Annotated in this window: 48 protein-coding genes and 1 tRNA gene (2 of these 49 running past the window's edge); 29 read left to right on the plus strand and 20 right to left on the minus strand. The window is 72.5% G+C overall.

Annotation, left to right across the window (positions count from 1 at the left end; genetic code table 11):
• Positions 1 to 1,240, minus strand: the 5' portion of a protein-coding gene (locus tag ACFWBN_RS04075; RefSeq protein WP_385170166.1) for a SulP family inorganic anion transporter. 1,187 nt of this gene lie to the left of the window's left edge; the window shows 1,240 of its 2,427 coding nt (coding positions 1-1,240); the start codon lies at positions 1,238 to 1,240; the stop codon falls past the left edge of the window.
• A gap of 234 nt (positions 1,241 to 1,474) precedes the next feature.
• Here ACFWBN_RS04075 and ACFWBN_RS04080 point away from each other — a divergent pair, with 234 nt between their 5' ends.
• Positions 1,475 to 2,785, plus strand: a complete 1,311-nt coding sequence (locus ACFWBN_RS04080; protein WP_385170169.1) for a hypothetical protein — start codon at positions 1,475 to 1,477, stop codon at positions 2,783 to 2,785.
• On the opposite strand, the gene ACFWBN_RS04085 is transcribed toward ACFWBN_RS04080, so the two are convergent.
• Entirely contained in the window at positions 2,739 to 3,770 is a 1,032-nt protein-coding gene (locus tag ACFWBN_RS04085) for an ATP-binding protein (protein ID WP_385170172.1), read from the minus strand. The genes ACFWBN_RS04080 and ACFWBN_RS04085 overlap by 47 nt on opposite strands.
• Before the next feature lie 109 nt (positions 3,771 to 3,879).
• Between ACFWBN_RS04085 and ACFWBN_RS04090 the strand changes: the two genes are divergently transcribed.
• Positions 3,880 to 4,701: an oxidoreductase gene (locus ACFWBN_RS04090; RefSeq protein ID WP_385170174.1), complete on the plus strand. Its 822-nt coding sequence runs from the start codon at positions 3,880 to 3,882 to the stop codon at positions 4,699 to 4,701.
• 392 nt (positions 4,702 to 5,093) lie between these two features.
• Here the strand turns inward: ACFWBN_RS04090 and ACFWBN_RS04095 are convergent, their stop codons facing one another.
• Positions 5,094 to 5,987 carry an HAD family hydrolase gene (locus ACFWBN_RS04095; RefSeq protein ID WP_385170177.1) on the minus strand — a complete coding sequence of 298 codons (894 nt, stop codon included), beginning with the start codon at positions 5,985 to 5,987 and terminating at the stop codon, positions 5,094 to 5,096.
• 492 nt (positions 5,988 to 6,479) lie between these two features.
• On the opposite strand from ACFWBN_RS04095, the gene ssd reads away from it, so the two are divergent.
• The 7 genes from ssd (at position 6,480) to ACFWBN_RS04130 (ending at position 11,445) form a co-directional block, all read left to right on the plus strand.
• On the plus strand, positions 6,480 to 7,589 hold the full coding sequence (gene ssd / locus ACFWBN_RS04100; protein ID WP_385170531.1) for a septum site-determining protein Ssd: 1,110 nt from the start codon (positions 6,480 to 6,482) through the stop codon (positions 7,587 to 7,589).
• Positions 7,586 to 8,734, plus strand: coding sequence for a TadA family conjugal transfer-associated ATPase (locus ACFWBN_RS04105; RefSeq protein ID WP_385170180.1), 1,149 nt, complete (start codon positions 7,586 to 7,588; stop codon positions 8,732 to 8,734). The genes ssd and ACFWBN_RS04105 overlap by 4 nt, the downstream gene beginning before the upstream one ends.
• Positions 8,731 to 9,615 (plus strand): type II secretion system F family protein, encoded by an 885-nt coding sequence (locus ACFWBN_RS04110; protein ID WP_385170183.1) that lies wholly within the window; start codon positions 8,731 to 8,733, stop codon positions 9,613 to 9,615. The genes ACFWBN_RS04105 and ACFWBN_RS04110 overlap by 4 nt, the downstream gene beginning before the upstream one ends.
• Positions 9,615 to 10,400, plus strand: coding sequence for a type II secretion system F family protein (locus ACFWBN_RS04115; protein WP_385170186.1), 786 nt, complete (start codon positions 9,615 to 9,617; stop codon positions 10,398 to 10,400). The genes ACFWBN_RS04110 and ACFWBN_RS04115 overlap by 1 nt, the downstream gene beginning before the upstream one ends.
• A gap of 109 nt (positions 10,401 to 10,509) precedes the next feature.
• Entirely contained in the window at positions 10,510 to 10,647 is a 138-nt protein-coding gene (locus ACFWBN_RS04120; protein WP_309136814.1) for a DUF4244 domain-containing protein, read from the plus strand.
• A complete protein-coding gene (locus ACFWBN_RS04125; protein ID WP_385170188.1) occupies positions 10,634 to 11,029 on the plus strand; it encodes a TadE family type IV pilus minor pilin in 396 nt (131 codons plus the stop codon). Before ACFWBN_RS04120 ends, ACFWBN_RS04125 begins: the two co-directional genes overlap by 14 nt.
• Positions 11,026 to 11,445: an Rv3654c family TadE-like protein gene (locus ACFWBN_RS04130; protein WP_385170191.1), complete on the plus strand. Its 420-nt coding sequence runs from the start codon at positions 11,026 to 11,028 to the stop codon at positions 11,443 to 11,445. Before ACFWBN_RS04125 ends, ACFWBN_RS04130 begins: the two co-directional genes overlap by 4 nt.
• Before the next feature lie 18 nt (positions 11,446 to 11,463).
• On the opposite strand, the gene ACFWBN_RS04135 is transcribed toward ACFWBN_RS04130, so the two are convergent.
• Positions 11,464 to 13,944: a DEAD/DEAH box helicase gene (locus ACFWBN_RS04135; RefSeq protein ID WP_385170194.1), complete on the minus strand. Its 2,481-nt coding sequence runs from the start codon at positions 13,942 to 13,944 to the stop codon at positions 11,464 to 11,466.
• A gap of 81 nt (positions 13,945 to 14,025) precedes the next feature.
• Between ACFWBN_RS04135 and bldG the strand changes: the two genes are divergently transcribed.
• The 11 genes from bldG (at position 14,026) to ACFWBN_RS04190 (ending at position 30,177) form a co-directional block, all read left to right on the plus strand.
• Positions 14,026 to 14,367 carry an anti-sigma factor antagonist BldG gene (gene bldG / locus ACFWBN_RS04140; protein WP_008743037.1) on the plus strand — a complete coding sequence of 114 codons (342 nt, stop codon included), beginning with the start codon at positions 14,026 to 14,028 and terminating at the stop codon, positions 14,365 to 14,367.
• A 101-nt stretch (positions 14,368 to 14,468) separates the two neighbouring features.
• Complete coding sequence (locus ACFWBN_RS04145) at positions 14,469 to 14,909, plus strand: ATP-binding protein (RefSeq protein WP_385170197.1); 441 nt, start codon at positions 14,469 to 14,471, stop codon at positions 14,907 to 14,909.
• Positions 14,910 to 15,177: 268 nt separating this feature from the next.
• Positions 15,178 to 17,580, plus strand: coding sequence for a sodium-translocating pyrophosphatase (locus ACFWBN_RS04150; protein ID WP_385170200.1), 2,403 nt, complete (start codon positions 15,178 to 15,180; stop codon positions 17,578 to 17,580).
• A 163-nt stretch (positions 17,581 to 17,743) separates the two neighbouring features.
• Entirely contained in the window at positions 17,744 to 18,310 is a 567-nt protein-coding gene (locus ACFWBN_RS04155) for a small secreted protein (protein WP_385170203.1), read from the plus strand.
• A gap of 165 nt (positions 18,311 to 18,475) precedes the next feature.
• Positions 18,476 to 19,984, plus strand: coding sequence for a methyltransferase (locus tag ACFWBN_RS04160; RefSeq protein WP_385170205.1), 1,509 nt, complete (start codon positions 18,476 to 18,478; stop codon positions 19,982 to 19,984).
• 113 nt (positions 19,985 to 20,097) lie between these two features.
• On the plus strand, positions 20,098 to 20,295 hold the full coding sequence (locus ACFWBN_RS04165) for a hypothetical protein (protein WP_385170208.1): 198 nt from the start codon (positions 20,098 to 20,100) through the stop codon (positions 20,293 to 20,295).
• Positions 20,296 to 20,608: 313 nt separating this feature from the next.
• Entirely contained in the window at positions 20,609 to 23,419 is a 2,811-nt protein-coding gene (gene topA, locus ACFWBN_RS04170) for a type I DNA topoisomerase (RefSeq protein ID WP_385170211.1), read from the plus strand.
• A 275-nt stretch (positions 23,420 to 23,694) separates the two neighbouring features.
• The gene (tmk, locus tag ACFWBN_RS04175) at positions 23,695 to 26,949 is read left to right on the plus strand and encodes a dTMP kinase (protein WP_385170214.1); all 3,255 of its coding nucleotides are present in this window, start codon (positions 23,695 to 23,697) and stop codon (positions 26,947 to 26,949) included.
• A 76-nt stretch (positions 26,950 to 27,025) separates the two neighbouring features.
• Complete coding sequence (locus ACFWBN_RS04180; protein WP_385170217.1) at positions 27,026 to 28,237, plus strand: DNA polymerase III subunit delta'; 1,212 nt, start codon at positions 27,026 to 27,028, stop codon at positions 28,235 to 28,237.
• Between the two features lie 164 nt (positions 28,238 to 28,401).
• Complete coding sequence (locus ACFWBN_RS04185) at positions 28,402 to 29,976, plus strand: alpha/beta hydrolase (protein ID WP_385170221.1); 1,575 nt, start codon at positions 28,402 to 28,404, stop codon at positions 29,974 to 29,976.
• Between the two features lie 127 nt (positions 29,977 to 30,103).
• Positions 30,104 to 30,177, plus strand: a tRNA-Thr gene (locus ACFWBN_RS04190).
• A 141-nt stretch (positions 30,178 to 30,318) separates the two neighbouring features.
• Here the strand turns inward: ACFWBN_RS04190 and ACFWBN_RS04195 are convergent.
• Together ACFWBN_RS04195 and ACFWBN_RS04200 are read right to left on the minus strand one after the other, a co-directional pair.
• On the minus strand, positions 30,319 to 30,549 hold the full coding sequence (locus tag ACFWBN_RS04195; RefSeq protein ID WP_385170224.1) for a hypothetical protein: 231 nt from the start codon (positions 30,547 to 30,549) through the stop codon (positions 30,319 to 30,321).
• A gap of 402 nt (positions 30,550 to 30,951) precedes the next feature.
• Positions 30,952 to 31,404: an Lrp/AsnC family transcriptional regulator gene (locus tag ACFWBN_RS04200; protein ID WP_385170227.1), complete on the minus strand. Its 453-nt coding sequence runs from the start codon at positions 31,402 to 31,404 to the stop codon at positions 30,952 to 30,954.
• Between the two features lie 140 nt (positions 31,405 to 31,544).
• Here ACFWBN_RS04200 and ACFWBN_RS04205 point away from each other — a divergent pair, with 140 nt between their 5' ends.
• Positions 31,545 to 32,492 (plus strand): DMT family transporter, encoded by a 948-nt coding sequence (locus ACFWBN_RS04205; RefSeq protein ID WP_385170230.1) that lies wholly within the window; start codon positions 31,545 to 31,547, stop codon positions 32,490 to 32,492.
• A gap of 219 nt (positions 32,493 to 32,711) precedes the next feature.
• Here ACFWBN_RS04205 and ACFWBN_RS04210 read toward each other — a convergent pair whose 3' ends face one another.
• The 7 genes from ACFWBN_RS04210 to ACFWBN_RS04240 form a co-directional block, all read right to left on the minus strand.
• A complete protein-coding gene (locus ACFWBN_RS04210) occupies positions 32,712 to 33,614 on the minus strand; it encodes a DMT family transporter (RefSeq protein ID WP_385170233.1) in 903 nt (300 codons plus the stop codon).
• On the minus strand, positions 33,611 to 34,543 hold the full coding sequence (locus ACFWBN_RS04215; protein WP_385170237.1) for a RimK family alpha-L-glutamate ligase: 933 nt from the start codon (positions 34,541 to 34,543) through the stop codon (positions 33,611 to 33,613). Before ACFWBN_RS04215 ends, ACFWBN_RS04210 begins: the two co-directional genes overlap by 4 nt.
• A gap of 77 nt (positions 34,544 to 34,620) precedes the next feature.
• Positions 34,621 to 35,367 carry an SDR family oxidoreductase gene (locus tag ACFWBN_RS04220; RefSeq protein WP_385170240.1) on the minus strand — a complete coding sequence of 249 codons (747 nt, stop codon included), beginning with the start codon at positions 35,365 to 35,367 and terminating at the stop codon, positions 34,621 to 34,623.
• 43 nt (positions 35,368 to 35,410) lie between these two features.
• On the minus strand, positions 35,411 to 36,526 hold the full coding sequence (locus tag ACFWBN_RS04225; protein ID WP_385170242.1) for a homoserine O-acetyltransferase: 1,116 nt from the start codon (positions 36,524 to 36,526) through the stop codon (positions 35,411 to 35,413).
• 57 nt (positions 36,527 to 36,583) lie between these two features.
• Positions 36,584 to 37,561 carry a cysteine synthase A gene (cysK, locus tag ACFWBN_RS04230; protein WP_385170245.1) on the minus strand — a complete coding sequence of 326 codons (978 nt, stop codon included), beginning with the start codon at positions 37,559 to 37,561 and terminating at the stop codon, positions 36,584 to 36,586.
• Between the two features lie 183 nt (positions 37,562 to 37,744).
• On the minus strand, positions 37,745 to 38,563 hold the full coding sequence (locus ACFWBN_RS04235) for an arginase family protein (RefSeq protein WP_385170248.1): 819 nt from the start codon (positions 38,561 to 38,563) through the stop codon (positions 37,745 to 37,747).
• Entirely contained in the window at positions 38,560 to 39,351 is a 792-nt protein-coding gene (locus ACFWBN_RS04240) for a YqcI/YcgG family protein (protein ID WP_385170250.1), read from the minus strand. Before ACFWBN_RS04240 ends, ACFWBN_RS04235 begins: the two co-directional genes overlap by 4 nt.
• Positions 39,352 to 39,766: 415 nt before the next feature.
• Here ACFWBN_RS04240 and ACFWBN_RS04245 point away from each other — a divergent pair, with 415 nt between their 5' ends.
• Positions 39,767 to 40,603, plus strand: coding sequence for a UbiA family prenyltransferase (locus ACFWBN_RS04245; RefSeq protein WP_385170253.1), 837 nt, complete (start codon positions 39,767 to 39,769; stop codon positions 40,601 to 40,603).
• Positions 40,604 to 40,639: 36 nt separating this feature from the next.
• Here ACFWBN_RS04245 and ACFWBN_RS04250 read toward each other — a convergent pair whose 3' ends face one another.
• Entirely contained in the window at positions 40,640 to 41,338 is a 699-nt protein-coding gene (locus ACFWBN_RS04250; RefSeq protein WP_385170256.1) for a response regulator transcription factor, read from the minus strand.
• A 226-nt stretch (positions 41,339 to 41,564) separates the two neighbouring features.
• Entirely contained in the window at positions 41,565 to 42,251 is a 687-nt protein-coding gene (locus tag ACFWBN_RS04255; protein WP_385170259.1) for a TetR/AcrR family transcriptional regulator, read from the minus strand.
• A 110-nt stretch (positions 42,252 to 42,361) separates the two neighbouring features.
• On the opposite strand from ACFWBN_RS04255, the gene ACFWBN_RS04260 reads away from it, so the two are divergent.
• The 4 genes from ACFWBN_RS04260 (at position 42,362) to ACFWBN_RS04275 (ending at position 46,516) form a co-directional block, all read left to right on the plus strand.
• Positions 42,362 to 43,006 (plus strand): NADPH-dependent FMN reductase, encoded by a 645-nt coding sequence (locus tag ACFWBN_RS04260; protein ID WP_385170534.1) that lies wholly within the window; start codon positions 42,362 to 42,364, stop codon positions 43,004 to 43,006.
• A gap of 15 nt (positions 43,007 to 43,021) precedes the next feature.
• Positions 43,022 to 44,476: a DHA2 family efflux MFS transporter permease subunit gene (locus tag ACFWBN_RS04265; protein ID WP_385170262.1), complete on the plus strand. Its 1,455-nt coding sequence runs from the start codon at positions 43,022 to 43,024 to the stop codon at positions 44,474 to 44,476.
• Between the two features lie 168 nt (positions 44,477 to 44,644).
• Positions 44,645 to 45,877, plus strand: a complete 1,233-nt coding sequence (locus ACFWBN_RS04270) for a serine hydrolase domain-containing protein (protein WP_385170265.1) — start codon at positions 44,645 to 44,647, stop codon at positions 45,875 to 45,877.
• A 132-nt stretch (positions 45,878 to 46,009) separates the two neighbouring features.
• A complete protein-coding gene (locus ACFWBN_RS04275; RefSeq protein ID WP_385170268.1) occupies positions 46,010 to 46,516 on the plus strand; it encodes a GNAT family N-acetyltransferase in 507 nt (168 codons plus the stop codon).
• A 21-nt stretch (positions 46,517 to 46,537) separates the two neighbouring features.
• Here ACFWBN_RS04275 and ACFWBN_RS04280 read toward each other — a convergent pair whose 3' ends face one another.
• From ACFWBN_RS04280 to ACFWBN_RS04295, 4 genes are all read right to left on the minus strand, one after another.
• Positions 46,538 to 47,224, minus strand: a complete 687-nt coding sequence (locus ACFWBN_RS04280; RefSeq protein WP_385170271.1) for a hypothetical protein — start codon at positions 47,222 to 47,224, stop codon at positions 46,538 to 46,540.
• Positions 47,225 to 47,299: 75 nt separating this feature from the next.
• Entirely contained in the window at positions 47,300 to 49,387 is a 2,088-nt protein-coding gene (locus ACFWBN_RS04285) for a ThiF family adenylyltransferase (protein WP_385170274.1), read from the minus strand.
• 31 nt (positions 49,388 to 49,418) lie between these two features.
• Positions 49,419 to 49,973, minus strand: a complete 555-nt coding sequence (locus ACFWBN_RS04290) for a hypothetical protein (protein ID WP_385170276.1) — start codon at positions 49,971 to 49,973, stop codon at positions 49,419 to 49,421.
• Positions 49,974 to 50,072: 99 nt separating this feature from the next.
• Complete coding sequence (locus ACFWBN_RS04295; protein WP_385170280.1) at positions 50,073 to 51,491, minus strand: protein kinase; 1,419 nt, start codon at positions 51,489 to 51,491, stop codon at positions 50,073 to 50,075.
• A 189-nt stretch (positions 51,492 to 51,680) separates the two neighbouring features.
• Here ACFWBN_RS04295 and ACFWBN_RS04300 point away from each other — a divergent pair, with 189 nt between their 5' ends.
• Positions 51,681 to 52,211, plus strand: coding sequence for a SigE family RNA polymerase sigma factor (locus ACFWBN_RS04300; protein WP_385170283.1), 531 nt, complete (start codon positions 51,681 to 51,683; stop codon positions 52,209 to 52,211).
• A 104-nt stretch (positions 52,212 to 52,315) separates the two neighbouring features.
• Entirely contained in the window at positions 52,316 to 53,560 is a 1,245-nt protein-coding gene (locus ACFWBN_RS04305; protein WP_385170286.1) for a hypothetical protein, read from the plus strand.
• Positions 53,561 to 53,627: 67 nt separating this feature from the next.
• Here the strand turns inward: ACFWBN_RS04305 and ACFWBN_RS04310 are convergent, their stop codons facing one another.
• Positions 53,628 to 55,328 carry a bifunctional 3'-5' exonuclease/DNA polymerase gene (locus ACFWBN_RS04310; protein WP_385170537.1) on the minus strand — a complete coding sequence of 567 codons (1,701 nt, stop codon included), beginning with the start codon at positions 55,326 to 55,328 and terminating at the stop codon, positions 53,628 to 53,630.
• A 96-nt stretch (positions 55,329 to 55,424) separates the two neighbouring features.
• Between ACFWBN_RS04310 and ACFWBN_RS04315 the strand changes: the two genes are divergently transcribed.
• Positions 55,425 to 56,499: the 5' portion of a DUF2786 domain-containing protein gene (locus tag ACFWBN_RS04315; protein ID WP_385170288.1), read on the plus strand. It continues 104 nt past the right edge of the window; 1,075 of the gene's 1,179 nt are visible here — the first part of the coding sequence; its start codon is at positions 55,425 to 55,427; its stop codon lies off the right edge, out of view.

The following is a 56,499-nucleotide window of genomic DNA, read 5'->3' on the forward strand; positions in this document are numbered from 1 at the left end:
GGGTGATCCGGGTCCGGGCCAGCCGGTGCAGGGCCAGCGCGACGGCCACCGCGATGCCGATGGCCACGCCCTCCAGGACCCCGCCGAGCACCACGGCCACGATCGTCGTCCCGTAGACCACGACCTCCCGGTGCCGGGTGACACTGCGCAGGTGCGTGATGCTGACCATCTGCACGCCCACCGCCATCACCAGGGCGGCCAGTGCGGCGAGCGGGATCAGATCGAGGACCGGTACGAGCAGGGCGGCCGCGAGCAGCACCCAGAACCCGTGCAGCATGGCCGACTTCCTGGTGGTCGCACCGGCCTTGACGTTGGCCACGCTGCGGACGGCCACTCCCGTGATGGGCAGTCCGCCGAGGGCCCCGGAGACGATGTTCGCCGCGCCCTGCCCCCGCAGCTCCCGGTTGAGGTCGGCGCGGGGCGGGCGGTTGCCGGTGCGCCGCTCGGAGGCGATCAGCTTGTCCGTCGCGACCGCGGAGAGAAGCGACTCCACACTGCCGACCAGGGTGATGGTCAGTACGGCGGCGATGATGCCGAGGACCGGGCCCTCGGGCAGCTCGGGCAGGGCGTGGCTGCGCCAGGACGGCAGGTCCACCCGGGGCAGGGTGAGTCCCGCCAGCGCCGCGAAGGCGGTGGCCGTGGCGACGGCGGCGAGCGCCGCGGGCACCTTGCGCAGCGCGCGGCCGGCCCGCCCGGGCAGCCGCGGCCAGCCGAGCAGGACGAGCAGGGTCAGTGCGCTGATGCCGAGCGCGCCCGGATGCAGATCGGCCAACTGGGCGGGCAGCCCCTGGACGTTGGCCACGGCGGAGCTCTGCGGGGTGCCGCCGAGCACGATGTGCAGCTGGGCCAGCGCGATGGTCACGCCGATGCCCGCGAGCATGCCGTGCACGATGGCCGGGCTGACCATGAGCGCCGACCGGGCGGTGCGCAGTGCGGCGAGGCCGAGCTGGCAGAGCCCGGCGAGCACGGTGATGGCGCACGTGGTACGCCACCCGTAGTGCTGGATCAACTCCGCGGTGACGACCGTGAGTCCGGCCGCGGGCCCGCTGACCTGGAGCGGCGCGCCGCCGACCCGTCCGGCGACGATCCCGCCCGCCGCCGCGGCGACCAGGCCCGCCTGGAGCGGTGCGCCGGTGGCCAGGGCGATGCCGAGCGAGAGCGGCAGGGCGATCAGGAAGACGGCGATGGAGGCGGAGAGGTCTGCGGAGAGGTTCGTGGGTGTGGGGGAGGTGTCTGTCATAGGTCCCGTCTCCTCGGGGGAGGGGTGAAGCGGCGGGAGTCTCAACACTCGGTAAATGGATGGTAATGGAGAGTAAAGAGAAGTGGTGGGTAATACGGGCAAATGGCCTAGAAATTAGCGCTCAAGGGTGATTAAGCATTTTGTACGGCTTGTCACATCTCCCCCAAAGCAGACCGCATGGGACGTTGCGGCGCGGAAGCCCTGAAACGGAACTGCGAGGGAGAGGTGGGGCGGATGATCGCCGCCACGAAGAAGATCGCCGGCGGCCTGGTCGCCACGGCGCTGGTCCTGGGAGTCGCCGGGTGCACCTCCTCGGAGCCCGCCAAGTCCCCGGCCCCCGGGCCCCACAACGCCCGGAAGGGCGCCAACGCCCCCGAAGCCCCCGGCAGTGTCAACCGGCCCATCGGCGACGGCTCGACCGCGTACACCGGCGGGCAGCCCCACGTACGGAAGGCGGAGAAGCTCAAGCCCGGTGAGAAGCCGCCGCAGTTCGTGGTCTTCTCGTGGGACGGGGCCGGCGAGGACAGCCAGAAGCTCTTCTCGCACTTCCGCGAGGTCGGCAAGAAGTACAACGCCCGGATGACGTACTTCCTCAGCGGCGTCTACCTGCTCCCGGAGGAGAAGAGTTCCCTCTACACCGCCCCCCAGCACTCACCCGGCCGCTCCGACATCGGCTTCGGCGACCTCCAGGGCATCAAGGACACCGCCACCCAGGTCCGCGCGGCCTGGCTGGAGGGCAACGAGATCGGCACCCACTTCAACGGCCACTTCTGCGGTCCCGACGGCGGCGTCGGCACCTGGTCGGTCGAGGAGTGGAAGAGCGAGATCAACCAGGCCAAGTCCTTCGTCAAGAACTGGAAGACGAACGCGGGCCTGAAGGACATGGCGGCGCTCCCCTTCGACTACGACAAGGAGCTGATCGGCGCCCGCACGCCGTGCCTGGAGGGCCAGAAGAACTTCATGCTGGCGGCGAAGGACATGGGCTTCCGCTACGACTCCAGCGGCATCAGCAAGCAGATCTGGCCCAAGAAGACGGACGGGCTCTGGGACATCCCGCTCCAGCTGGTGCCCATGCCGGGCCGTGCCTTCGACACCCTGAGCATGGACTACAACTACATGGTCAACCAGTCCGGGACGACCTCGCAGGGCGACCCGTCGCAACACCAGTACTGGGGCGACCAGATGCGCGACGGCCTGCGACAGGCCTTCGACCGGACCTACCAGGGCAACCGCGCACCGCTGATCATCGGCAACCACTTCGAGTCCTGGAACGGCGGCACCTACATGCGCGCCGTCGAGGAGTCGATCAAGACCATGTGCACCAGGCCGGAGGTCCGCTGCGTGCCCTTCCGCGAGCTGGCGGACTGGCTCGACGCCCAGGACCCGAAGACCCTGGAGTGGATGCGCACCCTCGACGTCGGCGAGGCGCCGAAGGAGGGCTGGACGAAGTTCCTGACCGCGGGGCCGCCGCCCGCGCCGCCGACGGCCCCCGCCGAGGTCAAGCCGGCTGCGGAGCCGGCTGATGAGGGTGCGGACGAGGGCTGACGAGCGCCTCGCGCCCCGCGGCCCCCTCGCGCAGGACGAAATCGGGGTCGACCTGGTCCGCCAGGTCGATCCCGGTCTTGGCGTTGCCCCAGCTCTCCGCGTTCTTGAGGTGGAACCGCACCATCTGCTCGGTGTACCGCTCCCAGTCGCGGTGCGCGTACGAGTCGTCGGCCGCGTCCTGGAGGGCCTGGAGGGCGAGCCGGTTGGTCGCCTCCAGCAGCTCGAAGGCGGCCGGCCGGCCCTTCTCCATCGCGCGCACCCAGTCCGAGTGCCCGACGGTGACCAGCAGGTCCTCGCCCACCTCGTCCTGGAGGAACTCGATGTCGTCCGGGCCCTGCACCTTGTTCCCGATGACCTTGAGCGAGACCCCGAAGTCCCGCGCGTACTCCTTGTACTGGCGGTAGACGGAGACGCCCTTGCGGGTCGGCTCGGCGACCAGGAAGGTCACGTCGAAGCGGGTGAACATGCCGGAGGCGAAGGAGTCGGAACCGGCGGTCATGTCGACCACCACGTACTCGTCGGGGCCGTCGACGAGGTGGTTGAGGCAGAGCTCGACCGCCCCGACCTTGGAGTGGTAGCAGGCCACGCCCAGATCGGCCTCGGTGAACGGCCCCGTGGCCATGAGCCGTACGGGCTCCCCGTCGAGCAGGAGGGTGCGCGCGCAGGCGTCGTACACCGGGTTGTCCTCGGTGACCCGCAGCAGGCGCGAGCCCCGGCCGGGCGGGGTGGTCTTGATCATCGTGTCGGCGGACGCGATGCGCGGGTTGGAACCCCGCAGGTAGTCCTTGATCAGGGGCAGGTGCGCGCCCAGGGCGGGCAGTTCGGCGGCCTCGTCCTCGGCGAGCCCGAGCGCGGCGCCCAGGTGCTGGTTGATGTCGGCGTCCACCGCGACGACGGGGGCTTCATTGGCGGCGAGGTGGCGGATGAAGAGGGAGGACAGCGTCGTCTTGCCGCTGCCGCCCTTTCCCACGAAAGCGATCTTCATGTTCACCAAGCGTAGTGGACTGATCGCGGGGAGTTGTCAAGGTGAGTGAAGAAGACCACTCCAAGGAGGGGTCGGTGCTATGGGTGTGCAGTGCGTAGGCTCCCTACTTATGAGTAGCGCTTCTGACCCGCTGGCCCCCCTGGCCGGGCTGCCGGGTGTCGCCGAGTCCGTGGATTCCGTACGCAAGGCCGTGGACCGGGTCTACGGGCACCGGGTCATGCGCCGGCGCAGTGGCGAGATCACCTCGGAGGCCGCGCTGCGCGGCGCCCGCGGGAGCGCGGCGCTGTCCGGTGCGGACTGGGCGCTGGAGGAGGTGCGCCGCCGGACCGACTTCGGGTCGGAGCCCGAGGCGCTGACGGTGGGCGCGGCGCTCCGGCTCACGGCGGAGGCCGGGCAGCTGCTGAGCATCTGGCGCCAGTCGCCGCTACGGGTCCTCGCGCGGCTCCACCTGGTGGCGTCGGGGTCGACGGCGGACGGGGACGTGGTGGGCCGCCCCCGCCTGGCGGGCGAGGCGGTCGACGAGCCGCTGGTGGAGCTGGAGCTGCCGAGCGCGGAGGAGGTCGCGGGGCGGCTGGACGGGCTCTCCCGCCTGATCATCGCGGGCGGCTCCGCCCCGGCGCTGATCACGTCGGCCGTGGTGCACGGCGAACTGCTGGCCCTGCGGCCCTTCGCCACGTACAACGGCCTGGTCGCGCGGGCGGCCGAGCGCATCGTCCTGATCAACAGCGGTCTGGACCCGAAGGCGATCTGCCCGGCGGAGGTCGGCCATGCCGAACAGGGGCGCGAGGCGTACCTGGCCGCCTTCGAGGGCTACGTCTCCGGTACCGCGGAAGGGATGGCCGCCTGGATCGCCCACTGCGGTCGCGCGATCGAACTCGGCGTCCGCGAGTCGACGGCCGTCTGCGAGGCGCTCCAGCGCGGCGCGGCCTGAGGATTTTTCCCGAACGTCCCTGAACATCCCCGAATGTCCCCGGACAACGGGTTGCGGCGACACCGACTTGCTTTGGTGTCGCCGCTGGCATTTACGCCCAGTTACCAAGCGTCCTCGATGGTTGCCCATCAGGTCGGGAACTTTGCCCGTCACCTGGTGCGGCTGGCCCGTAATCGACGGGTCGACGTCGCGTGGGTGCTCGGCGTTCATGCTTCGGTCCGTGGGCCTTACTGCGTTTTAAAGATGATCCTCTCGGATGTTCTTTGGTCTCGCGGGCCGTTGCTTTATTTGTACTCCGCTTCGGAGCCATGCGAAACCCCTAGCTCCACTTTTTACTTTCCAGGACAAGATCGGGCGAACCGGGCGGCCGATATCGCTGCAGGTCAGGACATTCAGGCGGAGGTGGCGGTCGCGGCGGCAGCCGCGGCGGCCAGGGCCCCGGCCCGGCGCCGACTCGCGTACCAGACCAGCCCGGCGGTGGCGGCGGCCGCGCCCACGGCCGCCGCGGCGACCAGCGCCGGCCGCGCGGGCATCGACAGTCCGGGCAGCCGCTGCTTCAGCCGCACCGGCCGGTCGAACACGAGAACCGGCCACTCGCGCGCCACGGCCTCGCGCCGCAGCGCCCGGTCGGGGTTGACGGCGTGCGGGTGCCCGACGGCCTCCAGCATGGGGATGTCGGTGGCCGAGTCGCTGTAGGCGTAGCACCGGGCCAGGTCGTAGCCCTCGGACTCGGCGAGCTCGCGGACGGCCTCCGCCTTGGTGGGCCCGTAGGCGTAGTACTCGATCTCTCCGGTGAAGCAGCCGTCCTCGCCGACGACCATGCGCGTGGCGACGACGCGGTCCGCGCCGAGCATCTCGCCGATCGGCTCGACCACTTCCGCGCCGGAGGTCGACACGATCACCACGTCGCGGCCCGCCGTGTGGTGGGCCTCGATGAGGGAGGCGGCCTCGTCGTAGATGATCGGGTCGATCAGGTCGTGCAGGGCTTCCGCGACGATCTCCCGCACCTGCTGCACGTTCCACCCCTTGCAGAGGGCGGAGAGGTACTCGCGCATCCGTTCCATCTGATCGTGGTCGGCGCCGCCGGCCAGGAAGATGAACTGGGTGTACGCGGTGCGCAGCACGGCGCGCCGGTTGATCAGGCCGCCCTGGTAGAAGGACTTGCTGAACGTCAAGGTGCTCGACTTCGCAATGACCGTCTTGTCCAGGTCGAAGAAGGCTGCGGTACGAGGCGAGGAGTGCGGCAAGGGCTGATTTTCCACGCACCGAGCATATGCGCCCACCATTCGGCGTAAGGTGTGGCGCGTGGGTTTGCCTGAGAAGGCTCTCGGGTACACCATGGAAGTCACGGATCGTTCGCGACCGTGCTAACCCGGTCTGGCTCCTCCCCCCCCGAGTCGGACCGTGGGGACGACCCCCGCTCTCCCCCCCGGCGGGGGTCGTCGCATGTCCGGACGCGGTTCGCGTCCCTGCCTTCGGCCCCAAGTGACCATTCCTCCGGCCCTCCTGTGTGTACGGGGCCCGCGTGGCGAAGGCCCTCACCCCATCAGACTCGTAACGGTGCGTAGTGGTTCCGGCGCGCTCCGGAACTCACCTGAGAGGGTGACCGGGTTATTCACAATCGACTCGCTGTCCACAGTTTTCGGGCAAGATCCACTTCTTTTTCCTGATCGCTGCACGGTGATTCCAGCCGCGAAGTCCGCGGTGCTGGATTTCGCAGTGAGAAGGGGGCGGAGATCGTGGTCCGATCGAAGTCGTGTGAAACAGCCGAGCCCGCGGTGGGCGGGACGGTGCCCGGTGGCGGGCGGCCGCTGATCATCACTGAGGATCCCCTGCTGCTCGACGACCTGCTGCGGCTGTGCGCCGCCGCGGGGGCCGAGCCGCATGTGCACCACGCGGTGCCGGAGCAAAGCGGAACGGGTGGCGGGAGCGTCGGGAGCGTCGGATGGGAGTCCGCGCCGCTGGTGCTGGTCGGGGACGACGCCGCCCTGCGGGTGCGCGGGGCGCCCCGCAGGGACGGGGTGTTCCTCGTCGGCCGGGACCTGGACGACCCCCTCGTGTGGCAGCGGGCCGTGGAGATCGGCGCCGAGGAGGTGCTCACGCTGCCCGACGCCGAGGGCCGGCTCGTGGACCGCATCGCCGATGTGGTGGAAGGAGCCGGACGGCCCGCCCTCGCGGTCGGGGTGATCGGCGGCAGCGGCGGGGCCGGGGCCTCCACCCTCGCCTGCGCACTCGCCCTGCGGGCCGCGCGGGCCGGGGAGCGGACGATCCTCATCGACGGGGACCCGCTGGGCGGGGGCATGGACGTCCTGCTCGGGGGCGAGGCCGCGGAGGGGCTGCGCTGGCCGGACTTCGCGGCATCCCGCGGACGGGTCGGTGCCGGAGCGCTGGAGGAGTCCCTGCCCGAACTGCATGCCCTGCGGGTCCTCAGCTGGGACCGCGGGGACCGGGTGGTGGTACCGCCCGACGCGATGCGGTCGGTGGTGGCCGCCGCCCGCCGCCGGGGCGGGGTCGTGGTGGTCGACCTCCCGCGGCGGGTGGACGAAGCCGTGGCCGAGGTGCTGGCCCAGCTCGACCTGGTGCTGATGGTGGTCCCGGGCGAGCTGCGGGCCGTGGCCGCCGCGGGCCGGGTGGCGGCCGGGGTGCGGATGGTGGCCCGGGACGTGCGTGTCGTCGTACGGGGCCGCTGCCCGGGCGGTCTCGATGCCGAGGCCGTGGCAGGGCTGCTGGGGGCGCCGCTGGCCGGCGAGGTGCCGGTCGAGGTGGGGCTCCCGGGGCGGGTGGCCGAGGGGGAACCGCCGGGGGCGCAGGGGCGGGGCGCGCTGGCCCGGTTCTGCGACGGCTTCTGGCAGCGGGTGCTCGGCTCCGCCCAGGGGGTGCCGGCATGAGCGCGGTACTCCTGGACGCGGTGCGCCGGCGGCTCGCCGAGACCGGGGCGGAGCCGACCCCGGCGCGGGTGGCGGCGGCCCTGCGGGCCCAGGGCCGACTGCTCGGTGACGCGGAAGTGCTGGGCGTGGCCGCCGAGTTACGGTCAGAGCTGGTCGGCGCGGGCCCGTTGGAGGCGCTGCTCGCCGACCCCGAGGTCACCGATGTGCTGGTGGCGGCTCCCGACCGGGTGTGGGTGGACCGGGGCGGCGGGCTGGAGCTGACCGGGGTGACCTTCGCCGACGCCGATGCCGTCCGCAGGCTCGCCCAGCGGCTGGCCGCCGTCGCGGGCCGCCGGCTGGACGACGCCCGGCCCTGGGTGGACGCCCGGATGCCGGACGGCACCCGGCTACATGCCGTGCTGCCTCCGGTGGCGGTCGGGTCGGCCTGCCTTTCGCTGCGGGTGGTGCGGCCGCGGGCGTTCACCCTGGAAGAGCTCGTCGCGGCCGGGACACTGCCGCCCGGCGGCCACCGGCTGCTCCGGGAGATGGTCGAGGCCCGGCTGTCCTTCCTCGTCTCCGGCGGCACCGGAACCGGTAAGACCACCCTGCTCAGCGCCCTGTTGGGACTGGTCGGCCCCGGCGAGCGGATCGTGCTCGCCGAGGATTCGGCCGAGCTGCGCCCCGACCATCCGCACGTGGTGCGGCTGGAGACCCGGCCGGCCAACCAGGAGGGGGCGGGCCTGGTCACGCTGGCGGACCTGGTCCGGCAGGCCCTGCGGATGCGGCCCGACCGGCTGGTCGTCGGCGAGGTCCGGGGCCCGGAGGTGGCGGACCTGCTCGCGGCCCTCAACACGGGCCACGAAGGAGGCTGCGGCACGGTCCATGCGAATGCCGCCGCCCATGTCCCGGCCCGACTGGAGGCGCTGGGAACGGCCGCCGGGCTCGACCGGGCCGCCCTCCACAGCCAGTTGGCCGCCGCGCTGACCCTGGTCGTCCACCTGGTCCGGGACCGGGAGGGGCGGCGCCGGGTGGCCGAGGTCCACGTGCTGGAGCGGGATGCCGCCGGGCTGGTGGTCACCGTCCCGGCCCTGCGCTGGGCCGCGCGGGGCTTCGTACGGGAGCGCGGCTGGGAGCGGCTGCGACCGCTGCTGCGGGGTGCCCGGTGAGCGCCGGGGCGGTGCTGCCGGTGCCGGTGTTCGCGGGTGTGCTGTGCGCCGGGGCGGCCGCCTGGGTGCTGGTCGGGGGCGACCGGGTTTCCCGGCGGGCGCGGGTGCTGGTGGCCGGGGGCGGTCCGGTGGTTCCGCGTGGGCCGGTGCGCCTGGAGCGGCTGGTGGCCGGCGTACGGGTGCGGGCGGCTCGGTGGCGGGAGTGGGCCTGCCTCGGCGCCGGGCTCGTGGTCGCCGTGCTGGGCGGGTCGGTGATCCCCCTGCTGGCGGGGGCGGCCGCCGTGCCGCTGGTGCGGCGGTGGCTGCGGACCCGGGCGCGGGAGCGGGCCCGGGTGGCGCGGGCCGCCGAGGTGGTGGCCCTGTGCGCGGCGGCGGTGGGCGAGTTGCGGGCGGGGGCCCAGCCGGGGCAGGCGCTGACGGCGGCGATACGGCGGACCGTCGGGGGCCCCGGCGGTCCGGGCGCGGCGGAGGCGGGGGTGCTGGCCGCCGCGGCGTTCGGCGGGGACGTGCCCGCGGCGCTGCGCCAGGCGGCTCGGGAGCCCGGCGCGGAGGGGCTGGCGGGGATGGCCGCCTGCTGGCGGGTGTCGGTGGACGGCGGTGCGGGCCTGGCTGCGGGCCTGGACCGGCTGGAGGGCGCCCTGCGGGCCGAGCGGGACCGGCAGGAGTCCCTGAGGGCCCAGCTGGCGGGGGCGCGGTCCACGGCGGTGGTGCTTGCCCTGCTGCCCCTGGTGGGCCTGCTGATCGGCACGGGGCTGGGGGCGGATCCGCTGCGGGTGCTGCTGCACACCCCGATGGGGTGGGGGTGTCTGCTCGCGGGCGGCCTGCTGGAGGCGCTGGGACTGGTGTGGTGCCGGCGGATCGTGCGGACGGGGGAGCGGTGATGGTCGGCTTCGGGGGCTTCGATGTCCACAGGCTGGGGATGGCGCTGTGTCTGGCGGTGGCGGCGCTGTGTGCGGCGTCGGCGGTCATGGCGCGGGTCCGGGCGCAGGCGGCCCGGCGGCGGTCCAAGGCCCTGCTGGGGGTGAAACCGGGCCCGCGCGGGCCGGCACCCGGCTCCCGGGTGCGCGGCCTGGCGGCTGCCTGGGCGGGGCCGGTCGGGGCGCTGCTGGCGGGCTGGGTGCTCGTCGGCGGAGTGGCCGGGGTGGCCGTCGGGGGCCTGGCGGCGTTCGCGGTGCGGCGCCGGCTGTCCCGGGCGCGGCCACCGACCGGGGTGGACCCGAGGGAGGCGGAGCGTCAGCTGCCGTTCGCCGCCGATCTGTTGGCGGCGTGCCTGGCGGCGGGGGCGGGCCCGGTGGAGGCCGCGGAGGTGGTGGGGGAGTCACTGGGCGGCCCGGTGGGCGAGCGGCTCGCGCGGGCCGGTGCGGAGCTGCGGCTCGGCGGCGAACCGGGGGCCGCGTGGGGGAGGTTGGCGGAGATACCGGGCGCCCGGGGGCTCGCGGAATGCCTGGAGCGGGCCGCCCGGACCGGAGCTCCCGCGGCGGAGCCGGTGTCCCGGCTGGCGTCGGCGCTCCGGGAGGACCGGACCCGGCGGGCGGGCGCCCGGGCGCAACGGGCGGCGGTCCTCGTCACCGCTCCCGTGGGGCTGTGTTTCCTCCCCGCCTTTCTCGCGATCGGGGTCGCCCCGGTGGTGATCGGTATGGCCTCCGGTCTCCTCTCGAACACCTGAAGTCACATCAACAACACATGTCGACAAGAGAAATCAACTGGAGGTTGTTATGAGGATCATGTGGTTTCGGGTGCGGTCGGTACTGAGTGCCCGCGGGGGCGATAGGGGGATGTCCACCTCGGAATACGCCATGGGCACGATCGCGGCCTGTGCATTCGCGGCCGTTCTGTACAAGGTGGTGACGAGTGAAGTGGTCGCCACGGCCCTTCAGTCGACCATCGGGAAGGCGCTCGATGTGCCGTTCTGAGGAAAAGGCCGGGCGGAGCCGGGGAATCGGGGACCGGGGAGACCGGGGATATGTGACGGCGGAGGCAGCCCTGGTGATTCCGGCGCTCGTGCTGTTCGCGGCGCTGCTGGTGTGGGCGCTGATGGCGGCGGCCGCGCAGATCCGGTGTGTGGACGCGGCCCGGGCCGGTGCCCGGGCGGCGTCCCGGTCGGAGCCGGCCGAGATGGCGGTGGCGGCGGCCCGGGCGGCCGCACCTTCGGGGGCGGAGGTGGAGGTGGAGCGGACCGGGGACCTCTGGCGGGTCCGGGTGGCGGCTCCGGCGCCGGGTCCGGGCGGGCTGCCGGTACGGCTGGGGGCGCAGGCGGTGGCCTTGGCGGAGGACAGCGTGGGGCCGCCGCCGTGAGCCGGGACCGGGGCTCGGCCACGGTGTGGGCGGCTCTGGTGGCCACCGTGCTGGGGGCGGTGTTCGGCGGTGTGCTGCTGCTCGGGCAGGCCGTCGTGGCCCGGCACCGGGCGGCGGCCGCCGCGGACCTGGCGGCCCTCGCGGCGGCGGCGAGCTGGGCCCACGGCCCGGAGGCCGCCTGCGCCACCGCCCGGCGGGTGGCCCGGGCGCAGGGCGCTGCGCTGGCCGCGTGCCGGGTCGAGGGCGAGGTCGCCGAGGTCACGGCCCGCCCCGCGACGGGCCCCTTCACCCCCGGGATCCGGGCTCGCGCGGGACCGCCCGCGGAAGTGCCGGTGTCGCCTGAGGCGCCGGGTCCGCCGGGTCCGCCGGGTCCGCCGGGTCCGCCGGGTCCGTCGGGTCCGCCAGCCCCGCCGTGACCGGCCTGTGGGCTCGGGTCAGGGCTGTGGGGGATCGGTGTGCCCAGGGGGCGGGGATTCGGAGAGGAGGCGGGTGAGGAGGCGGATGGCGCCGCGCTTGTGGAGGGGGTCGTTGCCGTTGCCGCACTTGGGGGACTGGATGCAGGAGGGGCAGCCGGCCTCGCACTCGCAGGCCGCGATCGCGTCACGGGTCGCCGTCAGCCAGGCGCGGGCCGTGTGGAAGGCCCGCTCGGCGAAGCCGGCGCCGCCGGGGTGGCCGTCGTAGACGAAGACCGTGGGGAGGAGGGTGTCGGGATGCAGCGGCACGGAGACGCCGCCGATGTCCCAGCGGTCGCAGGTGGCGAAGAGCGGGAGCAGGCCGATGGAGGCGTGCTCGGCGGCGTGTAGCGCGCCGCCGAGGATCTCCGGATTGATCCGGGCCTCGTCGAGCTGGTCCTCGGTGACCGTCCACCACACGGCCCGCGTGCGCAGGGTGCGGGGCGGCAGGTCCAGCTTGGTCTCGCCCAGGACCTCGCCGGTGATCAGCTTGCGGCGCAGGTAGGAGACGACCTGGTTGGTGACCTCGACCGAGCCGTAGCAGAGCCGGGCCGCGCCCCAGGGGATCTCGGTCTCGGTTTCGAGGATGGAGATGGAGGTGGTGTCGCGGGCGGTGGTGGAGAAGGGCGGGTTCGCCTCCTCCACGAGGGCCGCCGAATCCTCCAGGTCCAGGTGCTTCACGAGGTACGTGCGGCCCTGGTGGAGGTGGACGGCCCCGTCGTGGACGGCGGTGTGGGCGGCCGACTCGTCGACCGTGCCCAGCAACCGGCCGGTCGAGGCCTCGACGATCTGCACCGGGCGGCCGCCGCCGCCCCGGATGTCGGTCAGGTCCGAGGCCCGCTCCCGGCGGGTCCAGTGCCAGGCCGTCGCGCGGCGGCGCAGCAGCTTCGCCGCTTCGAGCTGGGGGAGGAGGTCGTGGGTGGCCGGGCCGAAGAGTTCCAGGTCGGCCTCGGTCAGGGGCAGCTCGGCCGCCGCCGCGCACAGGTGGGGGGCGAGGACGTACGGGTTGTCGGGGTCCAGGACGGTGGCCTCCACCGGACGGCGGAACAGTGCCTCGGGGTGGTGGACGAGGTAGGTGTCCAGCGGGTCGTCGCGGGCGATCAGCACGGCCAGGGCGCCCTGGCCGGAGCGCCCGGCCCGGCCCGCCTGCTGCCACAGGGAGGCCCGGGTGCCCGGATACCCGGTGATCAGGACGGCGTCCAGGCCCGAGACGTCCACGCCCAGCTCCAGGGCGGTCGTGGCGGCCAGGCCCAGCAGCTCGCCGGAGTGCAGGGCCCGCTCCAGGGCCCGGCGCTCCTCGGGCAGGTAGCCGCCCCGGTAGGCCGCCACCCGCCGGGCCAGTGACCGGTCCACCTCGGAGAGTCGTTCCTGCGCGATGACCGAGATCAGCTCGGCGCCGCGCCGGGAGCGGACGAAGGCGACCGTACGGACGCCCTGGATCACCAGGTCCGTCAGCAGGTCGGCGGTCTCGGCCGTGGCCGTACGACGCACCGGCGCGCCCTTTTCGCCCCGCAGGTCCGTGAGGAGCGGCGGCTCCCAGAGGGCGAAGACCACCTCGCCGCGCGGGGAGGCGTCGTCGGTGATCTCGATGACACGGACACCGGTCAGCCGGGAGGCGGCCGCCGCCGGGTCGCTGGCCGTGGCGGAGGCCAGCAGGAAGACCGGATCCGAGCCGTAGCGGGCGCACAGCCGCCGCAGCCGGCGCAGTACCTGGGCCACGTGGGAGCCGAATACTCCCCGGTAGGTGTGGCACTCGTCGATCACGACGTAGCGCAGGGCCCGCAGGAAGGAGGCCCAGCGCGGGTGGGCCGGGAGGATGCCGCGGTGCAGCATGTCGGGGTTGGTGAGGACGTAGTTGGCGTACTGGCGCACCCATTCGCGTTCCTCGACGGGCGTGTCGCCGTCGTAGACGGCGGGGCGGACCGCATTGCCCAGCGGGGCCGCCAGCTCCCGTACGGCGCGCCGCTGGTCGGCCGCCAGGGCCTTGGTGGGGGCCAGGTAGAGGGCGGTCGCCCCCCTGCCGTTCGGGGCCTCCACGCCGTCCGCGAGGGCCGAGAGCACGGGCGCCAGGTAGGCCAGGGACTTGCCCGAGGCCGTGCCGGTGGCGACGACCACGGACTCGCCGTCCAGGGCGTGCTCGGCGGCCGCGGCCTGGTGTTCCCACGGATGGCCGATCCCGGCGGCCTGAATCGCGGCTACGACATCCGTTCGGATGCGGTCGGGCCAGACTGCATGACGGCCCTCCCGAGGGGGCAAGTGCTCCGTATGGGTGATGCGCGCAGCTCGAGAAGGCCCCCGTGACAGCCGGTCGAGGACCGTGCCGGGGGTGGGTCGAGGGTCCGCGGGTGGCGTGGGCCGACCGGGACGGTGAGTATGGGCCATTGGAACCGAGTGTGTCACCGGCGTGCGGGACAATGGTCCGAAGGCGTCGTGCGCGCCTGCCGGTAAGTGATTGAATGCCATCGCGGCAGCCAATCCCTCACCTACCTTCGGGTGGGGAGGCCCCTGGGGGGCGCCGCTCGATAGCAAGGTGCTGGAGGATCCGTGGACCTGTCCCTGTCGACTCGCACTGTCGGCGACCGTACGGTCGTGGAGGTCGGTGGCGAGATTGATGTGTATACCGCGCCCAAGCTGCGCGAGCAGTTGGTCGAGTTGGTGAACGACGGCAGCTACCACCTGGTTGTCGACATGGAGCGAGTGGACTTCCTCGACTCCACCGGACTTGGTGTGCTCGTGGGAGGCCTCAAGCGCGTCCGCGCGCACGAGGGTTCGCTGCGACTGGTGTGCAACCAGGAGCGCATCCTGAAGATCTTCCGCATCACCGGTCTGACCAAGGTGTTCCCGATCCACACCACCGTGGAAGACGCCGTCAACGCCACCGACTGACGGCTCCCTGCAGCAGGGAGCCGACGAGGAGAACGGGGGCACCGGGCCACGGTTGGTCCGGGCCCCTGTCAAGGCACGCCCGTAGTCCGAGGGGGACGCGCATGGCCACCGTTGAACTGCGCTTCAGCGCCCAGCCCGAACACGTCCGGACGGCCCGCCTGGTCGCGGCCGCCGTGGCGCGCCGGGCGGGCGTGGAGGAAGCCGTCCTCGACGAGGTCCGCCTCGCCGTGGGCGAGGCCTGCTCGCGCGCCGTCGGACTCCACCGCAGCAACGGGCTGACCGCGCCCGTCCGGGTCGTGCTGACCGAGGAGGAGAAGGTGTTCTCCATCGAGGTCGGCGACGAGGTTCCCGGACCGGGCGGCGGTCCGGGCGACGCCGTGTCCGGCATCGACGCCGTCCTGGACCCGGACAACGAGGGCGAGGACGAGATGGGCCTCGCCGTGATCAGCGGGCTCGTCGACGACGTCGAGGTGACCAGTGGGGAATCGGGCGGGACCATCCGGATGAGCTGGCCCGTGTCGGGGAGCTCCGACCTTCCGTAGATCCACTGCGCCCACATTCCGGTCGTATCTTCCGATCTTTATCAAGGCCCTGCTGAGCAGGGCCTTTTTCATTTCTGAACGCATTTCCTAGATCATTGATGGGGCGTCAATGCCTTTGACCCATTAGCACTTTCGGGGGTAATGGAGTGGCGCGATCTATTGCTGAGGAGCAAGAGCACGCCAATTCCGTTTCCTGCGCACTGTTTTGATCGGGTCGCGCTCCCTACAATCCGTCCACATCTTGAGCTCATCACGTCAAGGAGGACGAATGACGGGGCTCTTCACCCCTATCGCGCCGGATGCCACCACTGATCTGGCAGCCGCAGTACTCACCGATGACAATCGCCTTATCGTGATCGTCATCGCGGCCGTCGCACTGGCCGCCCTGGTCGTCGCGCAGATCCTGGTCCGCCAGGTCCTCGCCGCCGACGAGGGAACCGACAGCATGAAGGAGATCGCCGCGGCCGTCCAGGAAGGCGCCAACGCCTACCTCGGCCGGCAGCTGCGCACCCTCGGCGTCTTCGCCGTCGTGGTCTTCTTCCTGCTCTTCCTGCTTCCCGCCGACACCTGGTCACAGCGGGCGGGACGTTCCGCCTTCTTCCTCGTGGGCGCCCTCTTCTCGGCGGCCACCGGCTACATCGGCATGCGCCTCGCGGTCCGCGCCAACGTCCGCGTCGCCGCCGCCGCACGCGAGGCCACCCCCGCCAAGGGCGAGCCCGCCAAGGACCTGACCGAGGTCGCCCACAAGGCGATGAAGATCGCCTTCCGTACGGGCGGCGTGGTCGGCATGTTCACCGTCGGCCTCGGCCTGCTCGGCGCCTCCTGCGTCGTCCTGGTCTACGCCGCCGACGCCCCCAAGGTCCTGGAGGGCTTCGGTCTCGGCGCCGCCCTGATCGCGATGTTCATGCGCGTGGGCGGCGGCATCTTCACCAAGGCCGCCGACGTCGGCGCCGACCTGGTCGGCAAGGTCGAGCAGGGCATTCCGGAGGACGACCCGCGCAATGCCGCGACCATCGCCGACAACGTGGGCGACAACGTCGGAGACTGCGCCGGAATGGCGGCCGACCTCTTCGAGTCGTACGCCGTCACCCTGGTGGCCGCGCTCATCCTCGGCAAGGCCGCCTTCGGCGACCTGGGCCTCGCCTTCCCGCTGATCGTGCCCGCCATCGGTGTCATCACCGCGATGATCGGCATCTTCGCCGTCTCCCCGCGCCGCAGCGACCGCAGCGGCATGACCGCCATCAACCGCGGCTTCTTCATCTCCGCCGTGATCTCCCTGGTGCTGGTCACGATCGCCGTCTACGCCTACCTGCCGGCCACCTACAAGGAGCTCGTCGGCGTCGAGAACGCCGCGATCACCAACCACCCCGGCGACCCGCGCATCCTGGCCGTCGTCGCCGTCGCGATCGGCATCGTGCTCGCGGCGCTGATCCAGCAGCTGACCGGCTACTTCACCGAGACCAACCGCCGTCCCGTCCGGGACATCGGCAAGTCCTCCCTGACCGGCGCGGCCACCGTCGTCCTCGCCGGCATCTCCGTCGGCCTGGAGTCCGCCGTCTACACGGCGCTGCTCATCGGCCTCGGCGTCTACGGGGCGTTCCTGCTCGGCGGCACGTCGATCATGCTCGCGCTCTTCGCGGTGGCCCTGGCCGGCACCGGCCTGCTCACCACGGTCGGCGTCATCGTCGCCATGGACACCTTCGGGCCGGTCTCCGACAACGCCCAGGGCATCGCCGAGATGTCCGGCGACGTCGAGGGCGCCGGCGCGCAGGTCCTGACCGACCTGGACGCCGTCGGCAACACCACCAAGGCCATCACCAAGGGCATCGCCATCGCCACGGCCGTGCTCGCCGCGGCCGCGCTCTTCGGCTCGTACAACGACGCGATCGCCACCGCGGTCAAGGAAGTCGGAGCCAAGGCCGGGGAGATGAACCTCAGCCTGGACATCGCACAGCCCAACAACCTGGTCGGGCTGATCCTGGGCGCGGCCGTCGTGTTCCTGTTCTCCGGCCTGGCCATCAACGCGGTCTCCCGCTCCGCGGGCGCCGTGGTCTACGAGGTGCGCCGCCAGTTCCGCGAGCACCCCGGGATCATGGACTACACCGAGAAGCCCGAGTACGGGCGCGTCGTGGACATCTGCACCAAGGACGCGCTGCGCGAGCTCGCCACGCCCGGCCTGCTCGCCGTCCTCACCCCGATCGCCGTGGGCTTCTCCCTCGGCGTCGGCGCCCTCGGCTCCTTCCTCGCCGGGGCCATCGGCACGGGCACGCTGATGGCGGTCTTCCTCGCCAACTCCGGCGGCGCGTGGGACAACGCGAAGAAGCTCGTCGAGGACGGCCACCACGGCGGCAAGGGCAGTGCGGCCCACGAGGCGGTCGTCATCGGCGACACGGTCGGCGACCCGTTCAAGGACACCGCAGGTCCGGCCATCAACCCGCTGCTCAAGGTCATGAACCTGGTGGCGCTGCTGATCGCCCCGGCCGTCGTGCAGTTCAGCTACGGCGCGGACACCAACCCGGCCGTGCGGGCGGTCGTCGCGGTTCTCGCGATCGGCGTCATCGTCGGCGCGGTGTACGTCTCCAAGCGCCGCGGCATCGCGGTGGGCGAGGAGAACGAAGGCGGAGCCGCCGAGCGGGTGGCCCAGCAGGCCGACCCCGCGACGGTCTCCTGACCCGAGGCACGACAGCGGTACCGGGCAGTGCCGGGCAGGGCCGGCCGTACGCCCGAACGGCGGACAGGCGGCGCGGACTGACGCGCCGTCTGTCCGCCTTTGTGCGTCCCCCGATGGCAGCCGTGTATCTTCCGGGCCGAGAGCCTTCGAAGGGACCAATCCGGTGAACAAGAAGCTTGCGGCCGCATTGTCGGGCGGTGCGGTACTGATGCTCGTCCTGTCCGGTTGCGGCGGGGACGACAGCGACAAGAAGGCCAACGACTGGGCCAAGAAGGTCTGCGACCAGTGGCAGCCCGAACTCAAGAAGATCGAGGCGGCCAACGCGGACATCAAGCGCGTGGCGACGGAGAGCAGCAAGCCCGAAGAGGTCCAGAAGACCGACTCGGCGGCGTTCGGGACGATGTCCGAGTCGTACAAGGCGATGGGGACCGCCCTACAGGGCGGGGGAGTTCCGCCGGTCAAGAACGGCCAGACCACCCTGGACAAGGCCGTCAAGGGCTTCGAGGAGACCTCCAAGGGCTACGCCGACCTGAAGACCAAGATGGACGGTCTGGACCCCAAGGACCAGACGAAGTTCGCCGAGGGCCTCAAGGAGGTGGCGGGCGGTCTGGACGCGGCGACGAAGGGCGGCAAGGACGCACTCGCCGAGCTCAACGCGGGCGGTCTGGACAAGGCGATGAACAGCCAGAAGGGCTGCCAGGTCACGGCGCCCTCGCCGTCGCCCAAGTAGTCGTACGGGCAGCGGCGGCGCACTGACGCCACCAGGGCGGCCGGGGTCCCGGAAAGGGGCCGCGGCCGCCCTGTCGCACGTTCCGCCCCGGGCGGCCGCGAGCCGCCCCGCGCGAGCCGGGCCCGGCTGATCGGCAAGACGGGCCCCAGCGGCCACAATGGTCGGGTGAGTACCACCAGCCTTCCCTCGTCCGACCACGCCGCCGAGCTCCGCGCCGCGTTCCTCGCCACCGGCTTCACCGCCGACGGGCTGCTCGAACTGCTCGGCGCCCCCGCCTACGCCGCACTGGCCCGCAGCGAGACCGTCCCCGCCCTGCGCGCCACGCGCGGCGACGGCCCGCTCGCCTGCCTGGTCCGGCTGTTCCTGCTCCAGCAGCCCGTACCGCACGTGCACGCCGCGGCCGCGCTGCCCGTCGACGTGGCACTGGCCGACGGCTGGCTGCGGCGCGAGGGCGACGAGGTGCACGCCACCGTCGACGTGCGCCCGTACGGCGGCCCCGACGGCGAGGACTGGTTCATCGTCTCCGACCTCGGCTGCTCCGTCGGCGGGGCCGGCGGGATCGGCAGCCGCGAGGAGGGCGTGGTCCTCGGCGTCGGCGGCGCCTCCACCACCCTGGCCGGGATCACCGTGCGCATCCCGGTCGGATCGGCCCTCGACGTCGGCACCGGATCGGGCATCCAGGCGCTGCACGCCGCGCAGCACGCCACCCGGGTCACGGCCACCGACGTCAACCCCCGGGCCCTGGAGTTCACCCGTCTGACGCTGGCGCTGTCCGGCGCCCCGGAGGCCGAGCTGCTCGCCGGGTCGCTCTTCGAGCCGGTCGGCGAGGCGACGTACGACCTGATCGTGTCGAACCCGCCCTTCGTGATCTCCCCCGGCGCCCGGCTGACGTACCGGGACGGCGGGATGGGCGGCGACGACCTGTGCAGGACCCTGGTCCAGGAGGCCGGCGCGCGGCTCAACCCGGGCGGGTACGCGCAGTTCCTCGGCAACTGGCAGCACGTGGAGGGCGAGGACTGGCACGACCGGGTCCGCTCCTGGGTGCCGCGCGGCTGCGACGCGTGGATCGTGCAGCGTGACGTGCAGGACGTGACGCAGTACGCGGAGCTGTGGCTGCGCGACGCGGGCGACCACCGCAGCGACCCGGCCGAGTACGCGCGGCGCTACGAGGACTGGCTGGACGAGTTCGAGGCCCGCAAGACCAAGTCCGTCGGCTTCGGCTGGATCACGCTGCGCCGGTCGGACGCGGCCGAGCCCTCGATCGTGATCGAGGAGTGGCCGCACTCGGTGGAGCAGCCGCTCGGCGAGACCGTCCTGGCCCACTTCGCCCGCCAGGACTACCTGCGGGAACACGATGACGCGGCTCTTCTGGAGGGCTACTTCGTGCTCACCGCGGAAGTGGTCCAGGAGCAGGTCGGCGCGCCCGGCGCCGAGGACCCGGAGCACGTGGTGCTCCGGCAGAACCGCGGGATGCGCCGCGCCACCAAGGTCGACACGGTCGGGGCGGGCTTCGCCGGAGTGTGTGACGGCTCACTGACGGCCGGCCGGATCCTGGACGCGATCGCGCAGCTGGTGCAGGAGGATCCGGTGCTTCTGCGGGACCGGACCCCGGAGGCCATCCGGATGCTGGTCGAGCAGGGCTTCCTGGAGCCGGTGGCGGGCCCCGGGCAGTAGCCGGAACCCGAATGTAACCCGGGGTTCGCCGCCCGTACCCCCAGGGCTGTCAGGGTCGTGCGCAGCGGGATCCGGGGGGATCCCGAGAGCGGCCCAGGGGTAAGGGGAGCGGCATGGAAGACGGCCCGGGAATCTTCGCGGCGACCGTGTTTCTGCTGTTCGGGGCCGCTCTGCTGGCCTGGACGGGGGCGCGCGCCCTGCACCGCGCTCCGGTGGCTGAGGGCGTGCGCCCCGTCGTGGCCGTACCGCTGGCCCTGCTCGCCGGCGCGGTGTCGCTGGCCCTCGGGGTGTGGTGTCTCGCGCGGCTCTGACGCGGGGGCCCCGAACGGCATGGTTCCGGCCACGAAAGCCGACGTGAAAGCGGCTGTGGAGCGGCTGTGGAGCGGGCCTGAAAGCCGACGTGGGGACGGGTGCGGGGGCGGGGCCAGACGGCCCCCAGGCCACTCGGCCCGGTGATCGGGAAGGGTCCGGCGCGGCATCCGGGCGGCAGAAATGGCACTTGTCGGGTTACCGTTCGAGTGGCCGTTGCGGGCTTGTGCCGTTTGACACGGGGGCGGGTTGTACCGTCACACTCCGCAGCGTCGCCGTACCGCGACCGAGTGCCGACCGGAGAGAAGAGCCAAGTTGTCCCCGACTAGCGAGACCGCAAAGGGCGGCCGCCGACTCGTCATCGTCGAGTCCCCAGCCAAGGCGAAGACGATCAAGGGCTACCTCGGCCCGGGATACGTCGTCGAGGCGAGCGTCGGGCACATCCGCGACCTCCCCAACGGCGCGGCCGAGGTTCCCGACAAGTACACGGGCGAGGTCCGCCGCCTCGGAGTGGACGTCGAGCACGACTTCGCGCCGATCTACGTCGTCAACGCGGACAAGAAGGCCCAGGTCAGGAAGCTCAAGGACCTGCTGGCCGAGTCCGACGAACTCTTCCTCGCCACCGATGAGGACCGCGAGGGCGAAGCCATCGCGTGGCACCTGCAGGAAGTCCTCAAGCCCAAGGTCCCCGTCCACCGGATGGTCTTCCACGAGATCACCAAGGACGCGATCCGCGACGCCGTCGCCAACCCGCGCGAGCTGAACCAGCGCATGGTCGACGCCCAGGAGACCCGCCGCATCCTCGACCGCCTCTACGGCTACGAGGTCTCGCCGGTCCTGTGGAAGAAGGTCATGCCGCGGCTGTCGGCCGGGCGCGTCCAGTCGGTGGCCACCCGCATGGTCGTCGAGCGGGAGCGCGAGCGCATCGCCTTCCGCAGCGCCGAGTACTGGGACCTGACCGGCACCTTCGGCACCGGCCGTGCCGGCGACGCCTCCGACCCCTCGACCCTGGTTGCCCGCCTGAACACGGTGGACGGCAAGCGCGTCGCTCAGGGCCGCGACTTCGGCTCGAACGGGCAGCTCAAGAGCGAGGTGCTGCACCTCGACGAGGCGAATGCCCGGGCGCTCGCCGCCGCGCTGGCGGACACCTCGTTCGCCGTCCGCTCGGTCGAGTCCAAGCCGTACCGCCGCTCCCCGTACGCCCCGTTCCGTACGACGACGCTCCAGCAGGAGGCCTCGCGCAAGCTGGGCTTCGGTGCGAAGGCGACCATGCAGGTGGCCCAGAAGCTGTACGAGAACGGCTTCATCACCTATATGCGTACGGACTCCACGACGCTCTCCGACACCGCGGTGTCGGCGGCGCGGGCGCAGGTCACGCAGCTCTACGGGGCCGACTACCTGCCGGAGAAGCCGCGCGTCTACGCCGGCAAGGTCAAGAACGCGCAGGAGGCGCACGAGGCGATTCGTCCTTCGGGTGATCGTTTCCGCACCCCGGCCGAGACGGGTCTGACCGGCGACCAGTTCCGCCTGTACGAGCTCATCTGGAAGCGGACCGTCGCCTCCCAGATGAAGGACGCGGTCGGCAACTCGGTGACCGTGAAGATCGGCGGCACGGCCTCGGACGGCCGGGACGCCGAGTTCACCGCGTCCGGCAAGACGATCACCTTCCACGGCTTCATGAAGGCGTACGTCGAGGGCGCGGACGACCCGAACGCCGAGCTCGACGACCGCGAGAAGCGGCTTCCGCAGGTCGCGGAGGGCGACGCGCTCGCCGCCGAGGAGATCACGGCGGACGGCCACTCGACCAAGCCGCCGGCCCGCTACACCGAGGCCTCGCTGGTCAAGGAGCTGGAGGAGCGGGAGATCGGTCGCCCGTCGACGTACGCGTCGATCATCGGCACGATCCTCGACCGCGGCTACGTGTTCAAGAAGGGCACGGCGCTCGTGCCGTCCTTCCTGTCCTTCGCCGTGGTCAACCTGCTGGAGACGCACTTCGGGCGCCTCGTGGACTACGACTTCACCGCGAAGATGGAGGACGACCTCGACCGCATCGCGCGGGGCGAAGCCCAGTCCGTGCCGTGGCTGAAGCGGTTCTACTTCGGCTCGGAGGACGCGACCGAGGTCGTGCCAGCCGACGGTGACGCGCTCGGCGGCCTGAAGGAGCTGGTCACGGACCTGGGCGCGATCGACGCCCGGGAGATCTCCTCCTTCCCGGTCGGCGAGGGCATCGTGCTGCGGGTCGGCCGCTACGGGCCGTACGTGGAGCGGGGCGAGAAGGACGCGGAGGGCCACCAGCGGGCCGACGTACCGGACGACATGGCTCCGGACGAGCTGACGGTCGAGTACGCGGAGGAGCTGTTCGCCAAGCCGAGCGGGGAGTTCGAGCTCGGCAAGGACCCGGTCAGCGGGAACGAGATCGTCGCGAAGGACGGCCGCTACGGGCCGTACGTGACGGAGATCCTGCCCGAGGGCACGCCGAAGACGGGCAAGAACGCGGTCAAGCCGCGGACGGCCTCGCTGTTCAAGTCGATGAGCCTGGACACGGTCACCCTCGACGAGGCCCTGAAGCTGATGTCGCTGCCGCGCGTGGTCGGCGCGGACGCGGAGGGCGTGGAGATCACGGCCCAGAACGGCCGCTACGGCCCGTACCTGAAGAAGGGCACGGACTCGCGGTCGCTGGAGACCGAGGACCAGCTCTTCTCGATCACGCTGGACGAGGCGCTCGCGATCTACGCGCAGCCGAAGCAGCGGGGCCGGGCGGCGGCCAAGCCGCCGCTGAAGGAGCTGGGGAACGACCCGGTGAGCGAGAAGCCGGTGGTCGTGAAGGACGGCCGCTTCGGGCCGTACGTGACGGACGGCGAGACGAACGCGACGCTGCGGCGGGACGACGACGTCGAGACGATCACGCCGGAGCGGGGCTACGAGCTGCTCGCGGAGAAGCGGGCGAAGGGCCCGGCGAAGAAGACGGCGAAGAAGGCTCCCGCCAAGAAGGCGCCGGCGAAGAAGGCGACCGCTGCCGCGAAGAAGACGACGGCGGCTGCCAAGAAGACGACGGCGAAGAAGACGACGGCTGCCGCGAAGAAGGCCCCGGCCAAGAAGGCTGCCGCCGCGCCGACGGACGAGTAGCCTCCGCGGCCGACGCCTTGCCCCGGGCCCCTGTGCGTGTGCACGGGGGCCCGCGGCGTTCCGGCGGAGCCCGGCTCCGCCCCAGACCCCGTACGGGCAGGCTGAAGTCAGCCTCGCCGGCGTTTGAGGCGCGGGGGCTCGGGGGCGGAGCCCCCGCAACGGCGCCGCACCCGCAGGGGGGCCGGGGGCGGAGCCCCGGGAAGTGGGGGCGGGGTCACAGCGGACCTTGTCCACAGGCCTCCGCAGCGGCCAAGCGCAGCGGATAGGCTGGGCGGATGACGCGAGCCGAGCAGCCAACGGTCGTGACCGCCCCGGCGAACCCCACCTACGACGAAGCCCTAGCCGCGGATTCCCGCGAGCGTGCGGTGCGCGCACTGCTGCGCACCCCCAGGCTGCGCCGGCTGTGGAGCGCCCAGCTGGTGAGCGGCATCGGCGATGCCCTCGCCCTGCTGGTGCTGGTGCTGCTGGCCCTGCAGGCCGCGGTCGCGGAGAGCGCCTTCGGCGGCGGCTACCGCGGCGCGGCCCTCGCCGTCGCCGCCGTCTTCGGGGTCCGGATCCTCGCCACCCTCCTCTTCGGCGCGGTCCTGCTGGGCCCGCTGGCCGGGCTCATCGCCCCCGGAGGCAAGCTGGACCGCCGCTGGACGATGATCGGCGCCGACGGGATCCGCCTCGGGCTGTTCGTCGTCGCACCGCTGTGGCTCGACTGGATCCCGGAGCACGCGCTGACCGCGCTGCTGGCCACCGTGTTCGTCGCCGGCGCCGCCGAGCGGCTGTGGGCCCTGGCCAAGGACAGCGCGGCTCCCGCCCTGCTGCCCGCGCCGCCGCCGGAGGGGGCGACCGTACGGCCGCTGCCGGACCACCTCGACGCGCTGCGCCGGCTGTCCCTGCGTACGGCCTTCGCGGCCCTCCCGGTCGCCGCGGCCGCGCTGCTCGCGGCCACGCTGGTCGGCCGGGCCCTCGGCCTCGGCGTGGACTGGTTCGCCGAGAACCAGGCCGCCCTCGGCTCGTACGTGGCCTCCGGCCTCTTCGCGGCGTCCGTCTCGCTGCTGCTCCCGCTCGTCCTGCCCGGCACGAAGACCCCGCGCCCCCGTTCCCCGCTGGAGGGCCTGCGCGCCCCCAAGGCGGGCGACCGGCCCGACAAGGGCCGTACGGGCGCCATCCCCCTGCTGGTCCTGGCCTGCGCCGCGGTCGCCGGAGCGGTGTCCTGCGCCGTCGCCGTGTCCGTGCTGCACGCCTTCGACCTGGGCGGCGGCCCTGCCTCCTTCGCCCTGGCCGTCCTCGCGCTGGTCGGCGGCACCGCCGCCGGCATCCGCGCCACCCAGGCCGGCAAGGTGCTGCCCGCCCTGTCCCGGCGCCGTCTGCTGGCCCTCGCCATAGCGGTGGCCGGGCTGGCGCTGCTGCTGACCGGGCTGGTCCCGGACACGGCCACCGTGCTCTTCCTGTCGCTGCTCGCGGGCACCGCCGCGGGCGTCGCGGCCAACACCGGCCACACGCTGCTGGACCAGGAGACCGAGGAGTTCCGCCGGGCCCGGGTCACCGCGCACCTCCAGGCGGTGGTCCGGGTGGCCGTGGCCCTCGGGGCGCTCGCCGCCCCGGTGCTCGCCGCGGTCATCGGCCCGCACCGGCTGGGCGGCGGCGAGGTCGTCCTGGCGCACGGCGGCGCGGCCTTCACCCTGATGCTGGTCGGCGCCCTGCTGCTGCCCGTCGCCGTCGTGGTCCTCACCAAGGCCGACGACCGCGGCGGCGTACCCCTGCGGCGCGACCTGCGCGAGGCGCTGCGCGGCGGTGAGCCGGTCCAGGCGGCGTCCACCACCGGCTTCTTCATCGCCCTGGAGGGCGGCGACGGGGCCGGCAAGTCCACCCAGGTGGAGGCCCTGGCCGACTGGATACGGGGCAAGGGCCACGAGGTCGTCGTGACCCGCGAGCCGGGGGCCACCCCCGTCGGCAAGCGGCTCCGCTCGATCCTGCTCGACGTCTCCTCGGCCGGGCTGTCGAACCGCGCCGAGGCGCTGCTGTACGCCGCCGACCGGGCGGAACACGTGGACACGGTGGTGCGCCCGGCCCTGGAGCGCGGCGCGGTGGTCATCTCCGACCGCTACATCGACTCCTCGGTGGCCTACCAGGGCGCCGGCCGCGACCTCTCCCCGACCGAGATCGCCCGGATCTCGCGCTGGGCCACCGACGGGCTCGTCCCGAACCTGACCGTGCTGCTCGACGTATCGCCGGAGGCGGCGCGCGAGCGGTTCACGGAGGCTCCGGACCGGCTGGAGTCGGAGCCGGCGGAGTTCCACCGGCGGGTGCGGTCCGGGTTCCTGACGCTGGCCGCCTCCGACCCGGGGCGCTACCTGGTGGTCGACGCGGGCCAGGACCCGGATTCGGTGACCACCGTCGTACGGCACCGCCTCGACCGCATGCTCCCGCTCTCCGAGGCCGAGGTGGCCGCCCAGGCGGAGGCCCGGCGCCTCGCCGAGGAGGAGGCCCGGCGCAGGGCCGAGGAAGAGGCCGCGCGCAAGGCGGAAGAGGAGCGGCTGCGCGCCGAGGAAGAGGCCCGCCAGGCCCGCGCGGCCGAAGAGGCCCGCATCAAGGCCGAGGCGGAGGCCGCCCGCAAGGCGGCGGAGGAGCGGCAGCGCGCCGAGGAGGAGGCCCGGGCGCGGGCCGAGGCCGAGCGGCTGCGCGTGGAGGCCGAGCAGAAGGCGCGGGCCGCGGAAGAGGAGCGGCTGCGCAAGCAGGCCGAGGAGGAGGCCCGGCTGCGGGCCGAGGCCGAAGAGCGGCGGCTGGAGAAGCAGCGGCGGGCGGAAGAGGCCCTGCTGAAGGCCGAGGAGGCGCGCCGGATGGCGGCCGTCGCGGCGGCCGAGCAGACGGCGGCCGCGGCTGCCGCATGGGCCGCGGCGGCTCCGGCTGTCGCGCCTGCGGCCCCGCCCGTGGCGGCGCCTGCCCCCGAGCCTGCCCCCGAGCCTGCTCCCGCGCCTGCTCCCGAGCCTGCTCCCGAGCCTGCTCCGGCGCCTGCCCCCGAGCCTGCTCCCGCTCCCGCACCTGCGCCCAAGGTCGGCATGACTAAGGCCCCTCAGGCGGACGACGCCGTGACGGTCGAGACGCCGATGGTCAAGCGGGTCGTACAGCCCGACGACGTCACGCAGACCGTTCCGGTGCCGAAGGCCGACCCGGTGGCGGATTCGGCCGCCGCCGAGACCTCCGTACTGCCGCCGGTCCGCGCGACCGACGAGACGGCCGTGCTGCCGCCCGTACGGCCGTCCGGTGCGACCGGACCGGCCCGGTCCGCCTCGCGGCCCACGAGCCGGCGCCCCGAGGAGAACCCGGCCGACCGGGTGCCGCCGAACATCTTCCGGGACTCCGGCGCCGATCGGACGCGGGAACTCCCCGTCCTCGGCGACGACGGCCGCCCGCGCCGCCCGCGCTCGGACTGGGCCGAGGAGACCCCGCTGGACGACCTGCCGACGCTGGCGGACGAACTGCTGGGCCGCCACGAGGACGACGAGGACGAGGGCCGGGGCCCGCGCCGCCGCCGCTGACCGCGGGAGGACCGGACGGGATTGTCAGTGGCGCCCGCCACAATGGGTGCACGGAGAGTGAAAGGTGGTGGGCGGGATGCCCGTATGGGACGACCTGGTGGGACAGGAGCGGGTCCAGACGCAGCTGGCCGCCGCCGCCCGTGATGCCGACGCCCTGGTCACGGCCATCACGGACGGGACCGCGCCGCCCGCCGCGTCCAAGATGACCCACGCCTGGCTGTTCACCGGGCCGCCGGGCTCGGGGCGGTCCACCGCCGCCCGTGCCTTCGCGGCCGCCCTGCAGTGCACCAGCCCGGACCGCGCCCTCGGCGGCGAGCCCGGCTGCGGCTTCTGCGAGGGCTGCCACACCACCCTGATCGGCACGCACTCCGATGTGGAGATCGTCCGTACGGATCTGCTGTCCATCGGCGTGAAGGAGACCCGCGACCTGGTCCGCCGGGCGCAGCTCTCGCCGGCCGTGGGCCGCTGGCAGGTCATCGTCCTGGAGGACGCGGACCGGCTCACCGAGGGCGCGGGCAACGTGCTCCTCAAGGCCGTGGAGGAACCCGCTCCGCGGACGGTGTGGCTGCTGTGCGCGCCCTCCCTGGAGGACGTGCTGCCCACGATCCGCTCCCGCTGCCGGCACCTGACCCTGCGCACCCCGCCCGTCGATGCCGTCGCCGAGGTGCTGGTCCGGCGCGACGGCATCGATCCCGCCGTCGCCGCGGTCGCCGCCCGCGCGACCCAGGGGCACATCGGCCGGGCCCGCCGGCTCGCCACCGACGAGGCCGCCCGCTCCCGCCGGGCCGCCGTGCTGAAGCTCCCGCTCCGCGTCGACGACGTGGGCGGCTGCCTCAAGGCCGCGCAGGAGCTGGTCGACGCCGCCGCCGAGGACGCCAAGCAGGTTGCGGAGGAGGTCGACACCAAGGAGACCGAGGAGCTGCGGGCCGCGCTCGGCGCCGCCTCGGGCACCGGTGGCCGGATGCCGCGCGGCACGGCGGGCGTGATGAAGGAGCTGGAGGATCGGCAGAAGCGCCGCCGCACCCGCACCCAGCGCGACACCCTCGACCTGGCGCTGACCGACCTCACCGGCTTCTACCGCGATGTGCTGGCCCTGCAGCTCGGCACGTCCGTGGCCATCGCCAACCAGGAGATACGGCCGGACCTCGACCGGATCGCCCGGGCCTCGGGTCCCGAGCGGACCCTGCGCCGGATCGAGGCGATCATCGCCTGCCGGGACGCCCTGGACCGCAATGTGGCGCCCCTCCTCGCGGTCGAGGCGATGACGATGTCGCTGCGCGCGGGCTGAGGCGCCGGCGCCCGGTTGACCGGCTCACCCGTACGGGCGGACCGGCCGTCCCGGGCCGGCACGGGCCCGGGCGGTGGCGCGCCCGGTACGGGCCACGGAAGGCGTGCGGCCGTCCGGTGCAGGGCTGCCCCCTGGCCCCCGCCGGCAGGACGTAGGCTCCGGGGATGGACACCAGGAGCCTGCTGCGTACCACCGGGACCGTGATCGCAGCCGCCGGGCTGCTGCTTTCCGGATGCACCTCGGGCGGGTCGGGGGAGACACGGGCCGCCGCGTCCTCCGGTACGCCGTCGGCGCAGCCGTCCCCGGACGCGGCCGCGCTGCGCCCGTACTACGAGCAGAAGCTGACCTGGCGCGACTGCGGTGTCCCCGGATTCCAGTGCTCCACGATGAGGGCCCCGCTGGACTACGCGAACCCCGGCGCCGGCCAGGACGTCGACATCGCGGTGGCCCGGCGCCAGGCCACCGGCCCGGGCAAGCGGCTCGGCTCGCTGGTGGTGAATCCGGGCGGCCCGGGCGGCTCCGGCATCGGCTACCTCCAGGCGTACGCGGGCATCGGCTATCCCGCGCCCGTCCGCGCCCGCTACGACATGGTCTCCTTCGACCCGCGCGGGGTGGACCGCAGCAGCCCCGTCGAGTGCCTGACCGGCCCGGCGATGGACAAGTACACGCAGGTGGACCAGACGCCGGACGACGCGGCCGAGCAGGCCAGGCTGGTGACCGCGTTCAAGGAGTTCGCGGCGGGCTGCCAGGAGCGCTCGCAGCGGATCCTGCCGCACGTCTCCACCGTCGAGGCCGCCCGCGACATGGACCTGCTCCGCGGGGTGCTCGGCGACAAGAAGCTCACGTACGTCGGGGCCTCGTACGGCACCTTCCTGGGGGCGACGTACGCGGACCTCTTCCCGGACCGGGTCGGACGGCTGGTCCTGGACGGCGCGATGGATCCCTCCCGTCCGGCGCTGGAACTGAACCGGGACCAGACGGCGGGCTTCGAGACGGCCTTCACCGCCTTCGCCCAGGACTGCGCGAAGCAGCCCGACTGCCCGCTGGGCAAGGGCGGTCCGGAGACGGTGGCGGCGCGCCTCAAGGAGTTCCTCCGCAAGGTCGACGCCCAGCCCGTCCCGACGGGGGAGGCGGACCGCCCGCTGGGCGAGGCCCTCGCGACGACGGGCGTGATCGAAGCGATGTACGACGAGGGTGCATGGCCGCAGCTGCGCGAGGCGCTCGGCGCGGCCATGAACGGCGACGGGGCGGCCCTGCTGGCCCTCGCCGACAGCTACTACCAGCGCGAGCCGGACGGCAAGTACCCCAACCTGATGTTCGCGAACGCCGCCGTCAACTGTCTGGACCAGCCCCCTGCCTTCACCGGTCCGGACGCGGTCGTGTCCGCCCTGCCGTCCTTCGAGAAGGCCTCCCCGGTCTTCGGAGAGGGCTTCGCCTGGGCCTCGCTGAACTGCACGTACTGGCCGGCGAAGGCCACGGGCACGGCGAAGCCGCTGACCGCGAAGGGCGCCCCGCCGATCCTGGTGGTCGGCACCACCCGCGACCCCGCGACCCCGTACAAGTGGGCCCAGGCCCTTGCGGACCAGCTGGAGTCGGGCACCCTGCTCACGTACGAGGGCGACGGCCACACGGCGTACGGGCGCGGCAGCGACTGCATCGACACGGCGATCAACCAGTACCTGCTGGAGGGCAAGGCCCCGGAGAACGGCAAGAAGTGCCGCGGGGCATCCAAGTCCTAGGGCCCGATATCTCCCGGATTGCCCGGGCCCCCGCAATGCGGTTCGAGGCACCCGTTCGGAGCCTGTAGACTTGGCGCCGCTGCTGATGAGCACGCCTCTCCGGGGGAATACTTGTCTGACCAGCGGTGCCGCCTTAGCTCAGTTGGCCAGAGCAACGCACTCGTAATGCGTAGGTCTCGGGTTCGAATCCCGAAGGCGGCTCTGTAGAAGCCCCAGGACTCACTCGCCGTGACCTGGGGCTTTTGCTTTTTTGGCCGCGCAAGGGTTCCTCCGTGATGACGCCCGAGGAACCTTGCGCGAGCGCGGGCGAGCGAGAGCGGGGCCCGGACGGCCAGTGGGGCCTTACCTGAGAGCGGTGTGCTTCCTCGTCATGTGGGCCTGCCATGCCCAGCGGGCGAGCCCGCCGACGGCCAGGGAGACGATGATGGCGCCCCAGTCGATGACGTGGGGGAGGCCGGGGAAGAAGGCGAAGCAGGCGAAGGACGTCGCGGTGCCGGTGAGGAAGGCGGTGATCCCGGCGCGGCGGCGTTTGGCTTCCCAGGCGGGGTCTTCGGGGGTGGGCTGGGTGGTCATGTGCGGCTCACTTCGTGATGTGGCGGCACTGGCTGACCCGGCGCGTGCCGTTGATGTTGAGGTGCGCGCACGCCTTGCCGTAGCGGGGCAGTGTCTGGGGTGAGTTGTCACGCATCGGGTGGATCTCGCACGCGGCGTGCGTCTTTGCCGCGGGAGGTGCGGTAGGTGTTGTTGTCGGTGTCCGCATAGGGCCGATGGCGCCGGCTTGTGCCTCACCGGGAGATAAGACGGCCAGTGCGGGCCGCTGTGGCGAGAGTGGCAATGATCCCGTAGGTGTCCCCTTCTGGCTGAGTGTGTCTGCCGATCGGAACTCCCGAGGCGAACGACCTGCTGATCACGGCGGCGCGGTTCACCGCACCACCAGCGGTGCGGTGAACCGCGCGCGGGGGGTCCGTACAGGCGTCACGTCGGCCCGATGACCTTCTTGCGCATGTGCCCGTAGACCACCGATGTCCGTACGTCGGCGAGTTCCGGACGCTTCGTCAGCTTGTCCAGGACCACCGCGTGCAGGTGGTCGGTGTCGCGGACGGCGACGTGGATCAGGAAGTCGTCGTTCCCGGTGAGGACGAAGAGGGAGATCACCTCGGGCATCCGCTCCAGGAAGGCCTGGAAGGCCTCGATGACCGCACGCGTCGGAGGGCGGACCCGTACGGCGATCACGGCCTGCAGCCCGCGGCCGATCGCCGTCAGGTCCGCCTCCGCGTGAAACCCCGTCAGGACGCCGCGCTCGCGCAGCGACCGGATCCGCTCCAGACAGGTGGACGGAGCGATACCGAGCGCTTGGGCCATGTCCCGGTTCGTGCGCCGACCGTCTTCCTGGAGCATCCGCACCAACGCCGAATCAAGTTCGTCCACGCTTGCCTCACTCTGCCGGATTCCGAAGGTAATTCGGATTCTACGCGTCCCCTTCGATGATCTTGCTAACGTCCTCCTCTATCGACTGGCGTTTGTTCGGGCACGGCGTGTTCGGCCGGAGTGGATAGGGGCGACTTCAGATGCGTGTGCGAGGGCCCGGCATGGGGGCGGTGTGTGCGGTGGTGGCGGCCGCGCTGTTCTGGAGCAGTTCCTACGCGGTCACCAAGGTGGTGCTGGAGGACGTCGGTCCGCTCAGCATCGGCGCCATCAGGTTCGTCCTGGCGGCCCTGCTGCTCGGCGTGATGGTGCGGCTGAGCAGGCAGCGCCCGGCCCGGCCCGACGCGGGCCAGCGGCGGCAGCTCTACCTGAGCGGATTCCTCGGCATCACCGTCTACTTCGTCCTGGAGAACATCGGCGTCGATCTGTCCACGGCGTCCGACGCGTCCCTGATCGTGGCCACCTACCCGCTGATGACGATGCTGCTGGAACTGGTCCTCTTCCGTACGCGGATGCCGCTGCTGCGGGTGGCCGGCGTCCTGCTGGCCACCGTCGGCGCCTTCCTCGTCGTACGCAACGGAGCCCAGGTCGGCGGAAACGCACGGTGGCTGGGAGACATCCTGCTGCTGCTCGGCGGGCTGGCCTGGGCCGGGTACAACGTGATCACCAAGCGCGCGAGCGCCGGCCAGAACGCCGTGGGCGTCACGTACTACCAGACCCTGGCGGGTGCGGCGGGATTCCTCCTCGCCTCCCTGCTGGAGGTCGGCGACTGGCGGATGCCGAGCGCCACCGCCTCCTCGCTGCTCGTCTACCTGGCCGTGGCCTGCTCGGTCGGCGGCTTCCTGCTCTACAACTACGGCCTGCGCAGGATGGCGTCGAGCGTCGCCGTGAACATCCTCAACCTGGTGCCGGTCTTCGGCGTCATCGGCGCCGTCGTGATCAACGGGGAGTCGATCCGGCTCGCCCAGGCGGCGGGCGGCGTCGTCATCATCCTCGGGGTGGTGCTGGGCATGATCGAGCGCGGGCCGGGGGCCGCGGCGAAGCCGGACGGCGCCGGCGAGCCGTCCGAGACCACCGCCGCCCGGGCCTAGGCCGTCTCTTTCGGATCTTGCTCCCCCAGCTACCGCTGGGAGGTGCCCCCAGACCCGCGCCGCCCGGCACCGCACCTCGCCGCGTTGTCGAGGCACCCAAGGACGTCCAGTAATCGGGAGCCTCTCCGCCTTGCGATGCACGGCACCGGACGACGCGGGCTTAACCGGCAAGATCCGAAAGAGACGGCCTAGTCCGCCCGGGCCCAGTGCCGGCCGAACTCAGGATGTGCGGGCCTTCTGGGTGACCACGATGCAGGTCAGCACGATGGCGGCGGTGAGCGGAACGGCCGCGGTGATCTGCTCGTTGAGCAGGAGGACCGCCCACACCAGCGTCAGCAGCGGCTGCGCCAGCTGGAGCTGGCTCGCCCGTGCCACGCCGATGAGGCCCATGCCCTTGTACCAGACGACGAATCCGCCGAACTGCGAGATGGCGGCGATGTAGGCCATGCCGAGCACCGCCTTCGCGGTGAGGTGCACGGGCTCGTGCGGGAGCGCCCACAGGGACACGGCGAGGTTGACCGGGGCGGCGAGCACGACGCCCCAGGCGATGACGCGCCAGCCGGGCATGCGTGCGGAGAGCCGCCCGCCGTAGGCGTAACCCGCCGCGCAGACCAGCAGGGCGCCGAAGAGGTAGAGGTCCGCGACGGTCGGTCGGCCGTGGTTCTGGGACAGGGTGAACACGATGACGGTCGCCGCGCCGACGCCGGCCGCGGCCCAGAAGACCTTCGAGGGGCTGCGCCGGGTGAGGACGGCGGAGAACACCGCCGTGGCCATCGGCAGGGCACCGATCACGACCGCCGAGTTCGCGGTGGACGAGGTCTGCAGGGCGAGCGTGGTGAGCAGCGGGAAGCCGACCGCACAGCCGCCCGCGACGACGGCGAGCGCGGTCCAGTCCCCGCGCGCCGGCAGCGGCGCCCGGGTGATGAGGAGCGCGGCGACCGCGATGACGGCGGCCAAGACACCGCGCACCCCGATGGCGCTCCACGGCCCGAACCCGTCGAGGGCGAACACGGTTCCGGGGAAGCTGAAGGAGAAGCTGAGCACTCCGAGCGCGGCGAAGACGGTGCCGCGGGAGACCGCCGGTGTGGTGACCGGCGCGAGGGAACCCTGTTGTGCGGTCATGACTGTCCGTTCTTTCGCTTCCGAGAGATTTCTTCCAGCCGTACGGCGATGACCTGCGCGAACCGGGTGGCGGAGGTTTCCGAGAACGGCATGCTAAGCGACGGTTCGCAGAGCTCCAGTTCGAGGACCAGGGGCTGGCCGTCGGTGCCGCGGATGAGGTCGACGCGGCTGTAGAGCAGCGGATCCTGCAGCTCCAGATGTGCGGCCGCGGCGTCCAGCGCGGCCGCGGCGACCGCGCGCTCGTCCGCGGCGGCCTCCCGTGCCGTGCGGGCCTCTTGCGTGGGCTCGTCGACCGTGCCGTCGGGCAGGAGCAGCGCACGCTTGCGGATGGCGTGGCTGTAGACGCCGCCGAAGTGGATGAGGTCGGTCTCGCCGTACTGGTCGATCGAGTCCATGTAGGGCTGCAGGATGACGTGGGAGCCCTGGTCGAGCAGCTTGCCGACGTACGCGGCCGCCTCGGGCTCCGACGATCGGGAGAAGCGCTGGACGTCGCGGGAGTAGGCGCCGACGGTCGGCTTCACCACGATCTCCCGGGCCGACTCGTGCCGGTCGAGGAAGGTGCGCAGGGCAGCCGCCGGGTCCGTGCCGGGGGCCACGAAGCCGCTCGGCACGACCGGTACGCCGGCCTCGGCCAGATCGGCCAGGTAGTGCTTGTCGAGGTTCCACCGCACCACCGGGAGCGGGTTGAACAGGTACGTCACGTCGGTGACGTACTCGCACCATTCCAGGAACTCCTGGAGGCTCTCCACATAGGTCCACGGAGAACGCAGCAGGGCGGCGTCGAACCGGTCCCATTCGATGTCCGGGTCTCGCCAGGAACATATCTCGGCCCTGATGCCGGCCGCTTGGCAGGCTTCGAGCAGCAACGGCATGTCGTAGTCGATGACAAGGCTGGTCTCATCGGTGACCAAAGCCAGATGGTTGCCCATCGGGTGACTCCAATACGGGAAGGACGGGAAGGGCGGGAAGGCGGGACGGGCAGGGGGAGATGCCCTTCCCGGGGTGGCTACCAGGGGACGGTTTCTCCGCTGTGGGTGTAGGTGCCGGTCGGGCCGTCGTCGCCGAGCAGAGCCATCGCGACGCTCGTGCCGGCCCCGTCCCTGACGTCGAGATCGCCCGCGCCGTCGTTCAGTGCGGTCCTGGTGTAGCCCGGGTGCACGGCATTCACCTTGATCGGTGTCTCGCGCAGTTCGTAGGCCAGGTGGACGGTCCAGGAATTGACCGCGCTCTTGGAGGCGCTGTAGGCCGGCAGGGACTTGAACATGGGGCTGTACGCGTACGACTCCGGGTCGCTGTGCGTGGTCAGTGAGCCGAGCAGGCTGGACACGTTGACGATGCGCCCGGCGGCGGACCGGCCGAGCAGCGGGAGGAAGGCCGTGGTCACCTCGACGACGCCGAACAGGTTGGTGTCGAAGGTCTCGCGCCACTGCCGCAGCGGCTGCTCGGACGGCTGCTTTCCGTATTCCTCGATCCGGATGCCGGCGTTGTTGACCAGGATGTCGAGGCGGCCGTGGCTGCTGTCGACCTCGGCGGCGGCGGCCCGGATGCTCTCCGGGTCCGTGACGTCGAGGACGAGGGGGTCGGCGGCCAGGCCGTCGGCGCGCAGCTTGTCCGCGGCCTCGGCGACCGCCGCGCGGTCGCGGCCCGCGAGCAGCACCCGGACGCCGGCGGACGCGAGCTGACGTGCGGTCTCGAAGCCGATGCCCCGGTTGGCACCGGTGACGAGGGCGAGTCTGGAGGAGTGATCGGGCATGCGTGCTCCAAGGTGGGAATGGGAAGGAGGTCGGCGCCGCCGGCTAGAGCGTGGTCAGGAATTTCGACACGGGTGTTCCGAATCGGACGGTGTCGATCAGGAAGGCGTCATGCCCCTCGGGGGAGTCCATGGCCAGGAATTCGACGTCCGTGCCGCCGGCGGCAAGGCCGTCGGCGATCTGCTGCTGCTGCCGCAGCGGGAACAGGATGTCGGTCTCCACCCCGATGACCAGTGCCTTCTCCAGCCGGATCCGGGAGAGGGCTTCGTCGGTGCTGCCACCGCAGGACTCGCCGAGGTCGAAGCGGTCCATGCAGCGGCTGAGGCAGAGGTAGCTGTTGGGGTCGAAGCGGTGCGCGAAGCGCCGGGCATGACGCTCCAGATAGCCCTCCACCTGGAATTCATGGCCGAAGGGGTCGTCGTCCGTACGGTCCTCCGGCGCGATGCGCGCACGGCCGAACCGGTCGTCCCATTCCAGGGCGGACCGATAGGTCATCATGCCGAGCTTGCGCGCGGTGAACATGCCGCGGCGGGGGTAGTTCACGTCGTCGTACCGGCCCTGGTTCCACTGCGGGTCGCACCGGATCGCCTCACGCTGCAGGGATCGGATCGCTATCGAGAACGGCAGTGCGCTCGCCGCGCCGCAGATGTTGATGTGGCTGCGGGCCAGATCGGGGTGACGGGCCAGCAGGGAGAGCGAGCTCATGCCGCCCATGGACGTGCCGATCACGCACGCCGCCCGGTCGACGCCCAGAGCGCGCACCGTGTGGGCGGCCGCGTCGGCGATGTCCTCCATCGACAGGTCCGGGAAGCCGGGCCCGTAGGGCTCGCCGGTGGAGGGATCGAGCGAGGCGGGACCGGTCGATCCCTTGCAACTGCCCAGGGAGTTCAGGCAGATCACGTACCAGCGATCGGTGTCCACGGGCTTTCCTGGCCCCACCATCGCCTCCCACCAGCCGGGGTCGGTGTCCGCGGGGTGGGAGGCCGCATGGGCGTCGGGCGAGAGACCGGTGAGGATCAGGACCGCGTTGTCGCGTTCCGGGGTCAGTCGTCCGAAGGTCTCGTACGCGATGCGCGCGCCGGTCAGCCGTCCGCCGCGCCGCATGGCGAATTCCGCGGGGAGGTCGATGAAGCGGGCCGCTGGGGGGATGAATTCCCTCATGTATCTGGTTCCTGCCAGGTGATGGTGTGCCGCGAGGCGACGGAGCCGTCTGCCGGGTCAGGCCACGCCGACGCCGGTCTCCAGGGAGGCGAGCCACTCGTCGTCCGAGCCCTCGTTCATCCCCTCCATGAGGAAGGTGGAGAGGTAGCGCTCGCCGGTGTCCGGGAGCATGGCGAGGAGCACCGAGCCCGCCGGCGCGGTCTCGGCGACGCGCAGGGCGGTGGCCAGGGTGGCGCCGGCCGAGATGCCGGTGAAGATGCCCTCCTCGGCGGCGAGCCGGCGAGCGATGTCGCGCCCTTCCACCTCGTCGATGGTGACCAGTTCGTCGATGACGCTCTTGTCCATCACGCCCGGTACGAAGTTCGGGGCCCAGCCCTGGATCCGGTGGACGTTCCACTCCTGTCCGGCGAGCACGGCGGCGTTGTCCGGCTCGGCGGCGACGATCCGTACGTCGGGGCGGGCCGTCTTCAGCATCTGCCCGACGCCGGTGAGGGTGCCGCTGGTGCCGAATCCGGTGACGAAGTAGTCGAGCCGCTTGCCCGCGAAGTCGCCGAGGATCTCCGATGCGGTGGTCTCGCGGTGGTACGCGGGGTTGGCCGGGTTGTCGAACTGGTTGGCCCGGAACCAGCCGTGCTTCTCGGCGAGTTCGTCCGCGATCGCGTTGCCGCCGCTGCTGCCCAGGTGGCCCGGGAAGAGGAGCACCTTGCCGCCGTAGGCCCGGATCAGCTTGCGCCGTTCCGCCGAGTAGGTGTCACCCATCACCGCCACGAACCGGTAGCCGCGGGCCGCGGCCACCATCGCCAGGGCGATCCCGACGTTTCCGGAGGTGCACTCGACGATGGTGTCGCCGGGCTTGAGTAGCCCCTTGGCCTCGGCGTCGAGGACGACGGAGAGCGCGAGGCGGTCCTTCACCGAGCCGCCGGGGTTGAACGACTCCACCTTCACGTAGACCGAGGTGTGCGCGGGGGCCATGCGGTTCAGCCTGACGATCGGGGTCCGGCCGATGGTGTCGAGAATGCTGTCGTGGAGGGGCATCGGAAAGTACTCCTTGGCAGGCGGAGCCAGCGGTGCTGACAGGGGGATCGGTTCTGTGGGGGCCGGGGCGGCGGGATCGGCCCTGGGGGTCGGCCGGAGGGCCCGGTCGGCGGGCCGGCCGCGGGAGGGTCCGGCGGCCGGCCGCGCGCGTCGTGGGCGGGCCGGGGGGAGGTGCCGGCCGGACTAGGCGGACGGGGCGTTCTCGAAGGCGGGGGCGACCATGTCGAGGATCGTTTCGACCGCCCGCGCGCTGAGCTCGTCGTCCAGCGGAGCGTTGAACTCGGCGAGTTCGACCCCGCGGAGCTGCTCCGCCGGAATCGCGTCGAAGATCGCCCGGATCTGCTGGGGGAGCAGGCCGTCCGGCACCGTGTAGTCGGCCGGCACGTGTCCCGGTTCGAGCACGTCCCAGTCGATGTGCACCCACACCGGGGAGTCGCCGATGGCGGCCAGGATGTTCTCCGCGGTCGTCTCCGCCGGCGGGATGACCCGGACGCCGTGCTTCGCGATCAGCTCGGCCTCGGCCTCGTCGATGTCGCGCGACCCGACCAGGATCGCCTGTCCGGGGCGCAGGCCGGAGCCGTGGCCGCTGTCCCAGAGCCCGCACGCGCCGGCCAGGACCATCCCGCCCAGGTACCCGGTGCCGGTCGTCTCCGGCGTGTTGAAGTCGCCGTGCCCGTCGATGTAGAGCACCACGGCGTCCGGGTGCTCCCTGGCCACGACCGGCAGGGTGCCGAGGCTCGCCGAGCAGGTGTTGGAGATCATGACCGTCCGGCTGCCGTTCGCGATGCTCTCGGTGACGGCCTCGCGCAGCCCGGTCAGCGTCTCCCCGGCCTGCGGAAGGCTGACGGTCCAGTCGTCGGCGGCGGGCGGCGCGGGCTCTCCGATGAAGCGGCCGGTGAGTCCGTAGCGCTGCTCCAGGGCCCGGGCGATGCGGGCGGCGCCCTCGATCATCCGGGGCTCCCGGTCGGCCACCCGTCCCTGGGAAACGATGAGCTCGATCATTTGGTCAGGATCTCCTGTTCGTTTTCGACGGCTGTCCGGTGCCCGAAAGGGCAGACGCCTTTTCGCTCGTTGTTTTCCTCGATGAGCCCGTACTGGAGCCATTCGAGTGCCCCGACGCCGTAGGAACCCAACTGCGGGGAGTGCGGCATTCCGTCGTAACGGTGTATTCGGTTGCGGATGTTCGCACGGACCTTTCGGCCGCTTGGCGTCTCGCCGGCGAACACGTCGAACCGTTCCCGCGGATTGATGACGATGGTGAAGTACTCGCCGAGATTCCTGCTGCGCCTGTTCAGGTGCGCGGGAGTGCTCATATTGCAGAACAACGGCATTCCGTTGAAGCACATGGACCAGGAAGCGGAATCAGGGTCCTGGTCGACGTCAGCCGGCCAGGGCGCGGGATCGAGGTGGTGCAGTTCCTGCAGCACCTGCCAGCCGAAGTCGTGGTACCGCTCGACGGTGTGCGCGGTCACCGCTTCCTTCGAAAACATCACGAGCAGCGGATATGCGGTGTCCAGCTGGCCGTCCCAGTCCCGGGACAGCTCGACGTACTCGGTGAGGGCCTCCGCCAGGTGCCGGATGCCGTCCCTGTCGGCGCTCTCCACGAAGACGAACCTGAGGAGTTGCTTCCGGAACGCGTTCCGGGAGAAGACGCACGGGAAGTCCGGACCGGCGAGACGTGAGGCGATCTCTTCGAAGGCGGCGCGGTGCCATGCCACTCCGTCTTCAAGGGCTTGCGTCTGGGAGATCAGCTTCGCGGTCTGCTGCAACCTTTCCACCTGAGCATCCATTTCTACGGTTCCCTGCCGTTTCGAATGAGGGGGGATGAGAGGGCCGGCGCTCCTTCCGGAACAGGGTGCGCACTCCGGAAATTCACGGAGGCGGAGATTCCGGTACGGGCGCCTTTCGCATCCCCGCCATGGCCTCCGGAAATGTGTTCCACCGGGCCGCGGCATCGCCATCGTGTCGCAGGAATTCGGGGTTCCGCAACGCCTTGCCACTAAGGGCTCAGTAGGGGTGTACACCCCTGTACACCCCTGTACGCCGATGGTTGTATGGCGATGAACCAGAGGCCATTCCTAGGCTGCGAACGTGATGAATTCCGCTGGCTACCTGAGCGCCCCCGTTTCGGCTCGCGCTCTGGATCTCCGATGGCGTACCGCTGCAAATGCGGCGCGTCTGTGCTGGGCCGAGGCGCGCCCGTCGGTGCAGCTGGTTTTCCTGCTGCGCTTCGCGGTGGGCGTGGTGTCCGCCGGACAGCTGCCGCAGGCTCTGGGGCCGACGGTGCTCGGCCTGGCGTCCTGGTGGTGCGCCGTGGCCTGCGCGTACCTGCTCAACGGCGTGACGGACGTCCGCGAGGACCGGGCGAACGGCTCCCGGCGTCCGATCGCCCGAGGGGCCCTTCCGGTCCGCACCGCCTCGGCCGTCACGGCCCTGCTGGCCGGCGCCGCGCTGGTGCTCGGCGGGCTGGCGGGGAACGGGGTGCTCGGGTGGGTGGTGGGATTCCTGCTGCTCGGCTGGGCGTACTCGGCCTCTCCCGTGCGGGCGAAGGAGTCGAGCGTTGCCTGCGCGGTGGTGGTCTTCGGCCTGGGCGGGACCTCGTACGCGGCCGGCGTTTCGGCAGCCGGGTCCGGGTGGACCGCGACCGGCGCGGTGTTCGGCTGCGTGATGGCGGCCTGGATGGCGCTGGTCGGCTCACTGGTCAAGGACCTGGGTGACGCCGGTGGGGACGCGGCCGGGGGGCGACGCACCGTGGCGGTCGTCCGCGGTGTGGCGGCGGCGCGGGCCCTGGCCGTCGCGGGCGCCGTTCTGGTCGGCGCGGCAGGGGTGGCAGCGGCTGCCCTGTGGGCCCCGCTCGCCCTCGTGGGGACGGTGCCGGTCGCGGCCGGCGCGGTGTGGGTCGTCGCCCAGGTGGTGCGCGACGGCCGGCGGGAGCACGCCGACCGCCTGCAACGGCGCGGCGCCTACCGGGCCTTCATGGTCACGCAGTACGCCGCGAACCTGCTCCTGCTGGCCGTGCTCACCACCGCGTGGGCCAGGTGAGGCGCGGGGTGAGCCGCGGGGTGAGTCGCGGCGCGATCAACCCTGGCCGGGAAAGGCCTTGTTGAGGGCCTGCACCCGGGACGTGGCGCCGAGCTTGCGATACGCGTTGTGCAGATGGCGCTTGACGGTCGCCTCGCTGATCTCGAACTTGCGGCCTATCAGGCGGTTCGTCAGCCCCGCACGCACCGCTTCGAGGATCTCCCGCTCCCGCTGCGTCAGCAGGTCGAGGGCCTGCGAGTCCGCGACCTCCGCGGGCGCCCCGGGATCCTGCTCCGGCACCTCGGGAGCGACCGGGCGCTGGGCCTCCTCGTACCCGCGGATCCCCTGGTACAGGCGGCTGCCGGTGGCGGCCCGGAAAGCGGTGGTCACCGTCTGCACGGCCGCGAGCCGCTGATCGGCCTCCACCTTCTCGGCGGCTCCCGCCACCGAGACCTGCATGGCCTGCCAGAGCACCTCCGCCGCGCGCACCGACTCGGACACCGGAACCTGCTGGACGACGCGTTGGGCCCCGAGCAGCCGTGAGTACTCCCGGGTCCCGGGCAGTTCCGCGTGCCGGCCGGCCTCCAGTGCCTGCGCGCACTCGGCCACGATGTTCTCCGCCTGATGACGGCACTGCCGCCAGATGTCCTCGCGGGCCACCAGTGGACTGCCGAGTCGTCCCAGAGCCGCCCGATACGCCTCGATGATCTCAGGTGTGGCGGCGCGGAGCTGCTGAGCAGCCTCGTGATGACCCACTGGTGTCTCCCCTCCGGCCATGAAGAGTCGCGGCCGTCCGTCCGGGCGACGCGCCCCGTGTCATTGCGGGGGCAAGCTAGCACCCGATCGACGGACCGGAAAAGGAAGATCCAATTGGTGGGATTCAAGATCACGCGGCGTAGTCGTCGCAGGCCATGGGCCCGGGAACCGAACGGGACATAGGTGGAGCGAGTGCCTCCTGTTCGCGGTGTTCACCGGTCGCGGCCTACGCGGCCCGGTAGGCCCGCAGGAAGGCGGCGACGCCGCTCGTGATCAGGTGGTCGGTCCTCTCCTTGGGCAGGGGTACGACGCCGTAGTAGGAGAGCTGCACGATCGGGTGCGAGGTCAGCGCCGTGAAGTGGGCGCCCGTCAGGGCCGGGTCGCCGTGGGTGTCGATCAGGCCGGCCGCGGCGAGACCCGTCATCGTGTCGGCGAACGCGCGGGCGACCGGCTCCGGGCCGGCGCTCTTCCAGGCCTCCAGTACCTCCTTCGGTACGTGGTCGGCCTCGGCGTGGATGTGGCGGACGAGCGCGAAGTGGTCCCGGTAGTCGGCGATGAGGTCGACGAACGCGCGGGCCAGGGCGACGAGGTCGCGTTCCAGGTCGTCCGGGTGGGGCGGGCGGTCGGGGGGCAGGAGGGCCTGGATCCGGGAGATCTGGGCGTCCTTCACCTCGTTCGAGGTCCAGGTCACGACGGTGCGGAAGAGGTCCGCCTTGCCGCCCGGGAAGTGGTTGTAGAGCGTGCGCGTCGAGATGCCGGCCGCGGCGGCGAGGGCGTCGACCGAGGCGCGCGCGTAGCCCTCGCGGCCGAAGACCCCGCAGCACGCGCGGACCACGGCGATCTGCTTCTCCAGCTTGCGGGGCGGGACTTGGCGCCGTGCCTCGTCCATCCAGGCGTCGTTGCTGCTGCCCACACTCGCCTCCTCGCGAAGTACAACGGCCGTTGTAATTTTTACAACGCTCGTTGTACTTTACCGGAGGGAGGCCGCACCGGGTGGCCGACCCGCTCGACGAGGGGATCGCCATGTCTGCTGCCGAAGCCGTGTCCAACGCTTCCACCGCCTCCGCCGCTGCTCACGAGGACGCGCCGCTGCGCGTCGCCGTCGTCGTCGGCAGCGTCCGCGAAGGGCGCGCGGGCGGCGCCGTCACCGACTGGTTCCTCGGCTTCGCCGAGCGGCACGGCGGCCTGGAGCTGGACGTCATCGACCTCGCGGAGGTCGAACTGCCGCTGGTCATGCCGGGCTGGGGCGGTACGCCGACCCCGGAGGCCGCCGCCGTGCTGGCCGACGTCACGCCGCGGCTGGCCGACGCCGACGCCTACGTCGTCGTCACCCCCGAGTACAACCACAGCTTCCCGGCCGCGCTGAAGAACCTCATCGACTGGCACCACGGGCAGTGGCGCGCCAAGCCCGTCGGCTTCGTCTCGTACGGCGGCCTCAGCGGGGGCCTGCGGGCCGTCGAGCAGCTGCGACTGGTCTTCGCCGAGCTGCACTCCATGACGATGCGCGACGCCGTCAGCCTGCACGGGCCCTGGTCGGGGCTCGGGGAGGACGGCGTGCCGCGCGACACGACGGTGTCCGAGGGCGCGGCCAAGAACATGCTCGGCCAGCTGCTGTGGTGGGGGCGGGCGCTGCGGACGGCCCGTGCGACCCAGCCGTACGAGGGCTGAGGGGAGCCGGGGGGCATGACGACGACCAAGACCGGCGGGCCGAGCGCAGGGACGACGGCGGAGGAGCCGTCCCGCGGTGCGGCCGCCTTGTTCAACCGGACCATCGTCGTCGTGATCATCGGCTCCGTGATGTCGGTGCTCGACATGACGATCGTCAACGTCGCGCTGCGCCGCCTCTCGGAGGCCTTCCACGCGCCGCTGGAGACGATCCAGTGGGCCGCCACCGCCTACACCCTCGCGCTCGCCGCCGTCATTCCGACCGCGGCGTGGGCGATGGGGCGGATCGGCGCCAAGCGGACGTACCTGACCGCGCTCGTCCTGTTCACGCTCGGATCGCTGCTCGCCGCGGGGGCGTGGGACGCGGGCAGCCTGATCGCCTTCCGTGCGGTGCAGGGGCTCGGCGGCGGGCTGCTCATGCCGGTCGGCATGACGATGGTGATGCGGGCCGCGGACCGTGCGCGGCTCGGGCGGGCGATGGCGCTGAGCGGGCTGCCCATCATCATCGGGCCGGTGATCGGGCCGGCGCTGGGCGGCTGGCTGGTCGACACCGTGTCCTGGCGCTGGATCTTCCTCGTCAACCTGCCCATGGGGGCGCTGGCGCTGGCGCTCGCCGTGAAGCTGCTGCGGCCCGATGCGCCGCGGGGTGCGGGCGGTACGGGGGGTACGGGCGGTACGGGGGCGCCGGCTCCCCGGCTGGACGTGCCGGGCCTGCTGATGCTCTCGCCGGGGCTGGCGCTGCTGCTGTTCGGGCTGGCGCGGGGCGGGGAGCGCGGGGACTTCGCAGCGGCCGGGGTGCTCGTGCCCACGGTGGCCGGCGCGGTGCTCGTGGCCGGCTTCGTGTGGCGGGCGCTGTCGGTCCGTGAACCGCTGCTCGACCTGCGGCTGCTGGGCGACCGCACCTTCGCCGCCGGGATCGGCACGCTCGCGCTGTTCACCTGCGGTTACTTCGGGTCGATGCTGCTGGGGCCGATGTACATGCAGGAGGTGCAGGGCATGGGCGCGCAGGCGGCCGGGCTGCTGGGCGCGCCGGTGGGGCTCGCGGTGGGCACGGCGATGCAGCTCGCGGCGCGGCGCGTCGACCGGGTGTCGCCGCGGCGCCTGATCCCGGCCGGGATCGCGGTGGGGGCGCTGGGGATGGCGCTGACGGCGTACCACGTGGGGGTGGAGGACGTGGCGGTCTGGCGGGTCGTCGGCTCGGCCATGGTGATGGGGGTCGGCGCGGGGACGGTCCTGATGCCGACGATGACGACGGCGAGCCGGGGCCTGCCGAACGACCGCGTGGCGGCGGCGAGCACCGCGCTGAGCATCAACGCCCAGGTCTGGGCCTCGGTGGGCACGGCGCTGATCTCCGTACTCCTCGGCTCGGCCGGCGCCGACCCGGCGGGCTTCCGCCTCGCCTACGCGGCCGCGGCGACCCTCCTCGCCCTGGCCCTCCTCCCGGCGGCCCTCCTCCCGAGCCGCCGCCCCTGACACGGCCCGCGCTCCCCGGCGCGTACCCCTCGCGTACCCACGCGGCGGGGGTACGCGCCCCTTCGCCGTTCCTCCCCCTGCCTCCGGGGCCCCGGGTCGCTCGGGGTGGGGGAGCGGGATACGTTGGGAGGGTCGGGGGCTTGGCTTTGGGGTGGTAGGAGGCCGGGCATGACCAGGCGCTGGCGGAAGGCCGCCGTAGGCGCGGCTGCAGTGGGGCTCGTGGTGGTTCCCATGGGGGTCGGGGCCGGCTACGTGTGGGATGCGGTGGGCGAGGCTCCGCCCGCCGTGGTCGCCGTGGCCGCCGTGGATCCGACGCCCGGAACCGAGGAGTTTCCGCAGCTGAGCCCCGCCGTCGCCGCGCAGTTGGACGCCGCCGTCAAGAAGGTGCTGGCCGAGGCGAAGGTGCCCGGGGTGATGGTGTCCCTGTCTGCGCCCGGGAAGGGCGAGTACGTGCGCGCCTTCGGGATCGCCGACAAGGCGACGGGCGCGCCGATGGCCACCGACATGAACATGCGGATCGGCAGCGAGACCAAGACCTTCACCGTGACCGCCCTGCTCAAGCTGGTGGACGAGAAGAAGGTGGGGCTGGACGACCCGATCGGGAAGTACGTCGACGGGGTCCCCAACGGCGACCGGATCACCCTGCGCGAGCTGGCCGGGATGCGGAGCGGGTTGTTCAACTACTCCGAGGACGAAGGCTTCTTCAAGGCCCTGACCAGCGATCCCCGGCGCCCGTTCACCCCGCAGGAGCTGCTCGCGTACGCCTTCAAGCACCCGGTGCTGTTCCCGCCCGGCGAGAAGTTCTTCTACTGCAACACCAACCTGATCCTGCTCGGCCTCGTCGTCGAGAAGATGAGCGGCGCCAAGCTCGCCGACTACATCAACACCGAAGTCGTCAAACCGGCCGGGCTCACGCACACGCTGTTCCCCACCGGCGCGGAGTTCCCCCGTCCGCACGCCCACGGCTACACGAACCAGACGGCTTCCGGGAAGACCGAGGACGCCACCGACTGGAACCCCTCCTGGGGCTGGGCGGCCGGCGCGATGATCTCCGACCTCGCCGACCTCAAGTCCTGGGCGAAGACCCTGGCCACCGGAACCCTGCTCACCCCCGCCACCCAGGCCCAGCGGCTGGACGTGGACCCGGCGCTGCCGGGCGCGGGCTACGGCCTGGGCATCTTCAACGTCCAGGGCTGGATCGGGCACAACGGGTCACTGCCGGGCTATCAGTCGCTGACCGTGTACATGCCGCAGACGCAGGCCACGCTGGTGGTGCTCCTCAACACGGACATCAGCTACCAGGGATCCGAGCCCAGCACGCTCTTCGGCGAGGCGATCACGAAGATCGTCAGCCCCGATCACGTCTTCACGCTGCCCGCCCAGCCCGTCACCGGCCACTGAGCACCGGCCACTGAGCACCAGCCCCGAGCACCGGGGCCCGCCCGCCTGCGTGTGCCGGAGGGCTCCCGCGCACAATGGTCCCGGCGCGCCGGAGTGGTTGTGATCGCGGACTGTGGACCGAGGGAGACGTACGTGGACGAGGGTCGGGTAGTGCAGGGTGAGCGTCGCCAGGTCCCGCCGACGGAACCTGGAGTCGTCGTACGCGCCGCCGGCGAGGGCGACCTCGACGTGGCCGCCGCGCTGTTCCGCGGCTACCTGGACTTCTACGAGGTGGACGTCGAGGATCCGCAGGGCCCGCGCGCGTTCCTGGCGGAGCGGATCCGCAAGGACGAGTCGCTCGTGCTGCTCGCCGAGGTGCCGGGAGCCGGCACGGTCGGCTTCGCCCAGGTCTACCGCGCCTTCTCCTCGCTCACCCTGAGCACAGCGTGGATCCTCAACGACCTGTACGTCGCCCCCGCCGGCCGCCGCACGGGCGCGGGCCGGGCGCTGCTGCGCGAGGTGCTGCGCCGGGCCCGCGAGGCCGGGGTGGCCGGGGTGCAGCTGGAGACCGCGTACGACAACCACATCGCGCAGGGGCTGTACGAGGCCGAGGGCTTCGTCCGCGAGGAGTTCCACGTCTACTTCCACGACCTCGGCTGAGCCCGCACCTCCCGTACGGCGCTACTCCCGCACCCGGATCCCGTACAGGAACCATGCGCTGAGCAGCAGCAGTACGGCCGTCAGCGGCCACATGCGCAGCAGCACCGGGCCGGCCGCCACCAGCGCGGCGAGCCCGTACAGCGCGACGGCCGAGCCCAGCAGGCCCTGGAGCGCGGCCGGGGTCCTGGCCGCCCGGACGATGAGCAGCAGGAGGACGGCGCAGGCCGGGTACAGCCACGGGTAGTCCCGGCCGGGGCCCTGGAACAGCACGAGGTCGCGCAGCTCGGAGTACTCGGACCAGGCGGTCTCCTTCACGGCCAGTTCCCGCGGGTACCGCCAGTGCACCGACAGCTCCGCCGCCTTCTGGAACGGCAGGGTCCAGTCCGTCAGGAGGAGGACCTGCCAGAGGAGGAGGACCAGTGCGCCGGCCTGGCCGACTCCGGCGAGGCCGCCCAGCCCGGCCCGGGAGCGGGGCGCCGGCGGCGTGTAGGGGACGTGGACCGGCTCCGGGGCGCGGACCGGCTCCGGAGCGGGTGCCGGTGCCGGCCTGGGCGCGGGCCTGGGCCGTGGCGGCGGCGGAGTCGGGGGTGCCTGGCGCGGCGGGGGTGGCGTCGGGGGCGTCGGAGGCACGGGCGGGCCTTCGGGCTTGCCGTACTTCAGCCGGGCCTCGCGGGCGCGGCGCATCGCCTCGGTGGTGTCGTCGGCCATGTCCCCTGTACCTGTCCTCTGCTCCCTGTTCGGCTGCCTGTACACAGGCCCCTGTGTCCCGGAGGTTGGCGCCGTTCAGCGGTGGCGGCCCCCGGCGGCCCCGGCGTTCCTGCCGCGCTGCCGGTCCTCGTAGGCCTGCTTCTGCCGCCGCGTGATCTCCGCGTCGTCGCCCTGGCCGCCGTGCTCCCGGGGGTCGCTGCGCAGCGAGAGGTCCCCGCAGACCGGGCAGTCGGGCCGCCGCCGGGTGCGCGGCCAGATGCTCTGGAAGGCGTACTGGCCGGGAACCTCGCCCAATACCTGGGGGAAGAACCAGTGGTCGGGCTCCATGGCGAACAGCGCCAGGGAGAGGTCCTTGCGGAGCGGGGTGGCCAGGAAGCCGCCGATCCGCTCGTGGCCGCCCGCCGGGTGCATCAGGGCCAGCGCGATCTTCGCGGCGGCCGCGGTCAGGTGGTGGATGTCGGTCAACAGGCCCGGTACGGCGTACATCCGGCCCGTGCCGTAGTCCGTACGCGGCTGGTGGCCCAGGTCGCCCAGGGACTCGCGGACCCCGCCGGTGGCGCACGACCAGCAGGGGGACCCGGGGGTGGTGAACACGACCTCGCCGCCCGCCGCGCCCTCGTACAGCCCGACGAAGAGGGCCGGGCGGCCGACGAAGTACGCGAGGTGGTTGAGGCGCTGCTGGGCGTGGTTGTCGTCGGTCGCGGCGATCACCAGCTGGGCGTCGGAGATCCGCTGCTGCCAGCTGTGGTTGTCCAGCGCGGCGACCTCGCGCTTGAGGACGGTGACCTTCAGCCGCCGGTTCACCCGCTTCAGGCGCCGGGCGGTGGCCTTGGCCTTGTTCCGGCCGATGTCCCGTGAGTCGAACATCGACCGGCCCAGGTTGGCCGGCTCCACGCGGTCGGGGTCGACGAGGGTGATCCTGCCGACGCCCGAGCGGACCAGGACCTCGGCGAGGTAGCTGCCGACCGAGCCGACGCCGACGAGCAGGACGTGGCTGTCGGCGAGGGCGGGCGACAGCAGCCCGCCGGTACGGGCGAACAGCCCCGCGCGGGCCGCCCTGGTCCGGCCGATCCCGACCCGCATGGTGAGCCGGCGGATCCGCCCGGGGGGCCGTTCGGCGGGCCGGGCCGCGGCGTCGGGGGAGGCCGGCGAGGGCGCGGGACCGGGCGGAGGTACGGGTACGGGGACGGGCGCCGACGCGCGCGGGTCGGGCACCGAGGCCTCGGGCCGACCGCCCGGGAGGGCGCCCTGGCCCGCCGGACCGGCGGCGAAGGACTCTTCGGCTCCCCACGGCGGCTCGTCGGCGGCCCCGCCCGCACCCATGCCCATGCCCGCACCCATGCCCGCTCCCATCCCCATGGCCGAACCCGCGCCCGCACCCACGACCCCGCCCGCGCCCGTACCCCCGCCCGTGTTCCGCAGCGCCTCCCGGAGCCGTTCCCGCTCCGGCACCCGGTGGTCCCACGGCAACTCGCTGACCAGCAGCTCCGGATGGCGCCCGTCGGCCCCGGCCTCCTCCAGCAGCAGCGGCGCCGTCACCGGGAAGTCGGGGGTGGCGAAGAGGTACCGCCGGGCCCCGGACCGGTTGAGCGGCAGGGGGACCCGTACGCCCGCCACCCCGCCGACCACACAGGTCCGCGGGTAGGCGTCGGACCAGGAGATCCCGGCCTCCCGGAGGGTGGCGGCCAGCGGCACGACCACCGGGCGCAGCGGCTGGAGCTGTACCCCGCGGGCGGTCCACATGGCCCCGAAGAAGGACATCCGGACGTTCTCGGCGGCGAGTTCGTGCCGGTCGAGCGGCCTGGTCAGGTCGTGGGTGACGATCGGGGCGATGTACCGCCCGAGGTCGGGCACGGCGTCCAGGGTGCGGCCGTATTCACGGTGGTCCTGCCGGGAGGGGTGCGGCATGCCGCGCGGGTGGGAGTGGACGATGCCCTTGAACCGGATGGGACCGGCCGCCTCCTGGCGGCCGATCTCGTCCAGCAGCCAGGCCGTGTTGCTGTACTCCACCCGCGTCACGTGCGCGTGGGCGTCGTGGACGAAGCCGGTCAGCACGTCGCGGCCGCGCAGCCCGAGCAGGGCGCCGCCCTGCTCGGGCCCGGTCCGCCCGATGTCCTTCCCCACCTGGTCGATCACGTAGTCGAAGACATGTACGGGCAGCACGGCATCGGTCCCTTCCGCTCGGGGTGGTCTGTTACTGCTTGGCGTTGAAGGGGAAGGGGTGGCCCATCTTGACGAAGTCCACGCCCAGGGCCCAGGCCGCCGAGCGGGCGTAGGCGTCCTGGAGGGTGGGCTGACCCGAACCGGGCCGCTCGGACAGGCAGATCACCCCGCTGCCGTAGAGGTGCACGCCGTGCGGGTCGTGGCTGGGCAGGGATTCCAGATCGGGATCGATCAGCCGCACCTGGTACTCGGTGCCGTTGAAGTGGGCGCACATCACGTACGTCCGGTTGAACATCGTGGTGATCTCGTAGACCCAGCCCTCGGCGCCGGGGGCGTCCTCGTAGTAGGTGTTGGCGGGAAACTTGGTCCGCACGACCTCGTACTCGCGGGCCAGGCGGGCCTCGGTGCTGAGGGCGGCGAAGGTGCTCTGCGGGACTCTCGACAGCGGGGCGTCGTCCTCGCCGCCGGTGCCGAGGCGGACCTTGCCGTCGCGGTCGACGTACACCTCCTGCTGGCCCGTCGGCTTCTTGGACTGGCTGGCGAAGAAGCTGTCGCGGATCGCGTTGAGGTCGTACATGTCAGCCATGTTCGTCATCCCTCCCCAGGGGAACGGTGGCGGTGCGGTGGAGTGCGGTGCGGTGAGATGCGGCGGTACGAGGTGGTGCGAGGCGGCCCGGGCCGTTCCTCACTTGGGGTCGCGGGTGATGAGCTCCCACACCCGGATGGTTCTCGGATCGTCGGGGCCGTGCGCCGTCAGGTGGTCCTGGTACAGGGCTTCGAACTCGGCGGCCGCGAGGGCCTGTTCTCCGGCGGCTGCCAGCCAGTGGGCCCGGTCGAAGCGGATCTCCGACATGCGCGGGTCGGTGGCGGAGAGGGCTCCGGAGACCGCGGTGAGGAGCTCCAGCAGGTGCTGCGCGGCCAGGGCGGCGTGTCCGGCCTCGCCCAGGTAGCGGGCCAGGTTGAGGGAGCAGATGAGGGCCAGTTCGTCGTCGGAGCCGAGGACCTGGCGGGCCCGCGCGGCCACCGGGGCGAGCCGGTCGGCGGCCTTGGAGGGCTGTCCGGCCCGGGCCAGGGCCTGGGCGAGGTGCAGGACGACCAGCCAGCCGCTGCGGTGGTCGGAGGGCAGCACGCGGGAGGCGTAGTCGAGGACCTCGCCGAGCCGTCTGACGCGCTCGACGGGGTCGGACTCCGCCTCCAGCACGGAGTTGCACCGGGCCTCGACCTCGGCCGCCGGGTCGGCCGGGGGCCCGGGCGGCGGGGGCGGGGGCGGCGGGGTCTGCGGGGTGACGACCACGGTGGGCACCGGGGTGGCCGCCGTGCTGAGGGCGCGGAACAGTGCGGCCATCTCCCGTGCGTCGGCCGGGCGGTGGCCCGGGTTCTTGGCGAGCAGCCGGGTCACCAGGACGTCCACGGCGGGCTGCACCTCCGGCCGCAGTTCGCGTACGGCGGGCACCACGGCGTGGCAGTGCTGCTTGGCCAGGGCGCCGTAGTCGCCGTGGGAGACGTAGGGCTGGCGGCCGGTGAGCATCTCGAACAGGACGCAGCCGACGGAGTAGAGGTCGGTGGCGGGGGTGACGGGCTCCAGGAGGAAGCGTTCCGGGGCCATGTACTCGGGTGTGCCGAGGAGTTGGCCGGTGGCGGTCACGCCGGCGGCGTAGCCGAGCTCGCCGACGGCGGTGTAGGAGCGGGCGATGCCGAAATCGAGCAGGATCAGCCGGCCGGCGGGCTCCCGGACCATGACGTTGCCGGGTTTGACGTCGCGGTGGACGAGGTTCCGGGCGTGGACGGGGACCAGGGCGTCGCACAGTTGCGCGGCCCAGGCCAGGGCCTGCGCCACCGGCAGCCGGTGCCCCTTGGGGACGGCGGCGCGCAGGGTGCGGCCCTCGATGAACTGGGTGATCAGGTAGAGGTGCCAGGAACCGGCAATTTCGGTCTCGTCCACATCGTGGATGCGGACGACGTGCGGATCGTCGATGGCCGCGAGGATCCTGGCCTCGCGCAGGAAACGGCGGGCCGCATGGGTGCCGCGGTCCGCGACGCGGAGGAACTTGGCGACGACGGTGCGGTCCAGCCGCAGGTCGTGGGCCTTCCAGACTTCTGCCATGCCTCCCGGGAAGTGCTCAAGTAACTCGTACCGGTCCAGTACAAGGCGCCCCAAAGGCGCGGGGTTCGCCCCCCGCATACCCGACATGGCTCAATGGTGGCACTTGCGTGTTCATCGGTTGACCGTATTCGTGAAACATTCTGGCGCTCCGTCGCGTCAACAGGATGGGACGGATGCGAGGGGGAGTTCATGCGGCAGGGGCGCAGAGACGGGTTCCGCGATTTCGCGGCAGGACGGTCGGCGCATCTGTACCGGTCGGCCTGTCTGCTGGCGAGCGGGGACACCCATCTCGCCGAGGACCTGGTGCAGGAGACCCTGGGGCGGATGTACCTGCTGTGGGGGCGCATCTCCCGCATCGACAATCCGGCGGCGTACGCGCAGACGGTGCTGGTACGGGCCTTCCTGACCCACCAGCGCCGCCGGTCGGCGGGGGAGCGCCCGGTCGGTGAGTTCCCCGAATCGTCGGCTACGACGGCCTCGGCCACGGGGGCCGGCGGAGCGGATCCGGCGCTGCGGCTGACGCTGCTGGACGCGCTGGGGCAGCTGGCTCCCAAGGACCGGGCGGTCCTCGTGCTGCGGTACTGGGAGGACCGCAGCGTCGAGGAGACGGCCGACGCGATGAACGTCAGCCCGGCGGCGGTCCGGACCCGGACCTCGCGGGCGCTGGCCCGGATGCGGGGGCAACTGGGCGGCAGCCTGGCCGCGTTCGCGGAGCTCTGAGGCGGCAGGGCTCGCCGCCCCGGCTCGGAACCCTTCCCAGGCCCCCTTCCCAGTCCCCCTTCCCCGTACTTCTTCCACCCATTGAACGGAAGGCTTGATTCCTCATGCCCTTTGAAGATGAGCTCGGCGAGGCCCTACGGCGTACGGGGGACGGTTTCACGACCGACCGGAACGCCCTCGTGGACGGTGGCGAACGGCGGGGCCGGCGGCTGGTGGCGCGCCGCCGGGCCGCCGTGGTCGGCGGATCGGTCCTGGCCCTGGCCGCGATCGGCACGGCCGGCGTCTACTCCGACAGCCTGCTCGGGGGCGCCGCCCCGGTCGGCGTGGCGGCGCCGCCCGCCCTGGAGACCAGCCCGCCCGCACGGTCCGACAATCCGAAGATCCCGGGAACCGGTACCGGCGCGGTCACCGCGGAACAGCTGATCGGGGTGCTCCGGGGCCTGCTGCCCGCCGGAGGGCTGACCGACGCCAGGGCGCGCGGCACCGACCAGCCGCCGGTCGTATCGGGGGTGTTCGACGACGGCAACGGCAAGGCGGCCATCAGTGTCGGCCTGGCCCGGGTGGACCCCAAGGGCAGCGTGGCGCGCGAGGCGACCCAGTGCGGGGACAAGAGTTTCCAGGGATATGACGACTGCCGGACCGAGAAGCTGGCGGACGGCTCCACCCTCCTGCTCTCCAAGGGCTACGAGTACCCGGACCGCCGGGTGGACACCAAGCTCTGGCGGGCCGTGCTGGTGACCCCGCAGGGCTTCCAGGTCGACGTGTCCGAGTGGAACGCCCCCGCAGAGAAGGGAGCCGCGGTCTCCCGGACCAACCCGCCGCTGACCACGGCCCAGTTGAAGGCGCTGGTCACCTCGGACCGGTGGCACCCGGCGCTGAACGACCTGCCGGCCGTCGCCCCGGGCGCTCAGGACCCGCCGGCGGACACCGGCGTGCAGGTCGGCTCCGTCCTGCAGTCCCTCCTGCCGAAGGACGGTGTCACGGTCGTCTCCGACGGCGGCCAGGGCGAGTACGCGTACGCCGTGCTCGACGACGGCAAGGGCGCATCGCTGGTCCAGGTCAACGTGCAGCCGCACATGGCGGAGACGCTGGCCGGCCTCATGTCGGGCGCCGACGTGACCACGCTGCCGGACGGCACCAAGGTGAAGGCGGAGCAGAAGCCGGGCGAGAAGGGCGGCGTCGGGGTGGTCTGGTGGAGCGTGGACACCCTGCGTCCGGACGGCCTGCGGGTGGTGGTCTCCGCCTTCAACACCGGCAGCCAGAACGAGGCCGCCACCCGCAAGGCGCCGCTGCTGACCATGGACCGGCTGAAGGAGATCGCACTGAGCCCGAAGTGGATCACCCCGTAGCCCATCGGGCACTCATCGGGTGCTCATTCAGCGCCCATTGGACGTTCGTTCGGCACTCGTTCAGCGCTCATTTGGCGTCGGCGTAGCACTCCACGATCGCCGTCGTGAACGGGAACCGGACCGGGGTGTCGCCGAAGGCGATCCGGCCGGCCCGGTCACCGGCGGCGCGGATCGCCTCGGCGACGGCCTCGGCCTCCTCGGCGGGGCAGTGCACGATCACCTCGTCGTGCTGGAAGAACACCAGCTCGGCCCGCATACCGGCGGTCGCCTGGCGCAGGGCGGCGAGCAGCAGCAGGGTCCAGTCGGCGGCGCTGCCCTGGACGACGAAGTTGCGGGTGAACCGGCCGCGGGCCCGGGTGTTGGTCGAGGCGTAGCTCGGGGTCCAGCCGTCGTCCCGGTCCTGCGGGATCCCGGCCTCGCCCTCCTCGGGGGCGTCGGCCGGCGGCGGGCAGGTCCGGCCCAGCCAGGTCCGTACGAGCCGGCCCTCCTCCCCGGCCTTGGCCGCGTCGTCCACGTAGGCCACGGCCAGGGGGAAGCGGCGGCGCAGCGCGGCCAGGTTCTTCAGGCCGTCGCCGGAGGTCTGGCCGTAGACGGCGCCCAGCACGGCGAGTTTGGCCTTGTCGCGGTCGCCGGAGAAGCCCTGGCGGGAGACGGCGGTGTAGAGGTCCTCGGGGCGGCCGGCCACCTCCATGAAGGCGGGGTCGCGGGAGATCGCGGCGAGGATGCGGGGCTCCATCTGGTCGGCGTCGGCGACGACGAGCCGCCAGCCGGGGTCGGCGACGACGGCCCGGCGGATGACCTTGGGGATCTGCAGGGCCCCGCCGCCGTTGGTGACCCAGCGGCCGGTGAGGGTGCCGCCGGGGATGAACTCCGGGCGGAAGCGGCCGTCGTGGACCCAGTCCGCGAGCCAGCTCCAGCCGTGGGCGGTGTAGATCCGGTACAGCTTCTTGTACTCGATCAGCGGCTCGACGGCGGGGTGGTCCAGCTCCTGGATCGCCCAGCGGCGGGTGGACTTGAGCTTGATCCCGGCCTCGGCGAAGGCCTTGATGACGTCGGCGGGCAGGTCGGGGCGTACGCGCCGGCCGAAGGCGGCGGAGACCCGGTCGGCCAGCTCGGCGAGGCGGCGGGGCTCGCCACCGCCCGCGTAGCGCTCCCCGAGCAGGTCGGTGAGCAGGGCCCGGTGCACGTCGGCCCGCCAGGGCAGGCCCGCGCGGTTCATCTCGGCCGCCACGAGGAAGGCGGCGGACTCGGCGGCGATCAGCAGCCGCATCCGGTCGGGGTGGGCGGTGGCCCCGATGCGCCTGGCCTGGTCGGCGTGGACCGCGAGCAGGGCGTCGAGGGGGAGGGGGGTCGGGCGGGGCTCGAACAGGGAGTCCTGGGTGCCGCGCTCGGCGGCGCGCTGCGGGGGGTCGGGCGGTACGGGGGCGTTGGTGAGCCGGGCCCAGGCGGCCGCCGCCGAGCGGGGCTCCCCGAAGCGGCCCTCGTGGCCGAGGAGCAGCAGCTCGGCGGCCTCGATGTCGTGGCACCGCTCGACGCGGGCGCCGGCGGCGAGCAGGCGGGGATACACGGCGGCCGTGGACGGCCAGACCCAGCGGGTGGTGGCGGGGGCGGTGCGGATGGCCTCGGCCGGGTCCCGGACGCCGATCCGCTGCCCGGCGCCGCCCGGGGTCACGGGCGCGGCGAGCCACGACCCGTCGCCGTCCTCGGCGAGGGCCCACCGGTCGGCGTGCTCGCTCACGAGTGCGAGTCTCCCACCGGGGTCTGACAGTCCTGCGGCGCCGGGCCGTGGTCCGGCCGCGGGCCCGCTGCGGGGGCGCCGCCCCGGGGCGGACGTCCGGGTGAGGGGACATGCCAAGCTGAGGGGGTGAGAGACCTTGCCGAGACCGTCGACCGAGCCTTCGCCGCAGCCCTGTACGCCCAGGACGACACCGGGCTGGACACCGGCGCCTCGGTGCTCGTCGCCGAGCCGGGGCGCTGGGCCGGGGTCGGGCGGGAGCTGCTGGTGCGCGGGGAGGCGTACGTACGGCAGGCCTGGGAGCGGGGTTGGCGGCCGGCCGACGTGCTCCGGCTGGTGCGGCGGGACCTGGAGGAGCGGCACCTGCGGATCACCGGGGACCTGATCGCCGCCGAGGCGCGCCGCTACGCCCGGCTCCCCGAGCGGTGGACCGACGCCGAGGTGTGGTGGACGGGCGACGACACCTATGCCGAGGGGCTCGCGCAGCGCGAACGGGCGGACCGGTTCACGCTGGCCACCGCCGTCCTGGAGGTGTTCCGGCTGCTGATCCGGCTGCCGTCGATCGAACCGGTGGGTCCGCTTCCCGGCGACCCGGCCGACGCCCTCGCCGAGCACGCCCACATCGAGCCCCGCATGCTCGGCCGCATCCGGGCCCTGCTTGCCAAGGCCGAGGCCACCACCTTCCCGGAGGAGGCGGAGGCGCTCAGCGCCAAGGCCCAGGAGCTGATGGCCCGGCACACCGTGGACGAGGCCGTGCTCGCGGCGAGCGGCAAGGGGCCGGCCCAGGTCCCGGCGGCGTGCCGGATCGGCGTCGAGCCGCCGTACGAGGAGGCCAAGGCGGTGCTGCTCGACGCGGTGGCCACCGCCAACCGCTGCCGGGCGGTGTGGAACAGCGGCTTCGAGTTCTCCACGGCGGTCGGCTTCGAGAGCGACCTGGAGGCGGTGGAGCTGCTCTACACCTCCCTCCTCGTCCAGGGCACGGCGGCGATGACCCGGGCCGAGGCCGCCCAGCGCTCCGGCGGGCGCAAGCGGACGAAGACCTTCCGGCAGTCCTTCCTGCTCGCCTACGCCAGCCGGCTCGGCCAGCGGCTCGCCGAGACCGCCGAGCACACGGCGACGGAGACCCCGGACAACCTGCCGGCCCTGATCGCCCGCGACGTGGCGGTCACCTCCCGGGCGGACGAGATGTTCCCCCGCACCACGA

Source organism: Streptomyces sp. NPDC059989, assembly GCF_042736975.1.
GTDB lineage: Bacteria > Actinomycetota > Actinomycetes > Streptomycetales > Streptomycetaceae > Streptomyces.

What these genes read in the sequence shown, in the direction of transcription:
- ACFWBN_RS04085 (WP_385170172.1), bottom strand. Translation starts at nt 3,770, where the DNA reads ATGAAGATCGCTTTCGTGGGAAAGGGCGGCAGCGGCAAGACGACGCTG.
- ACFWBN_RS04090 (WP_385170174.1), top strand. Translation starts at nt 3,880, where the DNA reads ATGAGTAGCGCTTCTGACCCGCTGGCCCCCCTGGCCGGGCTGCCGGGT.
- ACFWBN_RS04120 (WP_309136814.1), top strand. Translation starts at nt 10,510, where the DNA reads ATGTCCACCTCGGAATACGCCATGGGCACGATCGCGGCCTGTGCATTC.
- ACFWBN_RS04080 (WP_385170169.1), top strand. Translation starts at nt 1,475, where the DNA reads ATGATCGCCGCCACGAAGAAGATCGCCGGCGGCCTGGTCGCCACGGCG.
- ACFWBN_RS04265 (WP_385170262.1), top strand. Translation starts at nt 43,022, where the DNA reads ATGACGACGACCAAGACCGGCGGGCCGAGCGCAGGGACGACGGCGGAG.
- ACFWBN_RS04135 (WP_385170194.1), bottom strand. Translation starts at nt 13,944, where the DNA reads ATGGCATTCAATCACTTACCGGCAGGCGCGCACGACGCCTTCGGACCA.
- ACFWBN_RS04290 (WP_385170276.1), bottom strand. Translation starts at nt 49,973, where the DNA reads ATGGCTGACATGTACGACCTCAACGCGATCCGCGACAGCTTCTTCGCC.
- ACFWBN_RS04240 (WP_385170250.1), bottom strand. Translation starts at nt 39,351, where the DNA reads ATGGATGCTCAGGTGGAAAGGTTGCAGCAGACCGCGAAGCTGATCTCC.
- tmk (WP_385170214.1), top strand. Translation starts at nt 23,695, where the DNA reads ATGACGCGAGCCGAGCAGCCAACGGTCGTGACCGCCCCGGCGAACCCC.
- ACFWBN_RS04235 (WP_385170248.1), bottom strand. Translation starts at nt 38,563, where the DNA reads ATGATCGAGCTCATCGTTTCCCAGGGACGGGTGGCCGACCGGGAGCCC.
- ACFWBN_RS04210 (WP_385170233.1), bottom strand. Translation starts at nt 33,614, where the DNA reads ATGACCGCACAACAGGGTTCCCTCGCGCCGGTCACCACACCGGCGGTC.
- ACFWBN_RS04150 (WP_385170200.1), top strand. Translation starts at nt 15,178, where the DNA reads ATGACGGGGCTCTTCACCCCTATCGCGCCGGATGCCACCACTGATCTG.
- ACFWBN_RS04145 (WP_385170197.1), top strand. Translation starts at nt 14,469, where the DNA reads ATGGCCACCGTTGAACTGCGCTTCAGCGCCCAGCCCGAACACGTCCGG.
- ACFWBN_RS04305 (WP_385170286.1), top strand. Translation starts at nt 52,316, where the DNA reads ATGCCCTTTGAAGATGAGCTCGGCGAGGCCCTACGGCGTACGGGGGAC.
- ACFWBN_RS04220 (WP_385170240.1), bottom strand. Translation starts at nt 35,367, where the DNA reads ATGCCCGATCACTCCTCCAGACTCGCCCTCGTCACCGGTGCCAACCGG.
- ACFWBN_RS04125 (WP_385170188.1), top strand. Translation starts at nt 10,634, where the DNA reads ATGTGCCGTTCTGAGGAAAAGGCCGGGCGGAGCCGGGGAATCGGGGAC.
- ACFWBN_RS04185 (WP_385170221.1), top strand. Translation starts at nt 28,402, where the DNA reads ATGGACACCAGGAGCCTGCTGCGTACCACCGGGACCGTGATCGCAGCC.
- ACFWBN_RS04260 (WP_385170534.1), top strand. Translation starts at nt 42,362, where the DNA reads ATGTCTGCTGCCGAAGCCGTGTCCAACGCTTCCACCGCCTCCGCCGCT.
- ACFWBN_RS04115 (WP_385170186.1), top strand. Translation starts at nt 9,615, where the DNA reads ATGGTCGGCTTCGGGGGCTTCGATGTCCACAGGCTGGGGATGGCGCTG.
- ACFWBN_RS04295 (WP_385170280.1), bottom strand. Translation starts at nt 51,491, where the DNA reads ATGGCAGAAGTCTGGAAGGCCCACGACCTGCGGCTGGACCGCACCGTC.
- ACFWBN_RS04095 (WP_385170177.1), bottom strand. Translation starts at nt 5,987, where the DNA reads ATGGTGGGCGCATATGCTCGGTGCGTGGAAAATCAGCCCTTGCCGCAC.
- ACFWBN_RS04215 (WP_385170237.1), bottom strand. Translation starts at nt 34,543, where the DNA reads ATGGGCAACCATCTGGCTTTGGTCACCGATGAGACCAGCCTTGTCATC.
- ACFWBN_RS04225 (WP_385170242.1), bottom strand. Translation starts at nt 36,526, where the DNA reads ATGAGGGAATTCATCCCCCCAGCGGCCCGCTTCATCGACCTCCCCGCG.
- ACFWBN_RS04180 (WP_385170217.1), top strand. Translation starts at nt 27,026, where the DNA reads ATGCCCGTATGGGACGACCTGGTGGGACAGGAGCGGGTCCAGACGCAG.
- ACFWBN_RS04195 (WP_385170224.1), bottom strand. Translation starts at nt 30,549, where the DNA reads ATGACCACCCAGCCCACCCCCGAAGACCCCGCCTGGGAAGCCAAACGC.
- ACFWBN_RS04280 (WP_385170271.1), bottom strand. Translation starts at nt 47,224, where the DNA reads ATGGCCGACGACACCACCGAGGCGATGCGCCGCGCCCGCGAGGCCCGG.
- ACFWBN_RS04165 (WP_385170208.1), top strand. Translation starts at nt 20,098, where the DNA reads ATGGAAGACGGCCCGGGAATCTTCGCGGCGACCGTGTTTCTGCTGTTC.
- ACFWBN_RS04205 (WP_385170230.1), top strand. Translation starts at nt 31,545, where the DNA reads ATGCGTGTGCGAGGGCCCGGCATGGGGGCGGTGTGTGCGGTGGTGGCG.
- ACFWBN_RS04105 (WP_385170180.1), top strand. Translation starts at nt 7,586, where the DNA reads ATGAGCGCGGTACTCCTGGACGCGGTGCGCCGGCGGCTCGCCGAGACC.
- cysK (WP_385170245.1), bottom strand. Translation starts at nt 37,561, where the DNA reads ATGCCCCTCCACGACAGCATTCTCGACACCATCGGCCGGACCCCGATC.
- ACFWBN_RS04270 (WP_385170265.1), top strand. Translation starts at nt 44,645, where the DNA reads ATGACCAGGCGCTGGCGGAAGGCCGCCGTAGGCGCGGCTGCAGTGGGG.
- ACFWBN_RS04300 (WP_385170283.1), top strand. Translation starts at nt 51,681, where the DNA reads ATGCGGCAGGGGCGCAGAGACGGGTTCCGCGATTTCGCGGCAGGACGG.